Origin of the sequence: Streptomyces sp. 2A115 (genome assembly GCF_052245575.1) — a bacterium.
GTDB lineage: Bacteria > Actinomycetota > Actinomycetes > Streptomycetales > Streptomycetaceae > Streptomyces.
In genome coordinates, this window is record NZ_JBQQCG010000056.1 from 1 (window position 1) to 57,671 (window position 57,671).

A 57,671-nucleotide genomic window follows, 5' to 3' on the forward strand; every position below is an offset into this window, starting at 1 on the left:
GGGATGGCGGCCGGCGGGAGCAGACGGAACGAGGAAGGAATCAGAAGAAGCAATGAGCTGAGGACCAAGGGTTGAGGATGCCGGACGCGTCCCCAGACACCCCCTGGGGCCGTACGGCCCCCCAGAACCGACAGCGGGGGCCACCCCAGGTGGCCCCCGCTGTCCCTACGCGCTCTTCGCTACGTACTTCTTCGCTCGCGCGTTCTCTCAGTCGTCCTGCCCCTGGCTCTCCTCCACGAGTGCCGTCTGCATCAGCCTCGCCCGGCGGCGGGCGATGTGCAGCGCTCGGCCGGGAGGGAGGTTGCGGGGTTTCGCGTTGCCGAAGAGACGGCCTTCCGTGGGCGGGCAGGAGAGGAGGACAGCGGGATTGTTGGCCTCGTCGAGGCGGCGGATGAGGGCGTCGCTGAGGCCGCGCCCGGCGCCCATGGCGCTGCGGGCGACGACCAGGTGCAGACCCATCTCGAAGCCGAGGGTCAGGTACTCGAAGAGCGGCTCCAGGGGACTCTGGAAGGAGCTGCCGGAGACCATGTCGTAGTCGTCGATCAGGATGAACAGACGCGGGCCGGTCCACCAGTCGCACTTGCGCATGCGGCCGGGGGCGATGTCGGCGCCGGGGACGCGGGTCTTCATCGCCCGGGCCGCGCCCTCGATGGTCTCCTTGAGGTTGTCCAGGGAGATCACGTGCCCGATGCGGTACTCCTCGGGGACGGTGTCCACCAGAGTGCGACGGTAGTCGACCACGATGATCTTCGCCTCGGTGGGGGAGTAGCGGGCGGTGATGCCCTCGGTGACGTGGCGCAGCAGGTTGGTCTTGCCGCTCTCGGTGTCGCCGACCACGACCAGGTGCGGGGTGCGGCTGAAGTCGTGCCAGACCGGTTCCAGGGCGTCCTGGTCGATGCCGAGAGGCAGACGCATGCCGCCGCCCTCGGTGGACTCGGGCGCGGGGAGTTCGGCGACCGGGAGCCGGTGCGGCAGCATCCGGACCTGCGGTGCGGGTGCGCCCGACCAGTGCCGGGCGACCTCGGTGACCAGGTGGGCGACGCCGTCGCCGAGGTCGTCGAGGGAGCCGCTGCCGTCCAGGCGGGGCAGGCCGGCGAGGAAGTGCATCTTGCTGTCGGCGGTGATGCCGCGGCCGCCGCTGCGCGGCACCGAGCGGGCCTTGCGGGTGTCGATCTCGGAGTCCATCGGGTCGCCCATCCGCAGTTCGAGGCGGGTGGCGGCCTGGTCGCGGACCTGGGCGGACAGCTCCACCCAGCGGGTGGTGGTGACGAGCAGGTGGATGCCGTAGTTGAGGCCGCGGGCGGCGAGTTCGTTGAACTTCGCGATCAGGTCGTCGTAGTCCTGGCGGACCGTGGACCAGCCGTCGACCACCATGAACACGTCGCCGAAGGGCTCGTCGGGGAACTCCCCGGCGGCCCGTCGGCGGCGGTAGGACTGCATCGAGTCGATGGTGTGGTCCACGAAGAACTGCTCACGCCGGGCGAGCAGCGTCATCACCTCGGCGACCGCCCTGTGCACCCGCTCCGGGTTGAGCCGCGCCGCGACGCCGCCGACGTGCGGAAGCCCGTCGAGCTGCGAGAGGCCGCCGCCGCCGAAGTCGAGGCAGTAGAACTGGATCTCGGAGGGGGTGTGGGTGAGGGCGAGGGCGCCGATCAGGGTGCGGGTGAGGGTGGACTTGCCGCTCTGTGAACCGCCCGCGATGGCGACGTGGCCGCCGGCCCCGGAGAGGTCCACGATCAGCGGGTCGCGGCGCTGCTCGAAGGGCTTGTCCACCAGGCCGACCGGGACCCGCAGTCTGCCGGTGCCGGACCAGCCGGCGGCGGTGAGGCCGCGCTCGGGGTCGGCGGCGATGCCGGGCAGCAGGGCGTCCAGCGGGGAGGGCTGGGCCAGCGGCGGCAGCCACACCTGGTGGGCGGCGGGGCCGGAGTCACGCAGCCGGTCGAGGGCCACGGCGAGCAGAGTCTCCTCGTCCTCGGCGGCCTCGGTCTCCGGCTCCGGTTCGGGCGCGGGCTCCAGGGTGCGCGGCACCACCCAGCCGCTGGTCCACGGCACCACCTGGCTGGCCACCCGGGCCTGGACCACCGCGCCGGTGCGGCGCCGGTAGGTGCCGGAGGAGTAGGCGGCACGGAACCGGGTCAGGGATTCCACACCGGACTTCACGTAGCCGTTGCCGGGCTGGGCCGGGAGCTCGTAGGCGTCCGGTACGCCGAGCACACCGCGGCTCTCCATGGCGGAGAAGGTGCGCAGGCCGATGCGGTACGAGAGGTGGCTCTCCAGCTGGTGCATGCGGCCCTCGTCCAGGCGCTGCGAGGCGAGCAGCAGGTGCACCCCGAGGGAGCGGCCGAGGCGGCCGATCATCACGAACAGGTCCATGAACTCCCTGTGTGTGGAGAGGAGTTCGCTGAACTCGTCGACCACCACGAACAGGCTGGGCAGCGGGGTGAGTTCGGCCCCAGCGGCGCGGGCCCGCTCGTACTCCAGGGCGGAGGTGTAGTTACCGGCGGAGCGCAACAGCTCCTGGCGGCGCATGAGTTCGCCGTGCAGGGCGTCCTGCATACGTTCCACCAGGGCGACTTCGTCGGCGAGGTTGGTGATGACGGCGGAGGTGTGCGGGAGTTCCTCCAAGCCGAGGAAGGTGGCGCCGCCCTTGAAGTCGACCAGGACGAAGTTGAGGGTCTCGGAGGAGTTGGTCAGGGCGAGGCCGAGGACGAGGGTGCGCAGGAGTTCGCTCTTGCCGGAGCCGGTGGCGCCGATGAGCATGCCGTGGGGGCCCATGCCTCCTTGCGCGGACTCCTTGATGTCGAGTTCCACCGGGCGGCCGTCCACGCCGACCGCGACCGGCACCCGCAGCCGGGCGGAGCCGGTGTGCCGGCTGAAGAGGGTCCCCGGGTCGTGCCGGTGCAGGTCGGGGATGCCGAGCAGGGTGGTCAGTTCGACATCGGTCTCCAGCGGCTGCGCGATGTCGGTGCCCAGGCTGATCCGGCGGGAGGCGAGCAGCCGGGCCAGCGACTCCGAGCCGAGCGGGCCGAGCCGGTCCGGGCGGCCGAGCGGCACGGAGCGCTCCTTGCGGCTGCGGTCGGTGCGCACCAGGCTCACCTGGTCAGGACCGACGGTCAGCCGCAGCGTGTTGCGGCCGGGCCGCCAGCGCAGCGCCCCGGACACGTCGAGGACCACGGCGTTGCGGTAGCCGTGACCCTCCCAGCGGTGGCCCTCGGGGACGGTGACGCCGTCCAGGACGACGACGGTGTAGGGCTCGTCGCGGCCCGGGCGGGCCTCCGGATCGAAGCCGGGGCGCTCGGCGAACTCGGCGCCGAGCAGGTCGTCCAGCTCGGTGAGGTCGGCGGTGATCCGGCGGACCTGGCCGGCGCCGTCCTCCTCGTGCGGATGCAGCGCGTGCGGCAGCCACTTGACCCACTCCCAGTCGGGCCGCCGCTCGTCACTGACACAGATCGCGAGCCACAGCTCCTCGGGCGCGTGGAACACCGCGAGCTGGCCGAGCGCGGCGCGCACGAGGGCGCGTACGGCGTCGGCGCCGGGGTCCGCGGCCGGGGCGCCGCCCTCGGCCCGGGCCTCGCCGTTCTCCTCGTACGGCCAGGCGCCCGGCTCGGCGGACTCCTCGCCGGAAGTCCCCTCGGGGCGCACCAGGACCCGTGCCGAGGAACGCAGATAGAGGCCGAGGGGCTGTTCGGGGATGGTGGAGTAGGCGCGAATGAAGCGGCGCAGGGCGTGCGCGGTGAGCGGTTCCAGGTCCTCCACCGGGCGGGTGGAGACCGGTTGCAGGGTGAGCGCGAGCTGCTGTTCACCGACCGCGAGCCGGATCTCGCCGAAGTCCTCGTCGGCCGGGCGGCGTTCCCACAGCCGCGAGGTGCGGGCCAGTGAGCGCAGTGAGGCGGGCTCCGGGTGGCGCCAGGCGAGCGCCCGCTGCTGCTCCGTGATGGTGGCCCTGACCCGCTTGCGGGTCTGCGCCAGGTAGCGGAGGTAGTCGCGGCGTTCGCCCTTCAGGCGCTGCTTGCGCTCGCTGGAGCGGCGCATCAGCTGGCCCAGCAGCATGGCACCGGCGGAGAGCGCCATGACGCCCATCGCCAAATACATGAAGACGCCGTTCCCACCGCCGGGGCGCAGGAACATCAGCATCATTGACACCGACATCAGCGCCATCGGCAAATAGGTCCATATCGCCGAGGTGTCGGGCACCGTCTCGGCGAGGACCGGTGGCTCCTGAAGGGTCAATTGACCCTCGGGCATCTCCGGTCCGCGTCTGCGGGCCGGCCGGCGAAACAGCACCACACTCAAGGAACAGAACCTCCGGTTTCACTGGCTTTCCGGCCCGCACCGAATACCGGCGCACCCAGTAGCGGGAAAGACCGTACCGAGTTGATTCTCCGGGTCCCGCGTGACGCGGTGAACGCCGGGTGCATGTTTCGAGCGGATAGCGGGGAACGGTCAACTCCCGTGATGGACAACTCCATACCGGACACTGAGTCCGGTCCGCAGCACGATCCGGCGGGCGTAGGCAGTAGTCTGCATTCACGGAACGCGACCTGTCCACGCGGGAGAGGCCGTCGCCGGCCGCGCGGACACAATTCCCCTACCGGCACCCGCCGTTCCTGGCCGCGCGGGCCTTCCGTAATCTTCGCACGTCCCCTCTCCCGGGGAAGTCCTCCTGTCAAAGCCCCCACGGAAGACGAGAGTTCAGCTGATGACCGACAGCGCGGTGGCCGAACTGTGCCGCCTGACCGTACGTGCGCCGAGCGTCTCCGTCGATCTGGCGGTGCCCGCCGACGTGCCGGTCGCCGATCTTCTGCCCACGCTGCTGCGTTATGTCGGCGAGGAGGCCGAGGAGGCCGGTCTCGACCATGCCGGCTGGGTGCTCCAACGGCTCGGTGACGCCCCACTCGACGAGGAGACCACCCTCGCCCGCGCCGGTCTCGCCGACGGTGCCGTGCTCTACCTGCGCCCGCACACCGAGGCGCTGCCCGAGGCCCGGCTCGACGATCTGGTGGACGGGATAGCCGACACCGCGGGCCGACGGCTGCACACCTGGCACCCCGGAGCGGCCCGTGGGCTTCTGGTGGGCACCGTGGTGGCGACCGTGGTGGCCGCCCTCGCGCTGGTGATCTGGCCCGGGACGACCGGCTCCGGCTCCTCACGGGTCGCCTACGCGGCCGTGACCGGGCTGCTGCTGCTCGCGGGCGCGGGCTCGGCCAGCCGCGCGGTCGGCGACCGCCTCTCCGCGACCGCGCTCGGCCTGCTGGTCGCGCCCTGCCTGGCACTGGCCGGCTGGTTGCTGCCCGGCGGCGACCTGACCGGACCGGACGCGGCGCAGGTCGCGGGCGCGCGGCTGCTCGCGGCAGGCGCGGCGGGCGCGGGCGGCGCGGTCCTCGCGCTCGCCGCCACCGCGGTCGGCGCCCCGGCCCTCTTCGCCACCGCGGTGGTCTCGGTGGCGACCGCCATCGCCGGGGCCCTGATCGGGTACACCGGCCTGGACGTGCCGGCCGCAGTGGCGCTGGTGGCGACGGTCGTGGCGCTCGCCGCCGGGGCGGTGGCGCCGTTCGCCTTCAAACTGGCCGGGATGCGACTGCCCGCGCTGCCGTCCTCCGCCAGCCAGCTCCAGGAGGGCATCGAGCCCTACGCGGGCGACGAGGTCGCCGAGCGCACCGAGCTGGCCGGGCGCTGGGTCACCGCGCTCTTCGCCGCCACCGGCACCATCGTCGCGGCTGCCCTGGTCGTCCTCACCGAGCACCCGAACCTGCCCGAGGTGCTGACGTCCCTCGGGCTGAGCCTGCTGCTGCTCCTGCACTGCCGCGGCCTGGTGCACATCGGGCAGCGGCTGACCCTGGCAGTGCCCGGCGTCTGGGGGCTGCTGCTGCTCGCCCGCGCCTGGGCGATGGACTACCCCAGCGACGAACGCGTGGTGGTCTTCGCTGTGTTGCTCGCCGCCGCGGCCGCACTCGTGATCGCCGCCTGGACGGTGCCCGGCCGCCGGGTGCTGCCGTACTGGGGCCGTGCGGCGGAAGTGGCGCACACCGGCTTCGCGGTGGCGCTGCTGCCGCTCAGCCTCTGGGCGGCGGGGCTCTTCGGCTGGCTGCGCGGCCTGTTCGGCTGACACCCGCACGACGGGGCGTACCCGCACGCCGGGGCATGAAGAAGGAGTTGAGGAGAGGCCGTGCAGTCCAAACGAGACCAGGTACACGCCCACAGTTTCATGATGGGCAGGCTCAGCTCGGGCCTGCTGACGGCCGACCCGGACGCCCCGGAGAGCCCGCTCGGGCGCACCACCCGCGGCGTGGTCTTCGGCGTACTGGTAACCGTCCTGATCGGCGCGGGCGCCACCGTCTACGGTCTGCTGCGCCCTGGCGGGAACGACAGCTGGCGCGACGGTGAGCACCTGGTGGTCAACCGAGACACCGGCGCCCGATACCTGTGGACCGGCACCGACGGCGTACTGCACCCGGTGCGCAACTACGCCTCGGCGCGGCTGATCGGCGGCTCCGACCTGGCGACCGCGGACGTCCGCACCGCCTCTCTGCAAGACGTCCCGGTGGGCGCCCCGGTCGGCATCCCAGGCGCCCCGGACGTCGTGCCCGGGCCCGGCCAACTCGACGACGGCGCCTGGCACATGTGCGTCACCGGGCCGGACGGGGCGCTGCCCAACACCTCCGGTGTCGTCGCGAGCACCGGAGTGGACAAGCCGGGGGCCACCACCGTGGCGGCCGGGATGCCTCTGGACTCCCGCGGCATCGGCCGCGACCGCGGTGTGCTGGTACGCGGCACGGACGGCACCGAGTACCTGGTGTGGCGGGGCAGCAGGCTGCCGCTGGACCGCGCCTCCGACGCCCGCAACGCCCTCGGCTACGGCTCCCAGCAGCCGATGCCGGTCTCGGCGGCCTTCCTCGACGCGCTGGCACCCGGCCCTGCCCTGAAGCCGCCCGCGGTGCCGGGGCGCGGCGAAAAAGGCCCCGTGCTCGGCGGTGAAGCCAGCCGGATCGGCCAGCTGTTCAAGGTCAGCGTGCCCGGCGGTGGCAGCACCTATCACCTGCTGCGCAAGGACGGCCTGGTGCCGCTGACCCGGCTCGGCGCCGCCCTGGTGCTGGGCGACCCGGCCACCCAGAAGGACGCCTACCAGGGGCGGTCGCCCGAGGTGCGCACGGTCGGTGCGGACGCGCTGCGCGAGCACCCGGCGAAGGACGCCGGCTCCGCCGGATCCGCGGAGCTGCCGGACGCGCCGCCTGTCCCGCAGTCCGCGCCGCGCGGCACCGCGCTCTGCGCGCAGGTGGACGGCGACGACGGCGGCGCCCGGATCAGGTCAGTGCTGGTCCCTCTGACCCTGCTCACCCCGGTCGCGGTGTCGGAGGGCACCGCTCAGCCGCTGAAGCCGGCCTGTGTCCCGACGGACGCCACGGTGGTACGGCCCGGGCACGGCGCCCTGGTGCGGGCCCTGAACGCGAGCGGCGCCGCGCACGCCGGGACCACCTATCTGGTGGCGGAGAACGGCGTGAAGTACCGCGTCTCCGCCAAGGACTCACTGGCAGCACTCGGGTACGAGGCCGCGGACATCGACTCGGTCCCGGCGCCGCTGCTCGCGGCTTTCCCGACCGGCGCGGACCTTGCCCCGGCCGCCGCCACTGGCGCCGCGGAGCCCAAGGTCACGGCTCCGGAGTGCGGTGCCGTGGGTCAGGCGGGGCAGCGCGAAAGGAACGCCGAGGCCGGCACAGCGGACAAGGCGGACACGGCGGCCACCGCCTCACACAGCTGACACCACATGCTGATTCCGGCAAGGAACACATACAGCGCCGAAGAAAAGGAAAAGGGCGGACGCAGGAAAACATCAAGCCGAACTCGGCGCCGATGGCGCGAAATCGCCTGAACCGTCACGGTGTCGGATAGGAAGGTGAATCCTCAAAAGAAGCTCAAATATTTCGGCCGAGCGCACTCGTGGAATCCTGCGGGTGCGGGCATGGGTGCGCGTGCGTTTCCGGGAAGGACTCCTCCCGATGACCGCTCGACCTCTTCGCGTGCCCGTTTTCCGCCCGCTTCGTTTGTCGCCCGGCGGACGGTTCACGTCATGCTTCCCCGGTCGTTCAGGCGCACGGGTTCACCTCGCTGCAACGTTCGCACAACTCCGTTGCCATACAGGCGAATTCTGTTGAGTCGGCCGATGTTCACATCTTCCCGGTACGCGTTGCGCGGAACGCTGTTTTCTATTTAGCCTCAGCGGGCAACGGTGCGACGAGACGCGCCTGAACGAAGGGAGCGCGACATGGCGGACAGCGCCGCGAGGAAAGCGGACTATGCCAAGGGCTTGGGGGGCGTCTCCTCCCTGGAGTCGGCCCGGGACCAGGTCGAGAAGATCCAGAACAACGTCGCCGAGATCGCCGCGCGTTCGGGCGTCGGCGGCGACGAGGGCCAGGCCCTGCTGAAGCTCTTCCGCAGCTGGAACACCGAGGCGCAGAAGGTCGTCGTCCAGATCAGCACGATGATCGACGCACTCCAGGAGAACGTGACCTCCGCCAACCGTCTGGCGAAGGAGAACCAGGACCTGACCGAGGTTCTCAACAGCAAGACCAGCCAGGGCGTCTTCGAAGCACTGAGCTGACCCCCGCGGCACCGGCCCCCTTTGGCGAGGCCGTACTTCGTGAACTTCCCGGGCCCCGGCGCCCGGCCCCCCTTCGAGAGGAGACGTCATGGCCGACGGCATCATCGACGTTCAGTACCCCAAGGTCCAGCAGGCCATCGAGGAGTTGCTGGGCCAGACCCAGCAGATCATCACGACCCTCAACAACCTGGAGGACGAGCTGAGGCCGCTCGTCACCTCCTGGGAGGGTGCGGACCAGGAGAAGTACCGTGAGGTCCAGGCGGAGTGGGACCAGGCCACCAAGAACATGGCCCAGCTCCTCGGCGACAACGGCGAGTTGATCCGGACCATCCACGACAACCACTCCCGCGACGAGCGCAAGAGCGCCGACAACTGGGGGAGTGTGCGGGCCCGCTGAGCGCTCCGCGGGAAGTGCCGCCACAGCAGCGTCTTCGTCTGCGAGTGCGTCGTGGCTGGTCGCGCCCGCGATGGGGTCCCCCCCCCGGTTCCTGAGGGAGAAGCCGAGAGTGGGGGAGGAGCCGCAAAGTGTCACAGCCCCGCGCCCCTTCGGGGCGCACCCGAACCGCACCGCACTTCCCCGGACCCGCTCAGTACCGGCCGGGCGTGCATCCGATCGCCTGGCCGGCCCGGTCCGGCCCGCCCTCGTATCCCCGCCCGGCACCAAGCAGCAGGAGAACGTCTCATGGCCGGTGAGAAGGCCGACGTCAAGCATTTCGACCTCAAGCAGATGGAGAGCTTCCGGGACAACGAGGTACAGCCGGTCTACACCGTCGCGAAGAAGCACCGCGAGGAGGGCGACGGGGCCCACATCCGCCCGCTCGGCCACCTCATCGACGGGCACACCACCCCGGAGAACCTCGCCCAGGACAAACAGCTCCTGCGCATCGGCAAGATGGTCACCGAACCCCTGGTCTCGGGACCGAAGTTGATCGAGGGCGTCCGCACCGCGGCCGAGGCCATCGACAAGCTGCTCGGTGACCAGATGGACCTCTTCAAGGAGTTGAAGGAGGCGCTCACGGAGACCATCGACGAGGCCAACAAGACCAAGGACAAGAACCTCGACGCGATCGACGCGCAGACGCTGCTGCAGACCTTCGACGAGGTCGACACACTCACCGCCGGCACCACCGGCGATCCGGACGACGAAAGCTGAGCCCGTGCCGCGCGTGCCGGCAGAGGCCACGGCCGCCCGGCGCGCCCGCGTGAGAAACACACGGCTGCACACCCGTACGAGGACCCGGTGCGCCGACACGGACGACAACCGACCAGAAAGGGCGCCCGGTGGCCGATCGGTACGATCCCAACTCCGTCGCCAACCTCGACAAGTTCGACAACGCCGGCGACCCGTCGAGTGACACCTGGGCCGCCCTGGTCACCCACATCACCGGCTATCCCGTGCCGGACCGCAACACCGTCTTCGACAAGCTCCGATCCGACCACGGCGGCAAGCTCTTCCGGATGGACATCGAGGAGCGCAGCCTCGGCCTGCTCGTCAAGGACTCCGGCTTCCTGACGAACAGGGGCGAGGACTACGACATCTGGTTCTTCGACAGCGGCAAGAAGCGGTCGATCATGCAGGCCCGGATCGTCTTCGAGGGTCGCGTCAAGGCCGGCGACGAGATCATCTTCGCCGGCCCCGGCTCCGACAACGTCCGCGACGCCCAGGTCCGTGAGGGCAACGAGTTCACGGACTACAACGACGACAAGATGAGCACCGTCCCGCTCGCCCAGTACATGAACGGGCCGCGGGCGGCGCTCCTCGCCCTGCTGGGCGGCAGCAGCCAGGACGCCCGGTTCAGCAACCTGGGTGTGCCCGGGGCCGACGTGGTGGACCTGAACTCCTTCAACACCACCGGAGACTCCTTCGACTTCGCCGCCAAGTTCTTCAAGGACCACGCGGTGGTGCTGAAGGACTGGGAGGACCGTTTCGGCCGGGACGACGCGAGCTGGAAGGGCGAGGCGGCGGAAGTCTTCCGCAGCCTGCTGAAGAAGATCCGCGAGAACTACGACAATTACGTCGAGACCTTCAACTCCACGGCCGGGACCGGCAATGAGACCGGCACCGGCAACACGGTGTACTCGCGCGCACTGTCGCTGGGCCGCAAGTACCTGGAGGACTCCGCCAACAAGCTGCTGGATGCGTGGCTGGACTGGGCCAAGTCCTCGTACTACGACCCGCATCAGGTGCTGCGCTACGTCCTGGACGACCTTGCCCAGTGGGTGGACGCGAACAACGTCGCCAAGACGGACATCAAGTCGTACACCACCCGCTACAACACGAGCGTCAGCCACAGCCCGCAGGCCGGCTTCTCCCAGGTGCACCCGGAGTACGGCGACCTAACCGACGTCGCGAACTGGGCGAAGGTCGGCGACAAGGCGGTCAAGATCTGGAGCCAGGGCGTCGACGAGTACCTGGGCAAGCCCGCCGCCAAGGTGCAGTCCGACCTGAACAACCACTTCCTCGACCTCGGCAAGGACTTCTCGGAGAACGTACCCAAGCCGAAGTCGACCAGCACGGCCTCGGAGGAGTACGAGAAGAAGAAGCTGGAGGATGAGCAGAACGAGATCAACAAGCAGAACGAGGAGAACCGCAAGTACCAGGAGGAGCTGCGGAAGGAGCAGGAGAAGCAGCGGGAGGAGGACAAGAAGTATCAGGATGAGCTGCGGAAGGAGCAGAACAAGCAGCGGGAGGAGGACAAGAAGTATCAGGATGAGCTGCGCGAGGAGCAGAACAAGCAGCGGGAGGAGGACAAGAAGTACCAGGACGAGCTGCGCGAGGAGCAGCGGCGCGAGCAGGAGGAGGCCGAGCGGGCGGCCGAGGAGCAGGCCAAGGCCATGGAGGAGAGCCTCGGCGGCATCAACGATCCCAACGCGGTCAACGAGCAGAGCCTCGGCAACATTGACGAGTTGCTGAACCAGAACATCCCGGTCACCGAGAGCCTGGGCAACCTCGGCGATGTGAACAGCCAGGGCGGTGGCGACCAGCAGCGTTACCCACTCAGCCCGGCGACGGTCACCCAGACCCTGGGCGACCTCGACGGAATCAACAACGGTCCGGGCGGGTCGAACAACGACGCGGCCAACGAGGCGATCACCCAGAACCTCGGCAACCTTGGCGGCCTCGGCGGCCTGAACAACGGTGCCGGCAACTCCCTCAAGACCCCGACCGGCGGCAACACCCAGCTCAACGACGGCAAGTTCACCACCGACTTCCCGGACGGCAGCAGTACCGCCTTCGACCCGGAGAGCGGGATGCTCACGACTACCGCCCCTGACGGCACGGTTACCACGCAGGACCTGGGCGACGGCACCAAGGTGACGAACCCGGACGGTTCGGTGACTTCCCTCGGTGACGGCGGCAAGCTGACCACCACCTTCCCCGACGGCACCACCCAGACCGTCGACCCCACGACGGGCCAGGCGACGACCACCAACCCGGACGGCACCACCACCACCGAGAACCTCGGCAACCTGGGCAACCTCAACAGCCAGAACGGCCTCGGTGACCTGGGCGATCTCGGCGACATCAATTCCGACCTGACCACCGAGTCGATCGGCGACCTGGGCGACCTCGGGAACCTCAACAGCGACCAGTCCGGCCTGGAGACCCCGACCGGCGGTCACACCGCGCTCGACGACGGCGGCGACTTCACCACCACGTACCCGGACGGCAGTAAGGCCACGTTCGACCCGGACAACGGGATGCTGACCACCGCCAATCCGGATGGCACCACCACGACCACCGACCTCACCCACGGGGCGGAGGTGACCAACCCGGACGGCTCGACCACTGTCCTGGACAACGGCCAGCTGACCACCACCTTCCCGGACGGCAGCACTCAGGTCATCGACCCGGACACCGGCGTCGCCACCGTCACCGACCCGCAGGGCAACACCGAGACAGTGGACCTGCGCGACCTCAACTCGCCCGGAGACATTGACAGTTCGGACGTACTCGACGGCCTCGGCAACGTCAACGGGACCGGCGGCGACGGCACCACCACCCGGGACGTGCCGTCCTCCGAGCTGGGCCTCGGCGGCGGGGTGAGCGCCTCCGGCTCCGGCGGCGGCCTGACCGGGGCGGACTCCTTCTCCCCGGACGGCTTCAGCACCGCCGGAGCCGCCCCGCTCTCGGACAGTGCCGCCGACAGCACGGCCACCCCGCTCAGTCCCGCTGCCACGGCCGGCGCCCCCGGCGCCCCCGGCATGCCCGGCAGCCCCGGCATGCCGATGGGCGGCGGCATGGGTGGCATGGGCGCGGGCGGCGAGAAGGGCAACGGCGAGCGGGTGCGCGCCGTGCTGGTCGACGCGGCCGAGGAGAGCGAGCGCCGCAACCGCCGACGGCGCAGCCCGTGGAACCGCCAGGAGGACAGCGACACCTTCCTGACCCCGGCCTCCCGGGTGGCGACCACCGGCGGCGACTCCCCCGAGGAGGAGGCGGAGCCGGGCCGCGGGTCCACCAGTTCCGCCGACTACCTGGAGGAGGACGCGGATGTGTGGGGCACCGAGGAAGGCGGCACCCCGGCCGTCATCGGGCGTTGATCACCGTGAAGGTCCGGCGTGACCACCGCGGAGAGACGAATCCCACCCGGCCCCGGCTTCCGCGGCCGAGCCCCAACCAGGCAAGATCAGCAGGGCAGTTGACGGACTTCGGACCAGGGTCACAGGCATGGACCGGACGTCCGGATGTACGGAAAGACCGACGGAAAGACCGATGGAGAAGGGCGGCGCGGGCGTGACAGAACCGCTGGAGAAGCGCCTGGAGAAGGCGATGGCCGAACTCCAGGCGGCCCAGGAGGCGGTCGCGCGCACCGAGCGCGAGCTGCGGCAGGCGTCGTTCGCGGTGCTCTCCTCCGACCGCGCGGTCCGCGCCACCGTGGGCCCGCAGGGTGAGCTGACCGGGATCGATTTCCTGGAGAACAAGTACCGCGACATGTCCCCCCAGGAGCTGGCCGCCAGCGTCCTGGAGGCGGCGAACGCGGCGCGCCTGAAGATGAACCGGCACGTGATGAAGGCGATGGCACCCTTCACCGAGCCCAGCAGCAACGTGCCGGAGCTGAAGGGCTTCGAGGTGGACTGGGAGCGGATCTTCGGCCCCGAGGTACTGCACGAGGAAGACGAGGACAAGGCGCGCGGCGACCAGGCCACCCCCGCCTGGCGGGACGCGCTCGGCGAGGACGGGGAGGACTGACGATGGGACAGCGGTACTACGTCGACCCGCAGCGCATCGAGGCGCTGGCGGGGCAGCTTGAGGAGATCGGCTCCCTGGCCAGGAGCATGACCGAGGAGTTCCTCGACGAGCTGGCCCCCACGGTCAGTTGGCCCGGTACCGAGGGCGAGTTCGCCGAGAAGGCCAGGCCGCAGGAGCAGAAGGAGCGGCAGACCACCAAGGACACCATGATGTCCTTCCGTGACGCGGTGGTGGGCATCACCGACGCCACGGTCAGCCAGGTCCGGCTGATGAAGGACACCCGCGACCGCAACATCGAGAACGTCGAGCAGAGCAACAGCCGCCTCAACACCCATGGGCTGAACGGCGACGGCGGCCCGGGCGGGCATGGCCGCCGCTGACCTCCGCACCGCCGGCCGCTCCCGCACCATGCCGGGAGCGGCCGCTCCGTCCTGCCCGCGCGACCTCCAGGACGGCCCACGATGAGCATGATGGCATCGCCCGAGGTCAACGCGATGATCTTCATCCTCACCGGGGAGAAGCTCATCGACGCCGACGAGGACCTCGCCTACGACAGCCGCACGCCCTACTCCGGCCTGGGCCGGAAGCTCGACAGGATGTCCTCGCTGATCGACAAGTCGATCCACGACATCGCCGAGTCCATGCCGGACGACCTGGCCAAGTCGTACGCCAAGGCGATGGGCATGCTCATCGACGACGGCGGCAAGAACTATCTGCGCGAGTTCGCCGAGCAGCTCGACAAGATCGCCGAGGGCCGGCGCAAGACCTCCATGGACATCATGGAGTCCAAGTGGCAGGTCATCGCCGAGGTCATCCGGCTGCTCATCGAGATCGCCCTCTACCTGGCGATGTCCTTCTTCACCGGCGGCGCCTCGGCCAGCCAGATCATGATGGCCAAGCTGCGCAGCCGGTTCCTGATCCTCACCACGCTCAGCCACCTGCTCCAGCGGCTGCATCTGGCGCCCTCGCTGACTGAGGCGTTCGCCGAGGCGTTCACCACGTTCGCGGTGCGGCTGGCGATGATGAACTTCGCCCCGGACGGCCGCCGCCCCGACGGCTTCGACTGGAACGACATCCTCAAGTCCGCAGCGTTCGGTGCCGCCGCCGGCTTCCTCACCAGCGTCTTCGACGACTTGGCGAGGAACATCGTCAAGAGCTACGACAACAACTTCCTCAAGAACGGCCCGGACCTCGACTTCAAGAACAACCCCAACCTGAACAACACCCCGAACCCCGACTTCAAGAACAACAACCCCAATCCCAATCCCAAGCCGAACCCCGACCCCGGCCCCGACTCCAGCCCCGGCCCCAACCGAGACAACACCCCGAACAACAGCCCCGGCCCCAACCCGAACGTGAACAGCCCCTCCCTCACGAACAACAACCCGTTCACGTTCCGGTTCAACCCGCAGTCCTTCAAGAACAACACCAATCTGTGGCGGAACAACCAGCTTCTGCGCAACAACGCCGACCGGCCGGGCGCGCTTGCCGGGCACTACGGGCTCAAGGGGACGGCCGACTTCCTCGCCGCAGGCTCCGGCGAGGCGCTCGCGGAGATCCTGATCAAGGGCGCCTTCGACGGCGACTGGTCCACCAGCTGGTCCACCTTCGTCGGCGCGGGCATCAGCAGTCAGGTCGAGGCCACGCTCACCGACGCCGCCCTGAACAGCGGCGCCGAACTGCGCAACGCCATCGAGAAGTTGCGCAACCAGCCGCCCACCGTCTCCGGCGGCAACACCGACTCCGACACGCGGGACTCCGACGGCTCCACGCGCTCTCGCGACGGCGACGGCCCCGGCCTTACCGACGGTCCCTCGCGTCCGGACACCTCGGGCGGCAACGGCTCCGCGCTCGCCTCGCCTCCGCCCGTCACCCAACAGAACGTCGGCCAGGGGGACTTCACCGGCAGCCAGCCACCCCCGCCCTACTTCGCCGAGAACCCACCGCCGTACACCACCCAGGACCCGCCGCCGTACTCCCCGGGCTCCTTGCCCGTGACCGCCGCCGAGAACGAGCTGTGGCAACAGGTCCACAACGGCACCGCCGAGGCCCGCGAGCAGGCACTGCGCGACCTCGCCTCCCTGCGCGGCTCCCAGCCGCCCGGCAGCACCGAGATCGGCGTCCGCGACAGCCTGCACAGCAACCTGTCGCAGCTGCCCGAGGTCCGGGTGGTGCCCGCCGGGAACGGCCCCGCCGCCGAGGTCGACACCGACGAGGTCCGCCGCGCCCTCGACGGCTTCGGCACCCCGATCATGGTGGACACCCCGATCATGGTGGACACCCCGCTCACCACCACGCCGGGCACCTTCGGTAACGGCTCCACGGCCAACTCCGTTCCAGGTCCCGCCGGGGACACCGCCGACTCGGTGGTGGACCAGGATCCGGACGCCGGGATCGACAACACCGGTGACCGGGACGGTGCCGCGCCCGAGACGTCTCCGGAGAACTCGGTCGTGGATTCCCCGGAGAGCAACGTCCGCAACTCTCCGGACGAGGTGGCCGAGCAGAACGACCGTACGGCCGCGGTGCCGGGGCAAGGGGGCGGCGGTCCCGTCGCCTCCAACGGCCCCACCACCTCCGCCGCGCCCGGCACGGGCACCGGCGCACGGCCGAGTGGCGTCCCCAACGGCGGAGGCACCCAGACTCCCTCCGACACGCAGCCCCAGGGCACCCGTAACCCGGACGGCACGGCCCCGGCGGACGGCTCGCAGACCACGTCCGACGACGCCCCGCAGACCTCGCAGTCGCCGGAGACGGCACCGTCGTCGGAGACCGCCACCTCTCCGGAGACCACTTCCTCCCCGGAGGCCATCACGCCTCCGGAGACCATCAACTCGTCCGAGAACCCCGTCACTTCGGACTCCACCGAGAGCGCCCCCACCCCGGACGTCGACATCACCACGGCTCCGCCGAAGGTGAGCACCACTGGCTCGTACGCCGATGCCGACACTGGCGACGTACGCGATGAACGCGCCAGCAGCGGCCTGAGCGACGCGAAGGCCGGTCCCACCCCCGCCGGTAACCCCGCGCCCACCCAGGCACCGCCGCTGACGATCGTGGTCTCGGCGGTGCCGCCACCGGGTGAGGGGACGCCGGAGGCGGCCGAGCTGCTGGACGGGGCCGGGGCCGACCGGGCTGTCGTACTCGGTCCGGCGGTCGCGCCGGACGGGGCGGGGCGCCCGGTACGCGCCGCCGTCGAGCTGACCCGCGAGGGGCCGGGCGCCCCGGTCCGGGTCCGCCCGCTCACCGGCCCGCCGCCCGCCGCGACGCCGGACGGCACCGCGGACGCCACGGACACCGCGTTCCCCGGCGCGGACGTGCTGCTGCCGCTCGCCGACGCCCTCGGCCCGGCACCCCGCCCCGCCACCCAGAGCACCGCGACCACCGACAGCGAGCCGGTCACTACCCGGGCCGCGCTCCCGAAGGTGCTCTCGGGGGTGACAACTCCCGTACCCGGCAACGGAGTCGGCCCGGACTCCACGGTCACCACCACTCCCGCCGCGGCCAAGCTCGCCACCCTGGCCCGCCCCTGGACCGAGACGGCCACCGACCTGCACCTGGAGTCGGGCAACGGCGGCAACGGCAACGCCAACCGCGACGGAACCGGCGGGCACGTCCCCGGCCTCGGCGGCGGGCGCGGGTCCGGGAACGGCGGCACCCCGCCTCCGCCCCCGTTTACCGCGCCGGACAACTCCCCGGACACACCCCCCGTGGCACTCCCGCCGTCGGGGCGGATCATCGTGCGACCCCCGGACAGCGGCAGCACCGCCGACGACGGAAACGGCCCCGCGCGGCCCGCGGGCGCGCCGGTCGTCACCACCCTGGACGGCCACACGGTGCCCGTCGCGCAGCTACGGCGCTGGGTGCCGGACGTGACCGTGAAGCCCCAACCGGGTCGTGCCGTACAGACGTTGACCATCTCGCAGAGCCCGGCCGAGGACGGTACGGCGCACAGCGCGGGGCGTCGCGCGCTGCTGGGCCAGGACACCTTCCGCGGCGTGCGCACCACTTCCGCTCACCCGGCTACGGAGACAGCCGCGGACCCGCCCGCCCGCCGTACCGTGTTCACCGGCCCGCCGACCGCGCTCCCTGGCTCGGGCACCGAGCGGGGCGCCGACTACTTCGCGGGGCACGGCACCTCCCGTACCGTCACTCTCGGTACCGAGGGTGACGCGCGCCCCACCGTGAAGGTCAGCGGTGTGCAGCTCGGTGAGGTGCTCAACTCCTGGGCGGGGGACGGCGATCAGGACCGGCCACTCGTGCTGTTCTCCTGCGAGACCGGGCGGCAGCCGGAGGTGGCGGGACTTCCGGTGGCACAGCATGTGGCGAACAGGACCGGGCGGCCGGTGTACGCGCCGACCACCGAGGTGGGCACGGCCCGGGACCGGGACGGCAACGTCCGCGCGGTGCTCACCGAGGGCCCGGACGGGCCGGGACGGTGGCGGCTCTTCACCCCGGAGCCCAGCGGTGCCGACCTGGACGGGCTGGCGCGCGACGCAGGCCTGCACGCGGGCCCGGAACCGGCCGATGCCTTCGCCCGGGCCCGTACCCTCCAGCAGATCCGCACGCTGCGCGACACCCTCGGCCCGGACGCCGAACAGCGGCCGGAGAACCGGGAACTGCTCGCCGGGCTCGCCTTCGTGGACGGCCTGCGCTGGCTCAGCCCGGACACCGCGGCCCGCTACAGCGACGGCCGGATGACCCCGGACCTGCTGCGCCGGATGGTCATCGACCGGCGCGGTGCGATGGGCGACACGACCACCGATCCGGCGGCCGACCCCACTGCCCCCACTGCCGAGCAGTACACCGAATTCCTGCGCGCCGCTGCCGAGTTGCGTTCCACCGCCGGGCCCGAAACCACGCTCGACGCCCTGCTGCCCCCGCCGCCGCCCGCGCTCCCGCCGACCACCCTTGTTTCGCCGGAGGACGTACGTGGTCTCGCCTACGCGCCCTCCGCGCAGATCACCTGGTCACTTTCCAGCACCCCGCTGCCGCTGTCCGAGCTGGGCCTGAGCTCCGAGGACACCGCCGAACTCGCCCGTCGCAGGCCCGACCTGGCGCCCGCGTCGAGCCGCCCGGAGAGCCTCGCCGAGGACATGACCCTCCTCAGCAAGGCCACGCCCGGCACTGCGGACACCGTGAACGCGGACGGCCTGTCCCTCCGGCGCCTGGACACCCCGGGCGGCGGAAACTGCCTTTTCCGGGCGGCGCTCGACAGTGCGCGCGGCCAGGCCGTACCACCCGCGTGGGCCGCACGGAACGTCGCCGGCCTGCGCCGTCTGTTGAGCGACCGGATCACCGAGTCCGAATTGGGCGACGCCGTGGCCTTGGCGATCCCGGACCCGGTGTTCTCCGTGGTGGACGACCTGCGGATGAGTGCCGTGGCCGGGGCGCAGGACCCGGCCGAGCGGAGCCGGATCACCCAGCTCTGGAACCGGATCGCGCAGGATGTCGTCACCGACGGCGACGCCGGCGAATGGCAGCGGATCCTCCGGGAGAGCGACTACCCGCGCCTCGCAGACGTGGCGCCCACCCCCGCCGACGCGTGGCGGCTCGGCGCCAAGGAACTCGTCGGCGCGGCGGCCGAGCTCCCGGCACTGTGGGCTTCTCCCTTCGCCGACCAGCTCCCGGAAGCACTGGCACACACCCTTGACCTCGATCTGCGGCTCGTCCAGCCCGACCCGCGGTCGCCGGGGAGCACCTTCGTCAACACCCTCAACCCGGGCGGACAGGGCGGCGCCCTGCACCTGGCCTACAACGGCACCGACCACTACGACGCCCTGGTCCCGGCCTCGGCGCCGCTCACCCCCGTACCGGACCCGAACACCACCCCGGACCCGAACACGACCATCACACAGGATCCGACCACCACTCAGGACCCGGCCACTCCGGACCCGGACGGCTCCGACCCCTTCGGGGAGTGGCTGCGCAGCATGGGCGGGGTCACCGACCTCGACGGGCCCGACACCGAGGCCCCCGACCGGGGTGACCCGGTACCGCTGGAGACCCAGCTCGAACGGCATCGCCCGGCCCGGCTGCTGACCGGCGAGGACGCCCGACCGCCGGGCCCGGCACCGCGCACCGTCACCTTCGAGGACGGCAGCCGACTGCCCACGGTCCTGATCAGCCCGGACGCCGATCCGGGCGACGGCACCCCTGGCGGGCGGACGGACGGGACCACGCGGAGTCGCCCGACCGGACTCTTCACCGGCCCCGGCAAGACCACCCTGCGCTCGCCCGAGCAGGTGGCCCAGGAGATCCTGAGCAAGCTGCCGAAGAAGCTGCGCGCCCAGTTCGACGAGGCGGAGCTACTGCGCCTGCTGACCGATCAGCCCGGCGCCTTCACAGCCCCTCGCGGCGCGCGCTTCGTGGGCCGGGAGAAGTCCGGCGTCGGCCACGAGATGACGGTCGAGGCCATCCCGTACCACCGCTGGGAGCGCTTCTCCGACGTGAACGGCGGCACCGTCCGGCTGGACACCATGCGACGCGGCCAGGCCGGTACGGGCGGCGGGCGAAGCGTCGGCTTCGGGCGCCGGATCGCCGGAGGGCTGAGCATGGGCCCGCCGCTCAACTGGATGCTGAAGATCGGTGTTTCGCTGGGCTGGACCCGGAGGACCGACTACGCCCAGGGCACCCAGGCGTACAACCAGTCCGAGTGGCGCGCCTGGGAAGGCTCGCACCTGCACCTGGACGACGTCCACTACCGGGTGCGGGTCGACCGCGTCACCCAGGCACCGAAGACCACCGGCCCCGATATTTCGTCCGGCCGGGGCAGTACCCCGGGCAACCAGCCCAACTCGCCGCTGCCGAAACCCCATTGGCAGCGTACGCAAGTGCACTCCGCGGAGTTCGCGATGCGCGACGGGCTGAGCTGGCGGCTGCCGGACGACCTCACCGTGCCCTACAAGGGACCGCAGCGGGCACCGAAGACGCTCACCTTCCCGGACGGGATCGAGCCGCGGATCACCGACACCACCGGGCTGCACCTGACGGATCCGCCGGAGGACATGGCGCTGGCCATCTCCGGGGCGCGGCCAGGGAGTTCGGCGCACCGCACCCTGGTCTCGTACGTTCGTCCGGGGCGGCTGCTCGCCCTGTTCGGCCGGTTCTCCGGGCCGGTCACCGGGCCCGAGCTGACCCGGGGCAGCGGACAGCACCCGCTGGGGCACCTGATCGTGGAGCGCTCGGTGCCGCACCGGGCCACACTGGTCACCGAATCGGTCAAGGCGGAGTTGCGCGACCTCACCCAGACCACCTACCAGAACGAGCGCGGCCACGTCCGTGACACCCGCCTGGGCATCCAGGTCACCGCCGGGCCGAACTACACCCTCGTCGGCGCGGAGACCGATGTGCGCCTCCAGGGCGGCCCGTTGGTCCGCGCGGACCTCAGCGCCGGGCGAGGCCACTACCTCGGCGTCGACGCGGCCCGGAAGACGACCGGCCGGGTCCGCAACCACCCGATCGCCCTGTACCGGGTGGAGCGCACCCTGATGGTGCGCAAGCCCGGCGAACCGCAGTCGGCCGCCCGCCCCGTCCGGGTGGTCAGCCTGGACTGGATCTCCACCCAGGACGCCCGACGCCTCGCGGGCTGGGACAGCCGCACGCCCGGCCAGGCGGGCCCCAACCCGGACGCCGAGCCGCCGGTGCCGTGGTACCTCACCCGAGAGGACCCGGTCCACCTGAGCGGTCAGGTCCGCGCCGAGGGCTTCCGCCCCGGCCGCCCGCAGAACCAGTTGGGCAATCAGCCCCAGGGGCAGAACCAGACCCAGGTACAGCCGCAGCCCCAGCCTCAGACCCAGGTACAGCCGCAGCCCCAGTCGCAAAACCAGCAGCCTCAGACCCAGCCGCAGGGCCAGAACCAGCAACCCGCCCCCCAGGACCCCATGCGGGCCTTCGCGGATGCCGTCCTGGACACGCTGCACCGCTCCTACCCGTCGCTATTCGTCCCGCCGTTGATGCTGCGGCACCCGCGGCTGGCCAAGTTCTGGTACGGCGACGGGCGGATGCGGACCGCGCTGCACAACGACCGCCAGGTGCGCGAGGCGCTGAACCGGCCCAGCCTGGCGCAGAGCCTGGACGACCTGACCACCACCGGGGTGCCGGTCACCCTCACCGAGGACGGCAAGGTGCGCCGCGGCCACCACACGCTCATCCTCCGGGCACGCCTCACCGACCGGCAGTTCGAGACCACCATGAGTGAGCGCTCGCTGCGCAACGCGGTGATCGGCACCGAGGTCTCGGGCCAGGGACAGCAGGCGTCCAGCACCCTCTCCGCCGGTGTCGAGCTGGGCATCTCGCCGCGCGACCACGACAAGGTGCCCGAGGTCGGGCTGCCGCGCCAGGCCGGCAACGTGTCCCTCGGCGCCCGCTACGCCAAGACCGACCAGAGGGCCACCAGGAACACGGTCGCGGTGGCCCACGACCAGCTGACGTTCCAGACCGGCGCCGACCTCTACAGCTACCAGGTGGAGCTGGGTGCCTCCTTCGAGGGCCACCGCCGCCCGCGCGGCTGGGCCCGGCTCGCCTCGGTCGGCCTGCTCGGCGCGGGCGTCTTCGTCAGCAACGTCGAGGAACGGCCACTGTTCACTCGGGGCAACGAGACCGTGGGCCGGGTGGAGCTGGCCGTGCCCGCCGCGCACGGCTCCGACCGCCACGCCCCCGCCGACCCGCCGCCCACCGGGCCGGCACCGGCGACCGCGGCCGTACCGCAGCAGCTCTCCTCCACCGAGGCGGACCAACTCCTCGACGGCACCCGCCCGCTTCCCAGGACGGACTCGCCCGACCGGCAGCTCACCAAGAAACTGCTGAGCGTTCCGCACGTGGTGCTGAGCGCCGAGGGCGGCCCGCAGCGCCAGCGGCTCATGCAGGACACCGCCGACCGTGCCTCGGGCGCCTCCTGGCACGTCAGCGCACCCGGCGCCCCGGTGCGCACCGCGCTGCGCCGGGCGATGGCCAACCTCAGCGTGGCCGGGCAACTCGGCCAGTATCTGGGCCCGTTCGGTTCCCGCGTCGCCGGACTCAACGGCGCCGGACCGTTCCGTACGCATTACCTCAAGGCGGCGGTCCGCGGGGAACTGGGCAACTTCCGGGTCAAGAGCGACCCGAAGGCGGCCAGCCTCGAGGCCACCATCGGTAACGAGCACCGCGTCGCCGGCAGCACGAGCACCGTCTCCCGTACCACCGTCGGCCTCCAGGGTGCCGACATGCCGCTGCAGCAGGCCCCGGGCCAGCCGGCGGTGGTCGGCTCCTACTCGACCGCCCTGCAGTACGCCTGGGGCAAGGGACGCAGCGTCTCGGGGACCCTCACCCGGGGACGCAACACCACGCTCACCTTCGCCGGGCGCATGTACCTGGTGGTCGCCGACGCCGCCGAGACCGTCGCGGTACGGGACCGCTGGACGGCCGCGATGGGCACGGTGGGCACCCGCGCCGGCGCCCGTATCAGCTCCGCGGCCGGTCGGCTCTCCGAGCGCCTCGGCGACAGTCTCGCCCCACGCCGGGCCGCCGCCGCGCTCCAGCGCATCCGGGACGCGGTGATGTTCCACCTCCCGATGCAGGACGTCATCGAGGCCGGGCTCGCCCCGGACGGCCTGGGCACCACCACCCCGCACAACCTCGGCGGTGGCTACCGGGTGCCCCCCTACCTGCGCAACCGCCGCTTCCCCACCCACCCCAGCGGCCAACTCGACGCCGGCCCTGCGGCACAGCAGCTGATGGGGCAGCTGGAGAAGATCGGGGTGCCCTCGCACGACCGGGAGCAGGTCCTCCAGCGGCTCTCCCCGGACTTTCTCCGCGCCCACCTGCACGAGCTGACGACCGACGGAATGACCCTGCCTGTCCGCTACCGTGCCTGGTCCAGCCCGCACCACCTGCCGGTCGGCGGCAGCCCCGGACAGGTCCAATTCAAGCTGACCCCGGTCACCACCACCGTGGACAGGTTGCGTACCGGCTACGAGCTGGAGGACTACCGCACCATCGCCCGCGACGACGCCGACGGCACCTCCCAGGACCGCGGCGCCGACGTGACGCTCAGCGCCGGCGAGCGCGCCGCGAGCAGCGGCATCCTCATCGCCAACCCCTCGCTCCAGGGCACCGCGGCCAAGCAGCGGTCGAGCGTCCGGACCCAGACCGCCGGCAGCACCGCGATGCCGAACATCGCCACCACCCAGGCGCACGCCGAGATCGTCACCAGCTACACGCTGACTGTCACCATGACGGACGCGACCGGTGATCCGCTCACCCCGGGTGTCAACACCCCGGTCGGAAGCCTCAATGAGATCCTCCCGGCGAACCTGCTGACCCCGGACGGCGACGGCGCCGACGGCGCGCTCACCGAGCAGGACGTGCCGGAACCCGAACGCGCGGTGAAGATGCTGACCGCCGCCCAGGCCCGCCCGGAGGGCATCGCCGCCTGGCGCACCGCCGCCGGGGACGACACCGGGAACGGCACCGGCAGCGCCGACCAGGACGTCCTGCCCTTCGACGACCGGATCGGCTCCGGCATCCTCGCCGTGGACATCCGAGGCGCGGCCAACGTGCAGGACGCCCTGACCCTCGCCACCGCGCGCGCCGACGGCCTCGGCGACAGCGACCTCGGCAAACGGCACACAGGCAAGGTCCTCGACTCACGCGTGCGCATGGCCCGCCAGACCCCGCTCACCGGCCTCGGCACTGCCCCCGCCCAGGCCCAGCAGGAGGCCACCGCGCAGGGCGGTCTGACCGCCGGTTTCCGCGAGGCGCTCGGCGCGAATGGCTCACCGCTGCCCGCCCAGGCCTCCGCGCGCCTCTTCGGGCAGTACCACACCGCGGACTCCCGCCTCTACGCGAAGATGCACCGTCGCGGCGCCCGCCTGCTCGCTGTGGAGAACAGGCCGCGCATGGAGGCCATGCAACGGGCGAAGGCCTCCGACGCGCTGGAGGCCGGCATCACCGACAACGTCGAGGGCGCCCTGGGCACCTCGCCGCTGGCGGGCAACAGCAACGCGGGTGTGACCAACCCGGGCGCCACGGTCCCGATCGGTGGCTCGAACGACGGCACCGTGCTCAAGGGCACCGCGGACACCACCCTCGGCACCCACCTCAAGGTCGTCACCGACCGGAGCATGCTCTTTGCGCTGCCGGTGAGCTGGCTGTCCGTGGCCGAGGCGGACCACCGCATCACCGACAGCCGCCCGCTGCACGCGCTCGGCAAGGCCAAGCGCGGGCCGCGCGCCGCCGAGGCCGAGACCGCCGCCCTGGTCTGGCTGCGCGAGGACATCGCCCGCGACTACGGCCTCCTGGACGACACCACGTTTCCCGACGAGGTCCTCGCAGCCTGGGACGACCTGTCCAAGGCGGCGGGCGACCTCGCCGCGGCCGAGAAGGGCTACTACGACGCACGGGCGCGGGCCCGGGCGACGTGGCTCGACCTGAGCCCGGCGGAACAGGCCGCGCTCGGCGACGACAACTCCGGTCCGCCGACCGATCTGCCGCAGGACATGGTCTGGTCCCCGGCCGTCGTCGCCTGGCAGGCCGCCCGCCAGGAGGCCCACCGGTGGGAGCAGCACACCGACGCCGCCGCCCGGGACCACCACCGGCTGCACCTGGCCGCCTCCCGCCTCACCGCGCACCACCAGGGTTCGGCCTCCGTCCCGGTGCCGGACCGGCCGCAGGAGTACGCCGAGCCGGGCTGGCGCTCCGAGGCACCCGAGCCGTACGTCATCACCGACGGGACGGACTCCGCCCCACGCACCCTCACCTCGCCGGACGGCGCCACGGTGCGCGAGGTGCACGACATGCCGCACGACGGCGCCTCGTTCTTCCACGCGCTGCTCGCTGCCGCCGAGGCCCGAGGCCGCCTGCCCCACCTGCTCGGCACCGACCTCGCCGACCGGTTCACGGGCGCCTCCGGCGACCCGGCGGTCACCGCGGAGGCCATCGGCACCGCCCGCGACCGCCTCGCCTGGGAGCTGGGCGAGGACGGCAACGAGGACCTGCTCGACGCCCTCGCCCTGGACGCCGAGGACACCTTCACGCAGGACGAACTCGACGCCGCGGGGGTGCAGTTGACCCCGGCGCAGCAGACCGAGTTCGATGCCTTCGGCCGACTCCCGGGGACCTACTGGCCGACCCCCGCGCAGCGGGTGGCGCTGGCCACCGCGGCTCTGTCCCGCCCGTTCGCGAGCGAGCCGCTGCAGGACGGCGGCACGGAGCGCCCGGACGGCGAACCGGCCCGGCCCGAGCGCCGCGCCGGGGATCACGGCGGAGCCGACCTGCTGCCCGCCCTCGCCGCCCGCGTCCTGGGCACCCCGCTCACCGTGGTGACCGGTGAGGGCCGCGACCAGCTCTTCCTCCCGCACGGCACCGATCCGGCCGCCGTCGACCCGGCCACCGATCCGGTCCTCTTCACCACCGACGGCTTCTTCCACGCCACGCTTCCGCCCGGGACCTCGCCGCCGGTCGCCACCCCGTTGCCGGCCCCGGCGACGGTGACGACCGGTACGACCGCGGCAACTGCGACGACCGCGGCCGGTACCGGTGCGAACACCGGGACATCGGCCGTGGGGACCTCGGGTACCGACACCACGACGAGCACCGGGTCGGAGCAGCGGTCCGCGCAGCCGCCCGCGCACCGCAGCCACGCCACCCCGCCCTGGCTGCCGCCCGCCGACAGCAGCGGCCCGCGCTACCGCCTCGACCGCGACGGTGTCCTCACCGCCCCCGACGGCGCCACCTACACCCAGGTCGCCCCCGCCGGCCGCGGCAACGGCTTTTTCGGCGCGCTCTCCACGGCCTTGCGACAGGCAGCGGAGCAGCCCGGACTGAACCGCCAGGAGGCGGCACGGCTGCGCATGCGCGCCGGGGCGTCGCCCGCCCAGCTGATGCGTCTGAACGGTCTGCCCGCCGACTCGGCGGAACGCGACTCGCTCTTCACACCCCCACCCATGCGGACCCACCCCGGCGAGCCCGCGCCGAGCCAGGACGCCCGCGAGGGGCATCTGCGCCGCCACCTCGCCGAGGCCCCGTGGGGTCCCGGGGCCGACCGTGCGGTGGCCCGGTGGGCCGCCGCCGCGACCGGCACCACCGTCACCCTGATCGAGGAGAACGGAACCGCCCACACCTACCCCGGCCCGTCCGGCGACAGCGGTCCGCACCTTCGGCTACGCCGCCGGGGCGGGGACTTCGTCCCCTTGAGCCTGTACACGCCTGCACCCACGCCGAAGGCTCCCGTGCCCAAGGACACGGAGTCGAAGGCACCGGAACCGAAAGGCTTGAAGGCGCCGGAGCCGAAGGGCCCGGAGCAGAAGGCCCCGGTGCTGGAGGGTTCCGAGCTGAAGGGGCCCGAGCTGGAGGGTTCCGAGCTGAAGGGGCCCGAGGCACAGGTCACGACGTCGGTCGACACTGCTACGCCGGTCCCGCCCGTGCCGGATCCGGCCTCGCAGGACCCGGCCCTGCAGGACCCGGTCTCGCAGGACTCGACCCTGCAAGACCCGACCCCGCAGGACGCGCTCCTCCAGGACGCGGCCACCCTTCCGCTGGCCCCGTCACCGACGCGCAGCGACCTCCCGGGTCTCCTGGAGGAGGAGGCGTACGAGCTGAGCATGCTGTCCGGCACCGACACGGGCGACGCCCCCACGGACTCGGACACGGCGCCCGCCGCACCGGAGCCGGTCCTCCGTCCCTTCAAGTTGGGGAACTTCGAGTTCACCAACTTGAACCAGACGGAGAGGTACGTCGACAAGGCGGTCCGGATCATCGAGCTGCTGGACGAGCACAGCACCATCAAGAACTACGTCGGCGGCCGCCCTGTCCGGATCACCCTGCACCTGCGGACGACGGAGACTCCGGCGGACGTGAGGGACCGCGGTGATGCCGGTGTGGACATCAACCTCGCCAGTTACTACTTCGAGAAGTACGACATCGGCTACGTCATGGGGATGCTGGCCCACGAGATCGGCCTGCACCCCCTCGCCTCGCGCAACACGGAGATTCCGGAGCAGGAGGAGGCGTACCGGGGTATGCCCCTGCCCGTGCCGGGACTGACCGACCTGAGGACGCCGCGCACCATGAACACCGAGGGGGCGGGCCAGGCCGACCACATCATGGCCGCCTACCCCCCTACCATCCGGCACGGCATCTACCGCGACATCGTCATAGAGATGGCCAAGGTGCTCGCGCAGCACGCGCGGGTCGGCGTGACGGGCGCCAAGTCGCAGGACGTCACCGACCTCTTCGACACCTACCTGATGGACCTCGCCTCCATCGCGGTCACCAGCGACTACCGGATGAACGCGGTCAAGGAGCCCAACTACACGGCAAGGGTCTACAACGCCTACAAGGAGATGCTCCGCGCCCAGTTGGCGGAGAACACCGCTCTTCGGGACCTCCTGCCGTCGAACAAGAGCCTGTTCGGCGTCGCACGGTCCTTCACCCAGCTCGGCACCAGCATCGCGACCAACAACCGCGGCGACAGCATCCAACAGCCCGTTGCTCCGGACCAGGCCGGAGGCAACACCGGCGAGGCACGCCCCAGACTTCCCGAGGCGGGCACCGGCCCCGCGCCGCAGACCGCGCCGTCCGCCACCTCGCCGACGCGTGGCCCGCGCGACAGCCGACCCCGGTTCGTGGTGCGTTCAGGCTTCGACGCCCGGCGGTTCTCGTACCAGGGCGAGCCGGTCACCGACCTCACGGTACGGCTCGCGATGCGGGGCCCGGAGGGCCAGGTCGCACATGTACGCGACCAACTCGGCGCAGGCGTACGTGAGTTCCTGAACGACCCCAGCTACCGCCTGCCCAACGGCGACCGGCTGCACGTGACCGTCGAGCACGTCGATCCCACCGATGCGCCGCACCTGACCGTGAACCTGGCGGGCCGGGACCAGGCGATGAACCAGACCACCTGGTGGTCCGATGCCGCCCCGGTGCAGATGGTGCACGAGCTCACCCACCAGCTCGGCCTGCGCGACGAGTACCGGGACGCCGACTCCCCGCACCGCCCGCACATCCTCGGCAGCCTGCTGGGCGACTTCGACGGAGCTACCGAAGACGCCTCCCTCGCCCCCGCCGGCCTGCGCGACCGGCACATGGCCCTGCTCGGAGCGCTCATCGGCGACGTGACCCCAGCGCCTCAGCAGAACGGCGACCAGGCGGACCAGAGCTGGCCGGCGGCCCGGAGCGCCGCCACTGCGGAAACCCGTGAGTCCATCTGGGTCGACCCGGTCTCCCTGCCCCGACCCGCCGACGGCCCGCCAGTCACCGAGGTTCCGGCTCACATGCAGCAGGACTCGGACACGGCGCCCGCCGCACCGGAGCCGGTCCTGCCTCCCTTCAAGTTGGGGAACTTCGAGTTCACCAACTTGAACCAGACGGAGAAGTACGTCGACAAGGCGGTCCGGATCATCGAGCTGCTGGACGAGCACAGCACCATCAAGAACTACGTCGACGGCCGCCCTGTCCGGATCACCCTGCATGTGCGCACGACGGAGACTCCGGCCGATGTGCGTGACCTGGGCGACGACGGCGTCCAGATCAACCTCGCCAGCTATTACTTCGAGAAGTACGACATCGGCTACGTCATGGGCATGCTGGCCCACGAGATCGGCCTGCACCCCCTCGCCTCCCGCAACACGAAGATCCCCGAGGAGGAGGAGCTGTACCGGGGCATGCCCCTGCTGGTACCGGGACTGGAGACCCTGAAGACGCCGCGCTTCATGAACACCGAAGGCGCTGGCCAGGAAGACCACGTCATGGCCGCCTTCCCCCACACCATCCGGCACGGCATCTACCGCGACATCGTCCTGGAAATGGCCAAGGTGCTCGCGCAGCACGCGCGGGTCGGCGTGACGGGCGCCAAGTCCCGGGACGTCACCGACCTGATTGACACCTACCTGATGGACCTCGCCTCCATCGCGGTCACCAACGACCACCGGGCGAGGGCGATCAGAGACCCCAACTACACGGCAAAGGTCTACAACACCTACAAAGCCCAGCTGGCCGAGCACATCGCCCAGGACAGTCCCGTCCGCCCCTTGCTGCCCTCCGACAAGGGAAGGTTCGGTGTCCTCGGAGACTTCGCCCAGCTCGCCACCAGCGTCGGAACCAACAACCGCGGCGACAGCATCCAGCAACCCGTTGCTCCGGACCGGACCGGCGGCAACACCGGCGAGGCACGCCCCAGACTGCCCCAGACCGACACCGGCACCGACCGCACGGCGACCACCGGCGTCCCGGCCCGTATGCCGCAGGACCCGAACACGACGCCCGCAGCACCGGAGCCGGTCCTCATCCCCTTCAAGTCGGGGAACTTCGAGTTCACCAACCTGAGGCACACGAACGAGGGGTACCGCGACAAGGCGGTCCGCATCATCGAGCTGCTCCGGAAGCACGACACGATCCGTGACTACGTCGGCGGCCGCCCTGTCCGGATCACCCTGCACCTGCGGACGACGGAGACTCCGGCCGATGTGACGGACCGTGGTGATGCCGGTGTGGACATCAACCTCGCCAGTTACTACTTCGAGAAGTACGACATCGGTTACATCATGGGGATGCTGGCCCATGAGATCGGTCTGCACCCCTTGGCCTCGCGGGACACGAACATCCCCGACGAGGAGGGGATGTTCGCGGGGGTTCCGCTGACGGTTCCGGGGCTGACGGACCTGAAGACACCGCGGATGATGAACACCGAGGGTGCCGGTCAGGCCGACCACATCATGGCCGCCTTCCCCAGCAGCACCAGGCACCGGATCTACCGCGACATCGTGCTGAAAATGGCCGGTGTTTTGGCGGAGGACGCGCGAACGGGTGAGGAGGGCGCCAAGGCCAAGGACGTCACGGACCTGGTCGACACCTACCTCATGGACCTGGCCACGATCGCGCTCACCAACGACAGGCGGAAGGACGCGGCGTGGGAACCGCGGTACACGGCCAAGGTCTACAACGCCTACAAGGCGCAGTTCGCAGCGCAGTTGGCGCAGGACAGCCCCGTACGGAGCCTGCTGCCGGCCGACAAGAGCTGGTACAACGTCACGAGCAACTTCCTGGGCCTGGGCAGCAGCGTCGCGTTCAACAACCAGGGCGACAGCATTCAGACCAGCACGCCGACGCCGAGCGGCAGCGACACAGGCGAGGCCCGCCCGCGGCTTCCGCAGGGCAGCACCGACACGGCACCGCAGACCCCACCGCCCGGCACACCGCAGTCGCGGGGGCCGCGCGACAGCCGCCCCCGGTTCGTGGTGCGGTCGGGCTTCGACGCCCGGCGGTTCTCGTACCAGGGCGAGCCGGTCACCGACCTCACGGTTCGGCTGGCGATACGGGGCCCGGAGGGCCAGGTCGCACATGTAGGCGACCAACTCGGCGCAGGTGTAGGGGAGTTCCTGAACGACCCCGGCTACCGTCTGCCCAACGGTGACCGGCTGCACGTGACCGTCGAGCACGTCGATCCCTCGGACTCTCCTCACCTGACGGTGGACCTGGCGGGCCGGGACCGGGCGATGGACCAGAACACGTGGTGGGCGGATGCCGATCCGGTCCAGCTGGTGCATGAGCTGACCCATCAGCTCGGTCTGCGCGACGAGTACCGGGATACGGACTCTCCGCATCGCCCCCACATCCCGGGCAGCCTCCTTGGAGACCTGAGCGAAAGCCCCGAGGACTCCTCCCTCTCCGCCGCCGGCCTTCGTGGCCGGCACCTGGCCCTGCTCGGTGCCCTGATCGGCGAGCTCGATCCGCACGAGAGCGAGCAGGACGGAGAACAGAGGGAACAGAGGGAACAGAGCTGGGAGGCGGCTCGTGACGCCGCTGAGCCGATCACTCGAAAGTCCCAGTGGGTGGACCCGGTCTCCCTTCCTCGTGCGACCGGGGGGCAGGACAGCACCGGCGCCGCGGCAGTCACCGAAGTACCCGCCCGGATGCCTTCGAACACGGAAACCGGGCCGAGCGGTCCCGCCGCGCCGGTACCAGCACAGACCTTCATACCGTTCAAGTCCGGGAACTTCGAATTCACCAACTTGAGGCACACGGACGAGAGGTACCGGGACAAGGCGGTCCGCATCATCGAGTCACTGCAGAAGAACGACACCATCCGGAGCTACATCGACAATCGTCCGTGCCATATCACCCTGCTGGTGCGGACCACGGAGACTCCGGCCAACGTGCGGGACCGTGGCGGCGAGGGCGTCGACATCGAACTCGCGAGCTACTATTTCGAGAAGTACGACATCGGTCACGTGATGGGGATGCTCGCCCATGAGATCGGTCTGCATCCGCTGGCTTCTCAGAATGCCGGAATCCCCGATGAGGAGTTGATGTTCCGGGATGTTCCGCTGCCGGTGCCGGGCTTGGCGGACCTGAATACTCCACGCACCATGAGCACGGAGGGCGCGGGTCAGGCCGACCACATCATGGCCGCCTTCCCCAGCAGCACAAGGCACCGGATCTACCGCGAGATCGTCCTGGAGATGGCCAAAACACTCGCACGGGATACGCAGACCGGGGAAGAGAACGCAAAGTCCAAGGACGTCACAGACCTGTTCGACTGCTACCTCATGGACCTCGCCTCCATCGCCGTCACCAACGACAACCGGATGAACGCGGCGAAGGAGCCCAACTACACGGCGAAGGTCTACAACGCCTACAAGGAAATGCTCCACGAGCAGTTGGCGGAGGACACTTCTCTCCGGGCCCTCCTGCCGTCGAACAAGAGCATGTTCGGCGTGATCAATGATTTCCGACGCATCGGCACCTACATCACGATCAACAACCGCGGCGACAGCATCCAGCAGGCCAACGCGACCTGAGCCGTCAACGCGGTTGGCCGACCTCGCGGAAGTCGGACTTGCGGATCTTTGCGTGCACGCCGCCCTTAACGTCGTCGACGACCTGGGAGACCGCGAAGTCGCCTGCCGCGCTGAGGTACGCCATCGACAGATGGCGGTCGATGCTGTAGTCGGTCGCGAGCAGGTGCGGGGCGAGAGCCGGGCGATGTCCTCGGCGGCCGCGATTCCGTTCCTGCTCGGCATCTGGATGTCGAGCAGGGCGACGTCGATGTCCTGGGCGCGGCACGCCGCAGCGGCTTCCCGACCGTTGCCCGCCTCGGCGACCACCTCGATGTCTTCGGCGTTCTCCAGGATCAGCCGGATTCCCGCACGCATCAGTGCCTCGTCGACGGCGATCAGGACTCTGATCACCAGCTCATCTTGGGACCAGCTCATCTCAGGACTGCCGTTGTCAGCAGTACGACGAGGAAGCCCGCCGAGGGGCCTTCGCTGAAACCTCTCCGGGCGCGGCGGCCCGTCTTCCCTCCGGCGTCGGGCAGGAAGGGGCCCGTGCCCCGCTGAGCGGGAGCCCTGGCGAACGGCGGTTTCCGCATGGCGGCTTGGCTGCCCACCACGGGAACGGCCCCACGGCAATTCGCTTCTGACCGCTCGCCGCAGTGTCTCCACGAGGAGGTCAACAACGTCCGACTCGAACTCCGTGGTCCCTCCGGCCACGGCATCGGCGTCGGCGTGCACTCCGGTCGTCCCTCGTTGCTCCATCGAACATTCCCCTCGATCATGGTGGCCGGTCCGAACGACGCTAGACGCGCCCTCCTGACACCGCGTCTGCCGACCGGCCACACTCCCGGTCCGATCGGCCGACCGGCTACGGAACCTCTGCGACACGGCGCACCCGGCGGGAAAGTAATCGACAACCTGAACGACGCGGTGAACCGGCGCGAGCGCGGCCGGATCGCGGTGTGGAGCGCGCGGCGCAGTAGCCGGGGGGTAGCCGTCAGGACAGGGCGTTGATTCCGAGGGCGTTGTAGGCGGCGGTGACGTAGGCGGCGGCTCGTGGGGAGCCCAGGATGTCGGGTCCCATGTTGTTCATGACGTAGCTGATCGGCATGCGTCGGTCGAGGTCCATGATGGCCATGGAGCCTCCCCAGCCGCCCCAGAAGGCGACGCGTCCGTCGGGGATCCAGGGCAGGGTGCGCCGGTCGGGCAGTGCGTATCCGAGGCCCCATCTGAGGTGCAGGCCGTTGACGGAGATCCGTACCGCGGGACTGTTCGTCGAAGATGAGCTTGACGGTGTCGGGTCGCAGGAGTCTGCCGTGGGCGGTGGCGCCTTCCTGGGACACCGGCGTGAGGATGTCGGCGAGGGACAGGGCGTTGCCGCGCCCAGGTCCGCGGCGCGCCAGGCCGCGGAGTTGGCCGCCGGCGCACGGAAGGAAGGGCCCGTGAAGGTCTTGTACGCGACGGAGTCGTGGTCGAGTACCGACGGGTCGAAGTCGAGTGCCGGGGTACTGACGTCGGCGACCCGCCCGAAGTCGGCCTCCTCCAGCCCGATCCGGAAATCGGCACCGAGCGGCTCGGCGATGTGACGGCGAACGAAGTCGCGCAACGGCAGACCGGTCAGACGGTGCACCAACTCGCCTACGAGGTGACCGTAGGTGAGGACGTGCTAGCCGGAGGCCCAGCCGGGTCGCGCAAGCAACCCACTAATTCATCGACGGCCCCCAAACAGCCAGTGGCTCGTCTGATGTCCTTGGCCGGGGCATCGATGTGCCCGTCCAGTGGTGCGCAGAGTGTCCCCGGGACTGATCTTGGAGAAGGTGACGAGGCGTCAACCGAGGCTGTCCTTCCGGCGCGTCAGCGTGAGTGAAGGCCACAGGTGGGACTCTGGCGGTGGCCCGAATAGCCTCTCTGGCCATGGTTGCCGTCGCGCCTCAACGTACGCTCCTTCACCCGCCGGTGCTCGTTCGATATGCCCTCAACACCGCTGTGCCGCAGCCGGGGGTGGGCCGCTCATGAGTACCGTCCTCCGCGAGCCAGACCACTCATATGAGGACCTGGTGAGGCTGGTCACCGAGCTGTACAAGGATGCCGAGGAGTTGCCCGCGCTCAGCGCGGCGGTCGCACGGCCAGTGGGAGCGGCTGTGGCTGGCCGAGCCGTACGCCCTGGTCTACCGCTTGTGGCGCAAACGCCGGGGCAAGCGCTCCTACTGGGCCGTGGACGAGGAGTTTGCCCTGGACGCCGCGGACCGGATCAGCAAGGACGTCGCCGAGACGGTACTGGCCCGGCTGCACCGTGCTGGACAGTCGCGGGAGTACGCTCTCGTGCCGGCGTACTGGGCTGCCAGCGTTCGCCAGCTTCACAACCCAACCCGCGCTGGCCAGTGAAGCAAGGTTTACGCAAGGTTCCTGCCCACATTCACCCCCCACCGTGGGGCAACGGCCCCGTGGAACCGAGGGGGCACCGGCTCTCTTGACCCCCGCCAAGGGCCGGGCGACGCCGTTGAGTTGCGAGCTGATGGCTTGCGCATGTCGCAGATCACCGCGTCTGCCGGCTCACCCTTCTCGGCAGCTCGGCAGCTCGGCAGCTCGGCAGCTTGGCAGCTTGGCAGCTCGGCAGGTACGCCGTTCGACGTCTGAGGCACAGCTTCAGGACCCATCACACGCAGGAGGAACCATGGCATTACGCAAGGCCATCACAGTGGCTTTCGCGTCACTAGCACTAGCCGGCGCCGGTCTGACGACCTCGGCATCCGCCGCGCCAGCGGGAGACAACTCCCAGGGGAAAGTCACAGGCTCAGCCAAGGCCTGTTCCACCGTCGCCGCGTCGTCGAGTGCCGACTCGGGCTCGGTGTCGGGCGTTCGCACCGCGCTGGCCAAGGACGTCAGCCCGAAGGGCGACGACCCCGAGTGCCCGCCCGCCGGGCGCGGCTGGAAGTACATCGGCGAATACTTCTGGGCCAGCACGTGCATCTCGGCCGGCAACGGCGGAATCAACGCTGGTTCTTGGAACCAGTACCAGTGCACATGCGGCGGTGCATTCAGCGACTACGAGCTCTGGGTGCGTAAGTGACGCACCGGTGAACCACCCGTGGGTGCTCCGGCGCCGTCTACCAGCGGCGGCGGAGCACCCGGTAGCGCGCCGAACGCGATGTCGTACGCGCGAACCCCAGCGCAGTCCGCGCAGCGTAGGGAACCGCTCGGTGCCGACGCGGGCGCTGAGCCGATGACCAAAGGGCGTGGGCGGGCGGAGTCTTCACAGGTCGGTCCACGGGCGGGGCTTGCCGCCGACGAGAGGGTCCAGACCGTCTGGGCGGAACCGTGTTGCTCGATGTCTTTGAGTACGGCGGCTCCGAGCGGGACTTCGTGGGCGAGGGCCGCAGCAAGCGGGTGTTGAGCAACCATCCCCTGCAGATCGCTCATCCGATTGCCCAGCCTGGTTTGGGAGGCACCGGTGAGCATGAAGAGCACGCGGGGAAAGATCGGATATTAGCTGCCGGGGCCGATCTCCGGCGCTTCGACGGTTTCTGAGATGAGCACCTCCGCACGGATGTTGCAGCCGCCCGTGGGGTTGTTTCCGGCGTTCCAGTGCTTGAAGGAGGTGCGCTGGTAGCCCTGCCTCGATGCGGTGACCAGGGGTAGGCGGTCGACGGCGATGGCGAGTGGCACGGTCTCCGCGGCATGAGCCGGCGGGGCGGCGGCGAGCGGCAGGACGACCTGGGCGGCGGCCTCAAGGCCCCGCAGAGCAGTCTTGATCATCTGCTGTTGATAGCGGCTGCCCGGTTGTGCCATGCAGTGGCCCTGGGACCGCATCCACCCCACGCCTCACCCACCGCTCTGCCTGGATCAACCACGACGGCGAATTCCCGGTCGTCGAGGGTACGTTGATCCGTCTCCAGGTCGAGCGGATGCCGGGCGGCGGTGACCCACTGCCCGTGTGGCCGTGCTCCTTCCAGGACCTGCATGACCGCCACCGATGCCTGATGGCCGAGTCGACCAGCTCGATCACCTTGACCATCGTGGTCACCCGTACGTGTAGCACCACCTGTTGTTGCCTGGTGTCACGGCGGCGTCGTAGGGCTCGCTTCCCGGTCGGCGGCGGGATCCGGCCGCGCGTCGGGCGGGAGTTCGTGCAGGCGGCGGAGTCTTTCCCGTATCTCCTCGGCGTCCGGGTGGCGGACCTTCTCGAGGATCGCCAGTGCCTGCTGCCAGCTCTTGCGGGCCGCGTCCGGCTTGCCGGCGGCCAGGTGGACGTCGCCGAGGTTGCCGAGGGTGTGGGCCTGTCCCCACTGATTGCCGATGTCGGCTTGGGTGTCGAGCGCCTGGTGGTAGTACTCGACCGCGTCGTCGTAGCGCTGGAGCCGGTGGTGGGCGGTGCCGAGGATGTCGAGCGCGATGCCTTCGCTCCAGCGATCATCGATGGTGCGCAGGACGGTCAGCGCCCGCTCCAGGCAGCCGATGGCCTCTTCGCACCGCCCGAGCTGCTCGTAGGCGTCGCCCAGATTGACCAGGATGGTTCCCTCGCGCACGGCGTAGTCGAGACTCCGGTTGACGACGAGCGCTCGGCGGCCGTACTCGACGGCCTTGTCCGGCCGGCCGATTCGACGGTAGACGTAGCCCAGGTTGGACAGGGTCTGGCACCTGCCGACTGTGTCCCCTAGTTCCCGGCAGAGGACCATCACCTGCCGGAAGTGGTCGATGGCCTCGTCGTACCGGTGCACCTGCGTCAGGGCGCACGCCCTGTCCATGAGACCCCATGCCTCGCCGACGCGGTCGTGGGCAGCGCGGGCGGCGTCGAGGCCGATCCGGGTGGTGTCGAGCCAGTCCTGCAGATGGCTGCGGAGGTAGAAGAACCCCCACAGGGTGGCGGGCAGTTGCCACGCGATGCTCGGTCGGCCGACGGCGACGGCCTGGCGCACCGCGGCGACGAAGTTGGAGCGTTCGCTCTCGCACCACTCCAGGGCTTGGTCGTAGGCGCTGAACGCAAGAGGGTGGCAGGAGGCGGGCAACGGGTCGAGGGGAACCCGCCGGCGGTCCGGGGTGAAGAACGGATAGGCGGCGTCTGTGGTGTGCAGGTACCAGGTGAGGAGCCGCTCGACGGCGCGGCCCCGTTCTTGCGGTGTCTCCTCGGCGAGGACGCGCTCGGCGGCGTAGACACGCAGCAGGTCGTGCAGGGTGTACCGCCCGGTTAGATGCTCGGTCAGCAAGTGGGCACCGGTGAGTTCGACCAGCAGGCCTCGGGTCTGACGGAGCGGGAGCCCAGCGAGGGCGGCTGCGGCGGGTGCAGAGATGTCGGCCCCGGCGTGGAGGCCCAGCAGGTGGAACAAGCGCGCGGCCGGGGCGGACAGGGCGTGGCATGACCAGGAGAAGACGGCCCGTACGTCGGTGGTGAGATCGCCCCCGGCGAAGGCGTCGAGACTGCCGTGGCTGTCGCGTAACTCCTCGGCGACGGCTCTGAGGGGGAGGACGGAGTGGGTGGCGGCGCGGGCGGCGGTGATGGCCAGGGCCAGCGGGAGCCGGGCGCACCGGGTGATGATCTCCTGCACGGCGTCCGGTTCGGCCGCCACCCGGTGTTCGCCGAGGCGGTGGGCCACCAGGTTGCGGGCCTCGGCCGGTGAGAGCAGGTCCAGGGTCAGGGGGTGGGCGCCCTCGGCGGCGACCAGGCCCGTCAGACGGTTGCGGCTGGTCACCACGGCCAGGCAGCCGGGAGCGCCGGGCAGCAGCGGACGAACCTGGTCGGCGTCACGGGCATTGTCCAAAACCACCAGCAGCCGCCGCCCGGCCAGCAGGCTGCGATACAGGCCGACCCGCGCCTGAAGATCCACCGGGACGCGATGGGGTGGTACGCCCAGCGCGTCGAGGAAGCCCCGCACTGCCTGATCGGGCGTCACCACCGTCCCGGACGGGTCGAAGCCGCGCAGGTTCACATACAGCTGACCGTCCGGGAACCGGTCGGCCACCCGGTGCGCCCAGTGCACCGCCAGCGCCGTCTTGCCCATCCCGGCCGTGCCCGACACCGCCGAGACCATCACCGCGGCCGGCCGTTCCGCCACGGCCAGGATTCCGTCCAGCCGGGCCAGCTCCTCCTGCCGGCCGGTGAACCCCCGCGCCTCCAACGGCAACTGCGCCGGCACCGCCCGACCGGCCTCCGGCTCGGCGGACGGCCGCGGGCTGTGGGCCTCGGGCGGGGCGGGTTCGCCGCGCAGGATCGCCTGATGCGCTCGCTGCGCCTCCCCGCCCGGGTCCGTGCCCAGCTCCTGGGCCAGCCGCTTCTGCAGGGCGGCGTAGCAGGCCAGGGCCTCCGGACCGCGCCCGGCCGCCTGCAGCGCCCGCATCAGTGCCACGGCGAGCGGCTCGACCAGCGGATGCGCAGCCACGATGTCGGTCAGCGCACCGATCACCCCCTCGTGCTGGCCCACGCGGAACTCGGCCTCCGCCCAGGCCAGCACCGCCTCGATCCGCTGCTGCTCCCAGCTCTGCCGGGTGCGCTCCGCCCACGCACCGGCAAGGCCCGCCAGCGGCTCACCACGCCACAGCCCGAGTGCCTCCCGCAGCATCCCCACCCGCTCGGGATCCGTGCCGCTTGCGGCGCGGGCCTGCTCGACCAGCCGCCGGAACCGGTGCACATCGATGTGGCCGGCCGGCACGTCCAGCAGGTAGCCGCCCGGACCGCGCCGCAGCTGCGGCCCTGCGCCGGCGCCGTCCGTACCCGCATCGAGGGGTGTGGCCACAGTTGCCAGCATCCGGCGGATCCGGGCGATGTGCGCGTAGAGCGAGGGGCGCACCTGGGCAGGCAGGTCCTGCCCCCAGACCCGGTCGATCAGCGTCTCCACCGCCACCCAGCGGCCCGCGTCCACCAGCAACGCCGCCAACACCGTGCGCTGCTTGGCCGGCCCCGTATCCACGGCCGCGCCATCCGCGCCCCGTAACTCGACCGTGCCCAGCAGCAGAAACTCCGTCATGCCCTTCCCCCGCCGTCGCTCTGCACAATCCGCGCACAGGGCTGCCGCCCCGCGAGCTTCACGCCCCGACCCGCGCTGACCAGTCAAGCAAGGTTTACGCAAGGTTCCTGCCCACATTCACGCCACACCGTAGGGACATCGGCCCGTGACACCGAGGGGGCACCAGCCTTCTCGACCCTGCCAAGGGCCGGGCGAAGCCGATCGGTTGGGCTCTGCCGGCATTCAGATCGCGCCGGCCAGCTAAGCGCTCCGCTGGAAGCGCGGTGATGAAGCCGCGGGCCGGTGGGGGCTCAGTTCCCGGCGCCCCTTACGGGGCGCGGTACCGCACCGGACGTCACCAAGGCCGCTTAGGGCCTGTATCGGGTTGTGATCAGTTTGCGGGTTTCGCCCTCGTAGTTGTACCTGATCTGACAGATCTTGTTGTATGACGCGAGTGCAACTGACAGACGCTGAGCGGGAGTTCATTGAGGCGTATCTGCCGATCGGCGAGTACGGCCCGTACCCCGAACGGCTGCGTCGAAGATCGCACTCAGCGATCGCACTCAGCGGCGGGACGTTCCACGGGCGCCTGTCCGGGGAGGAGCGCATAGATCTGACGGCCGGGCAACTGGCCGCCGGTGACCGCTCGCTGGTCTACACGTACTACGCCGAGGTGGACGGCAAGGGCCACCGTTTCGGCGTCGACTCGGACCCCTGGCGCGGCCAGCTCATGTATGTCGAGCCGGAGTCGCCCTCCTCGGCGGCGAGGGCCGCGCCCGCCATGGTGGTGGTTCAGCTGAGGAACTTGTCGATGACGGCGTCGAAGGCCGGCGGGTTCTCCAGGAAGACGAAGTGCGAGTTCGCCTCGGTGGCCGGGAAGATGTGCAGCTCCGCGTGGGGAACGCGCTCGGCGATGTAGCGCTGGGATTCCGGGCTGACGTGGCTTCCGACGCAACCGATGACGAGCGTTAGGCCACCCGCGCCGGCGTCGAAGGAACCATCGCCCAAGGGCTACGCCGCTGCGGCCTGCGCAGAAGCCGCTATTTGGGCCTGGACAAGACCCGCCTTACCACTGACCTGCCGAGGCGGTCAGGAAAACGCCACGGCACGGAACTCGTTGCGTACGTGGGTAAGCGGTTCGCGATCGCGCGTGAAGTAGAGCTTGTTGGTCAACAGGACTGCCCATCGGCTCTGCCTGGGAGAGATCCACATCCCCGTACCGGTGAATCCGTAGTGCACCCAGACGTCGTCGATCTCGGCCGCAGTGCCCGGGGACGGATGCCAGAACAGGCCGCGGGCGGGGAGGAGCCCGCCGGTCTGGATCTGGAGGGACTCCTTGACCCAGCTGCGGCCGAACCCCGGCTCTTGGGTGGACCGAGCGGGTTCGAGCATGTGGCGGAGAAAGACAGCGAGGTCATCGAGCACGGAGAACACGCCCGCGATGCCGCACACGGCACCCAGTAGGCGCGCCGAGAAGTCATGGGCGGTTCCCATGAGATGGGCGCCACTGGTCTCGTCGAGTTCGGTCGGCGCGCAGCGAGCTGCAGCCTCGGCGGGAAGTGAGCCGAAGCGAGTGTCAGTCATGCCGAGTGGCTGCCAGACGCGATGGGCGGCGAACCGATCGAGTGTGTGGCCGGAGAGGTGCTCGACGAGGTAGCCGAGGATGAGGGCAGCGCGGTCCGTGTATTCCACGGCTTCGCCAGGTGGGCGGTGCAGGGCTTCGTGAAGGACGCCGTCGCGGACGTCTTGAGGATCGGTGCCGTAGAGGTTCTTGAGGTTGGCGCGCAGCGGGACGCCGGCGGTGTGCGTGAGCAACTGGTGGGCGGTGGCCCGGGCGAGCGGGTGACCTGTGACCGCGGGCCAGAAGTCGCCCAGAGCACTGTCCAGTTCGAGTTTTCCGTCCTCGACGAGAGTTCCGATGGTGGACCATACGGCGAGGATCTTGGTGAGGCTTGCGACGTCGAAGATCGTGTCGAGTCGCATCGGCTCGGCAGGGTGGTCGGGATCCAGGACGCCGACGGTGCCACTGGCCTGCGTGCCGCCGCTGTCGCCCACAGCCCAGACGGCGCCGGGGTAGACCTTGTCGCGGACGCCGTCGTGGAGGAGCTGGTGAATGTGGTCGGTGTCGAGCGTCATGGTCTCCCGATCGATGCGTGCCGTGGGTTCCCGTCGGTCAGCGTAGTGAGGAGACGCAGGCAGGTTCGGTTGCGCCACGGGCAGGTCGACTCAGTCGCTTGCCGAGGTCGGTCAGTGCTGCGGCGGTTGTGCTGAGGGGGTAGCGGGCCGCGTTGTGCGGCCCGCTGTTTGAAGGGCCGGTAGCAGGCCGGGCGAGGTGCGGAGCCGGTTGAGGTCTCGGGTCAGAGACGCGGGATTGGTGAAGTCGGTGGCCAGGGCGGTGGCGGCGAGGGTTTCGTTCAGGCCGGGCACGGGCTGGTAGAGGACGGGCAGGCCGCAGGCTTGGGCTTCGAGGGCGACCAGACCCATGGCTTCGAGGGTGGTGGAGGGCATCACCAGGGCGTCGTGGTCGGCGAAGATTTTCCACAGCTGTGGTCGGCGGAGCCAGCCGAGATAGCGGACGCGGCCTCCGAGGGGTCGCAGCAGTGGGGCCAGTGCATTGTGGTTCCCTTCCCGCTTCGGTTTCACGGTCTTCCGTCGACGGTGTCGACGCCGGTCAGTGGGGTGACCTGGCGGGGTGGGGGAGGCAGGACGGGGCTGGGATACGACCGGCGTGCCCCAGGCACGGCCTGCGGGTCGGACGGGCCGGCCGCGCCAGGCCTAATAGGAGGACCACGGCCGCGCGGCACAGGCGCGGGCGTGGCATGGTGCGGGTGACGTCACACGATGCTCCGGGAGGCGATCGGGGCTCGCCGCACGAATGCCGGGTGCACCCTTCCAAGTCCGGCACTTGGCGTTGGGGAGAGCCTTACTGGTACGGATGATGCGGGTGCTGTCATGCGCGGCATGTGCACCATGCGCAAGCCGCTTCGGCCGGGGTCGCGTTCGACACTGCGAACATGAACCGATACTTCGGACGGCACGGATCCTAGGAGTTGAGAGCGGACAGCACAAGATCCTTGATCGACCCATTCATGCCCAAGATTGAGGAGTGGGTCGACCGGTCGCAGCTCACGGTGCGAGACGGCAAGCTCCACGAACGCCTCCAGCTACTGGGGTTCACCGGGGACGAGCGGACGACGCGGCGGGCGGTCGCGCGGGCGAAGGGAACAGTGGCGGGCCGGCCACCGTCGTACTTCCGGCCATGGATCGCCGAGCCCTGTCTCTGGTTGCAGTTCGACTGGGGATGGGGCCCGAAAGTGCCTGGTCCGGGCGGTGGAAGCGAGCGCGAGACGCTATTGTTCTGCGCGTGGCTGGCGTGGTCCCGCTTCCGGGTGGTGATCCCGGTCTGGGACCGGACCCCGCCCACGGTGATCTCGTGCATCGACTCCACTTTGCGGGCGATCGGCGAGGCACCGACCTATCTACTCACCGACAACGAGAAGGCGATGACCATCGACCGGGTCACCGGGTCACCGGGTCACCGGGTCACCGGGATCGCGGTCCGTCATCCTCAAGTCGTGGCCGCAGGACGCCACTACGGCCTGCAAATACACACCTGCGTCCCGTTCGATCCCGAGTCCAAAGGGCAGCGAGGCCACCGTCCGTATCGCGAAGACGGACCTGATCCCGACCTCCGTGAACCTGCGGGAGAAGTACGGTAGCTTCGCCGAACTCCGCGGGGCCTGCGCGATCTTCTGCCAGCAGGTCAACACCCGCGTCCACCGCGAGACAGGCAGGGCGCCGGCCTCCGCGCTAGACGGTCGAACGCACCCGCCTGCACCCGCTGCCCGTGGCCCCTCACACCCTCGACTTGGACCGGGCGGCAACCTTTTCGGGAGCGGCGGCAACCAGTACTGCAACGGTGCCTGTCCAAGCCCGCGCCCGCACCGCTACCTGACTCACAGTCAAAGACCTGTATGCGCATGGGACTTGAGGCCGCCTGGTTTCAGTCTGTGAATGTTCCGGCTTGTGAATTTCGCGAGAGGTGTTGACGCTGATCACCGGAACCCTATTATCCAGTTGCTCGACACTTCGACCTTTGTTCGCTATGCCGAACACTTCAGGGCCGCACCACGCCGCCTCCGGACAGCCCCTGACGGGCCGAACCGGAGTCGCTTGCTCAAGGATGACGAGGTCCTTATGCACAGACGTAGTTTCAGTCGCGGACGTCCGCCCGCGGTGCTCGCCGCTGTGGTTGCGGCCCTGGCCGCGTTGGCGGCGCTGCTCGTCGCCGGCCCGGCGCGGGCGGCCACCACCAGCGACGTGCGCGGTGTTGATTCCGGCCGGTGCCTCGATGTGGCGGGCTTCAGTCAGACCGACGGCGCGAACGTGCACATCTGGGACTGCCACGGCGGCAGCAACCAGCAGTGGACGTTGACGGACAGCAGCCAGCTGACCGTGTACGGCAACAAGTGCCTGGATGTCCGGGACGGCGCCACCACATCCGGGACCCCGGTGCAGATCTGGACGTGCAACGGCAGTGACAACCAGCAGTGGCGGGTGAACCCCGACGGCACGATCGTCGGCGTGCGGTCCGGGCTGTGCCTGGAGGTCTCGGGCTGGGGCAAGGCCAACGGCACGGCGGTGCAGCTCTGGTCGTGCCACGGCGGCACCAACCAGAAGTGGACCGGCCTGTCCGGGGCGGGCAACGCGTGTGCTCTTCCGTCGACCTACCGCTGGACATCGACCGGCCCGCTGGCGGAGCCGAAGGCGGGGTGGGTCGCGCTCAAGGACTTCACCACCGTGAAGCACAACGGCAAGCACATCGTCTATGCCACGACGCACAACACCCTCGCCGGTGAGGACGGGAGGTGGGGACTGACGACCTTCAGCCCCTTCACGAACTGGTCCGACATGGCCACCGCCACCCAGAACACGATCCCCTTCGATGGCATCGCGCCGACGCTGTTCTACTTCGCCCCGAAGAACCTCTGGGTGCTCGCCTACAACGGGGCTTGGCCATACAGCTTCGGATACCGCACATCGAGTGACCCCACCGACCCCAACGGCTGGTCCGCGCAGCAGGAGCTGTTCACGGGCACCCTCCCGAAGGGCGGCCCCCTCGACGTGACCCTCATCGGCGACGACACGAACATGTACATGTTCTTCGCCGACGATGAGGGCGGCATCTACCGCGCCGGCATGCCCATCGGCAACTTCCCGGGCACCTTCGGCTCGTTCACGAAGATCATGAGCGACACGCCGCAAAACCTGTTCGAGGCCGTCGAGGTCTACAAGGTCCAGGGTCAGAACCAGTACCTCATGATCGTCGAGGCCCAGAATTACACAGGGTACGGTCGCTACTTCCGCTCGTTCACGGCCACCAGCCTCGGCGGCACGTGGACACCGCAGGCTGGGGCCGACACCGTGACCAGCCCCTTCGCCGGCAGTGCCAACAGCGGCGCGACGGCCTGGACAAGGGACATCAGCCACGGCGATCTGGTTCGCACCAACCCCGACCAGACCAAGACCATTGACCCTTGCAATCTGCAGTTCCTCTACCAGGGGCGCGACCCCAGCACCGACGGCATGGACTACGGCCTCCTGCCGTACCGGCCGGGCGTGCTGACACTGCAGCGCTAGTCGGTGGCGTGACGCAGGTTCTGGTGTTCCTGACGTTCCCGGGCAACGACGTACGCCGAACCGGGTGAGCGTCACAGCGAGCGATCAGGAACGGGTGGAGTTGGAGCGGCGGGCTCGGTGCAAGGCCGAGCCCGCCCGTGCACGTGGAGAACCCGGATGGTGGCGGCCTCGTCCTGGTCGACGACGAGACGCGGAACGTGTCAAGCCTGGTGAGTCGGTCGGTTTCAGGGTTCGTCGAGTGAGCCGGGGTCGCCGGCGTCCGAGGTGATCACCGGGCGACGGCGTGGTCGTTGATCGGCGGGGTGGGTGGCTTGTTGACGAACCGTTCGGGATTGCGCTGGTAGACGGCGGTCAGGACGTCGGCGCGGACGGCGGCCATCCGGACGACGGTGCAGCGGCTGTAGATGTCGATGAGCGAGTGCAGGTGGTACAAGACCCGTTTGCCCGGTCCGCGCAGCCGCGTTACGTCCCGGGACCGGATCTCATTCGGGCGGGTGGTCGGCAGTTCCGGTTTGGCGTGCGCTGGGTGGACGCCCGAAGAATCCGCGGCCGTGATGGACGATCCCGTCCGGACGCCGCAGGTGCGCGAGGAAATGGCCGACGTCTTCGCGTACTTGCTCAGGCTGCCCGACCTTTTTGATCTTGACTTGGAACAGGCTCTGGTTGAGAAGAGCGAGACCAATGATCGGAAGTACCCGGCGCACCTCGCTCGAGGCCGGGCGGACAAGTTCACACAGCTGGGGGGATGAATCAGCTGTCCCTCCCCTCGTAGCGTGAAGACCGTGACTGCAGGGAAAGTTGGGAGTCATGGCGGATAAGCGACGGAAGTTCGATCCGGAGTTCCGTGAAGGTGCGGTACGGATCGTGGCGGAGACCGGGAAGCCGATCGCCGAGGTCGCCAAGGACCTGGGCATCAACGAGACCACGCTGGCCAGCTGGGTCTCGCGCGTTCGCCGGGCGGTGACCGCGTCGGACGGTGAGATGCTCCGCGACGTGATGGACATGGCCGGCCGTGACCAGTGCTCCTTCCCGCCTTTCGACCGCCGCGACATCGAGGGCGAGGACGTCCGCGCGGCCGCGGGCGGACAGCTCACCGCCGTCTACCGGATCAACCGCCCCGCTGGGCGTCTGTACGTCGTAGGCATCGTCTGGCTGGGATGACGGCCGATGCGAGACCTGGGGGGTCGCCCTGCGAGTAGGACTGCTGCTCGCACCCGAGTAGGAGCAGTCGTCAGTTCGCTCTCCTCCGTGGCCGGTTCACCAAGCTGATCATCTTCGACAACGGAATCCGCGCCAGCCCCAACCGCATGGTGCGCTTCCCTATGGGTGCAGACGGCGTCGTCAACGTAGACGGTTGAGCAGAGCGAATGCATCCTCGGTCTTGGGGTGGGTCTTGCCCAGTCGGGTGTGCAGGATCTGTGCGCCCCGGCGCGCGAGGTCCGCTGCGGTCGGGTCGTTCAGCGTGTGCAGGACTCGGGCCTTGAACAGCAGGACGTACCCGATGTACAGGTGGTCCGGCGCGTAACTGGCCTCGCGGATCCGCAGTGACCGCGAGATCAGCGGCACAGCCGTGGCGTAGTCGCCGAGGTCAACGTGGACGTTCGCCAGTGCTATCAGGTCGAAGCTCACATACGGATCGTCCGGCCCGTACGCCGCCTCGTCGATTTGTAGCGCCCGTTCGGCCAGAGGCCGCGCCGCCCCGTGTTCGCCGAGAAGGCACAGTATCCGCGCAAGCGTGGCCAGGTCCGTCGCGATGGCGGGACTGCCCGCCGGCAGGCTGGACTCGTGCAGGCGCAGCGCGCGCTCCGCCAGCGGGCGTGCCCTCTCCGGCGCGCCGAGGTCCCGGTGGATCTGTGCCAGGATGATCAGGTCGAAGCCGATCTCCGCATCCCGGCCCTCGAGCGACTCGTCAATCGTGAGGGCACGTTCACACAGGGGCAGTGCCACCGAGCAATCCCCGAGCTGGATGAGGAACGTCGACGCCAGCCTCAGCAGCACCGCAGTCTCCGCAGCGCACTCGACCGGTGGATCGTCCTTGGCCACCGCAATGACGTGCGGGAGCAGCTTCTGCCACCGCGGCCGCGCGTCCGGGGCGCCGTGGATGTCGTGCGGCACGGCCGCGAGCAGCGCACGACACAGCTGGACCCGAGCATCAGTGTGCACCTGGTCCGGCATCGTGGCCCGGATGGCGGCCTGCACTAGCCGGTGCAGCACCAGGGAGGCGTTCCCGCGCCTCGCGAGACCCATACCAGCCAGGGCGCCGACCGTCGTGTCCCACGCCAGCGGGTCGGCTGCGGCTCCGTTCAGTGTTTCGGGGCTGCCGGTGAACAGGTCCAGCGGGATCGGCTCCGGCGCCAGCAGGGCACACAGCTCCAGCAGACGCACCGCCTGGGGCTGGTCCGTCTCCAGCCTTCGCACACTGAGCTGCCACAGGGTCGCGACCACCACCGCCGGCCGGTCGGTCAGCTCGCCCCGCCCGATCATGTCCTCCAGCCGCGACGTCAGCAGAGCCAGGTACTCCTCGGGCGCCGTGTGGTTGTAGTCCATGTACCCGGCCGCCTGCTCCAACGCCAGCGGCAGGTCCCCCAGTTGCTCGGCGATCCGGTCCGCCACCGCCGCGGTCATGCCGGGCACCCGCCGGACCAGCAGCTCCACCGACTCTCGCCTGGTGAACACGTCCAGGTCGATGACGCCGGCTCTGCCTGACCAGCCACTCACCCTGGTCGTGACGATGACATGGCCGTTGCTCGCCGGGCCGCCCGAGGGCATCGCGTGCGTAAGCGTGCCCGGGTTCTCCCCGTTGTCGAAGATGATCAGCCAGGGCCTGCGGTCCACCAACTTGCCGTACACCCGTGGGATGACCTGGTCGGAGCTCGCCTCCGTCAGCCCCAGCTCCCCGGCCAGCGATACGAACTGGGACGCCACCAGATCGGGGGGCTCGGCGTCCACGAACGCGACGAACCGGTACTTCGACAAGTAGCGGTAGGCGTACTCGACCGCGAGCTGGGTTTTGCCGACGCCACCCAGCCCCTGCACGGCCAGCATCGCGACGTCGTTCACCGAGGTGAGGCGCTGCCGCACCTCCCGCAGTGGGGCGTCGCGGCCGGTGAAGTTGGTGTTGCGCGGCGGCAATCGGTACGCCATGGGCGGGAGCGGGTCCTGCGCACGGTTGCGGCGCGGCGCCTGCCACAGCCCGATGAGCGCCAGTGGTATCAGGATGAGGAGCACCACCCACGGGTGGATGCGCACGAAGTCGAGCGGCCCCGGCCAGCGGCTCTGGCCAGACGCCGCGTTGAAGGCAAGACTGCCGACGAACAGCACGAGCAAACCGGCCACCGCGCTGGCCAGCGTTCGCCACATGGCTCCCTCTTCGGTATGACGGCGACCACGACGATCAACAGCCAGCGTGATCTTATCCCAGGCGCCGCACCGCCCGAGGGGAATCGACCAACGTCAGCGGACCGGCAGCACCGGATACGACGCTGACCAAAGGCCGATTGCCGGGGCCGTGCAGCTGTTTGCCGAGCTGTCGTTGCCGCGTAGGCCGTTTGCGTTCACTCACCCATCCCTCCCGGATCCGCCGCATGCCAGGACGGCGGGGCGGATCCCCTACCATCTGGAGGCTCTGCTCACGTGCTGCTGCGCAGCGGCTCCGGATGATGCACTGTGCACCACCGGGGCGCCAACGTGGGGCGCGAGTACGTATCGGTTCGGCGTGAGGCGTATCACGCTGTCGGGCATCCACCCGCATCGAGGAGCCGCCGTGATGACCCACACCTTCCGATTCAGCCAGTCCCGACTGATGGCCGTCCCGTTGACCGCTGTCTGGGAGGTAAGCGGCGATCCCCGTCGTAACGTCGAGTGGTCCGCGAGCGTGCGTTCGGTGACCCGCGCCGCCGACCACTACGCCGTCGGGGAGTCGATAGAGGAGCAGAGCGTTGTTGCCGGCCCCTGGACCTGCCGCACAACCTGGACGCCAGTCGCAATCGACCCGATGCGCTCGCGGTCGTTCCGTGGCGGCGGCTATCCCGGCATCGGCGAACTGCGGCCCAGGCAGACCTTCGAGACCCTCACCAACGCCGACGGCGAGCAATTCACCCACGTCACGTACGCCATCGAAGCGGACCTCAGTTACGGGCGGCTCTCGTCGCTGGTCGCCAGCGCGCTGCGCTCGACCTTCGTGAACGAGATCAGGGAGTCCCTGGAGAGCCTCGAGCGCCTGTGCGCCGGCCATCGTACGGTCCCGGTCGACGTTCCCGATCCGACGCGCGTTGAGCGCTGATTCCCGAGGAGGAGATCCTATGGCTCAGCACCTGACCACCGACGTCGTCATCGTCGGTGCCGGCTTCGCCGGCCTGTCTGCGGCCGACCAACTGACCGCTCAGGGCTACGGCGTCGTCGTCCTGGAAGGGCGTTCTCGCGTTGGCGGGCGATCCTTCGGTGGCGAGATCGCCGGCGTGCCCATCGACCTCGGAGCCGCCTGGGTCGGCGCGCGCCACCCCGAGCTGCTCGAACTCGCCCAGCGCTTCGACTGCGCGACGCTTCCGCAGTACCACGAGGGCAAGAATGTCCTGAACCTCGGGGGCCGCCGCTCCACTTACCGCTCCGACATCCCGCCGGTGTCGCCGATCACGCTGCTGGACATGGGTCGAGTCAAGTACGCACTCGACAGGCTCACTTCGACTGTCGACCTCGAAACACCGTGGAAGACGCCCAACGCTCACGCCCTCGATGCCATGACGTTCGGCGATTGGCTGCGGCGCAAGCGCGCCACAGCCAAGACCCGCGCTCTCATGGAGACCATCAGCAAGGTCCAGTGGGGCTGCCCGAGCGACGAGGTCTCGATGCTGCACGTCCTCACCGGCATGCGAGCGCTCGGCGGGCTGGACCACATGCTGGCCGTCGAAGGCGGGGTCGAGCAGGACCGTTTCGCTGTTTCGCTGCACCAGATCGCGGTCCGGCTGGCCGCGAGCCTCGGTGATCGCGTCTTGACGGACACTGCCGTCCGCCGCATCGAGCAGGACGCTGATGGCATCACCATCCACACCGACGGCCCGTCGGTCCAGGGCCGACGCGTCCTGGTAGCGACCGCCGCCTCGCAATCGGCCCGAGTCTTGCGGGCCTTCACGAGCCGGCCATCAGTGCTGACCCTGCGCTCGTCGAGGGCGACCGCCGGGCGCTGCACGCCGAAATCATCCAGTGGCTGACCGCCAACATCCAGAATCCCGGTCGCCGGGTTACGCCTCACATGGGCCCCGATGCGCTGCAGTTCTACGCCGATCTGCGTCGTAGAGGCCTGGAACCGGACTTCGTGGGCAGCTGGCGCAGCGCTCTCCTCGTCGCCTGGCGGCGTTGGACCCAGCAGTGTGTGGCACAGATCACCGACCCCGACGTCCTGGCCGACACCCTGGTGGTGTCGGCGGAGTCGCTCGTCCAATTCGCGATGGATTCCATCACGGTCCTGCGCACGGCTACCTTCGACGATGCCGTCCATTACCACGACCAGCAGCTGCTGCGTGCGGTCCACCGCCTGATGCGGGAGGATCAGCCCGCCGCCGAGACCTCCGAGCTGCACGGCTACCGCTTCGGAGTCACCCATACAGCCGCCGTCGTCTGGAGCGAGTCGCCGGAACGCGGCCAGGTACTCGACGAGGCCGTCGCCCGGCTGCTGGAGGCCCTGCCCTGTAGGCGCTCACTCGTGGTGAACGCGAGCAGCACGACGCGATGGATCTGGCTTGCGACCGGAGCGGACCTCGCGGTCGGCACCCTGCGCCGGCAGGTGACCGAACCGACCGGAGCCCGGTTGGCCTTTGGCCGGCAGGGCTCCGGCATCGACGGCTTCCGGCGCAGCCATCGGGAGGCGGCCGCCACCCAGGGCGTCCTCATCCGGCTGGCCTCGCCCCATACCGTCGCGCGCTATTCGGACGTCGGCATCGTCGACGCCCTCACGCGCGATCGCGAGCACGCCGACGAGTTCGTGCGCTCAACCCTCGGCGATCTGGCGTTCGCCGATCGCGATCTGCGCCTGACACTGCTCACCTACATCCAGAGCGGCTTCAGCGCGACGCGCACCGCCGAACGCCTCTTCGCACATCGCAACACCGTGGAGCGGCGCGTCGTTCGTGCGGACGCGCTCTCGGCGACCAAACTCGCCGACGGCCCGGCCCAGATCGCGGCGGCACTCCTGATCCGTCACCTCCAGGACAGCCCTGAGGCCGGGCCCTGAACCTCAGCCTCGACCTCCGTCGGTGCGGGCGCCGACGTGGTCGATCACGAGGTCGGCCACGTTGTCGGCGAGCGCGGCGAGCGCGGCGGGCAGGTGGTGACCCATTCCGGGGATGACGACGTGCCGTACCCCGCGGATCGCGCGAGCCGTGGCCACTCCGCCGGACGGGGCGACGAGGACGTCCCGGTCGCCGTGGACGACAAGGGTCGGCACCGCGATAGTGGCTACCTCCGCCGTCCGGTCGCCGGAAGCATGGATCGCCTGCACCTGGCGAGCGACGCCATCGGCCGCCGTGGCGTCGGCACGCTCCCAGGCAAGGAGCGGGTGCTCGGTCTCCTCCCGCTCGTCGATCGGGTATGCCGTGCCGGCGATGTGCGCGGTGATCGACAGGTGCGCCCGCACCGCCGTGTCACGGGTCTTGGGTGGGGGTGCCATGAGCCGGAGGATCGTGGACGGTGCTGGTTGCCCGACGCGCCGGGCTCCCGTGGTTGAGTACATCGACGTCAGGCTTGCTGTCAGCGCCGGACGACGGGTGGCGATGATCTGCGCGATCATGCCGCCCATCGATCGGCCCACGAGGTGTGCCGAGGTGATGGCCAGGTGGTTCAGGAGACCGACGGTGTCCCCGGCCATGTCGACCAAGGTGTAGGCGTCAGCTCGCGGCCGGGCGAGCGCTTGGCGCCACAGGGCCGGTGAGGGCGTCTCCGCGAAGGTGGATCGGCCCACGTCGCGGTTGTCGTGCCGGATCACGTGGTGGCCGGCGTCGACGAGCCGGGAGACGAGCTGTGGCGACCATGAGGTGAGGTCCTCGCCCAGCCCGCCGATCAGTACGACCGGTGTTCCGCCAGGGTCCCCGTCGGTCCGGTAGCAGAGCCGGATCCCCGAGCCGATCACGGCATATCGCTCGGCGTCCGCCCTCGGTTTCGCTGACATCCCGGCTCCTCAGCTCGCCACGGCGGAGTCGGCCGCATCGACCGATCGATCCGACTGCCTTCGGGTGCTCAGGTTGAGGTACTCGTCAACCAGGGGACCGCGGAACGACTTCGCGTCCTGCGGGTAGGACATCTCCATTCGCCAGGGGGCTTCGACGCCTTGGCGCGGCGTGGTGTCCGCGGCGCGCTGTGCGTATCCCGACGCCAGGTTCATGACTGGACGCGTCTCCATGCCGTTGGGCGCGACGGCCACGGCGATGTCGTAGCCGTTGTCGTCCATGTGCTTCAGCAGCGACACGACATAGCGGCACACCAGGCTGACCTTGAGCGTCCAGGAGGAGGTCGTGTACCCGATCGCCAGGTTGAGGTTCGGGATACCCGACAGGAGCGCGCCCCGGTAGCAGACGGTCTTCGAAGTGTCCATCACCTCGCCGTCGACAACCAGGTCAATCCCACCCAGCACGCGGACGTTCAAGCCGGTGGCGGTGACGATGACATCGGCTTCGAGCTCGCGTCCGGACTCCAGGAGGATGCCGCGCTCGGTGAAGCGGCGGATGTGGCCGGTGACCACCTCGGCGTCGCCATCACTGATGACCTTGAAGAAGTCACCGTCTGCGGCGAGACACAGCCGTTGGTCCCACGGGTCGTACGGCGGCTTGAAATGGACATCGACCGGGTAGCCCTTCGGCAGAGCTCGCCTGTCGGCGGCCCGGATCAACGCGCGGGCGGCGCGCGGGAAGGCCTGGAACGACTTCACGATGCCTCGGTCGAGCCAGATGTTCTTCCAACGACTCGCCGCATACCCACGCTCGGGTCCAAGCAGCCTGTTGAGAGCGAGCGCCACCTTGTCGACGCGGCCGAGCGGCAAGATGTAGGTCGGCGTACGCTGGACCATGGTCACGTGGGCACCCCGGTTCTCCCCTTGGAGCAGCGCCGGTACCAGGGTCACCGCCGTGGCGCCGCTGCCGATGACGACGATCCGCTTGCCGGCGTAGTCGTATCCCTCGGGCCAGTGCTGCGGGTGGATGATCGCGCCGGAGAAATCCGCAACGCCTTCGAAGACCGGCGCGTAGCCCTCGTCGTAGCGGTAGTAGCCAGTGCCTGCGAAAATCCAGGAGGCCGTGATCGTGGTCGTGCCGATTTCGCCCGTGGCGGGGTCGGGGCGCTCGACGCTGAGGGTCCACCGGGCCTCTTCCGTGGACCACGACGCCCCGACGACTCGGTGCTGGAACCGCATCCGCCGCGCCAGGTCGTTCTCCTGGACCGTCTCCTGGAGGTAGTCCAGGATCAGATGGCCGTCGGCGATCGCGTGATCGTGGCGCCACGGCTTGAACTCGTAGCCAAAGGTGTGCAGGTCGGAGTCTGACCGGATGCCCGGGTAGTGGAAGAGGTCCCATGTACCGCCAAGGTTGGCTCGCGCCTCGAGGACCACGAAGGACTTGGCGGGCAGCTCGGTGGCGAGGTAGCGGGCAGCCCCGATGCCGGAGATCCCGGCACCCACGACGACGACGTCGATGTGCTCGGGCGAGTTGCTGGTCCGGCTGTGGGACCTGGACTTGGTCATGGCGGCTCCTCCTCCGTGCGCTGGCGGCCGGCGCGGCAATCCCGCGGCTCAAGCCATGCGCCACCACACACCCTGCGCATCGTGATGTGCCAACCCCAGGTGCAGTAGGTGCCGAAGTCGGCAATCGCGGTGCATCGTGCACCACGGCGGTCGGGCGTGGCCGTCTTGTCCGGGCAGTCCTCCCGTACCTCGGCGACCATACGCACCTCGCGACGGCGGAGCTCAAGCGGGTAACGGGAAGGCCGTGCCATGACTCGATCGGTTCATCGGGTTACTCCCTCGTGGATACCCCTGGCTTCAGCCGGGGGAGGAAACGAAGCTCCTGCGGACCGTCCCGGGCCTCGGGCTCACGGAGCACGAGCCTCTCGGTCCTGATCGGGGCAGGTGGCCAGGCGACAGGTCCGAGGTCAGTCATGCCGGCCGGCTAATCAGCAAGATCGATAGCGATCAAGACTCACGGAACGATCAACCTACCTGCCCGAACCTGTCCTTCTTCTCTCAGACGCCATCCGTTTTCCGAACGTGATCGTTTGGTTCGGGCTGGGTGGTCTTTCGCCTTGGGTTCGGGGGTGGTTCGGGTGCGGGAGACGCACTGGAGTTGCTGTCGGGCGTGCGGGTGCCATTGGTGTGATGCTCGGGTGTCGGATCTCCGCGTCGCTTGCTGCTCTGGCGGGCGGAGGACGCCCGGCTGCGGGTGGCGGTGCAAGGCTGTTCAGCTCGCTGAGTCCTTCCGGCTCGTTTCCGGTGGACGCCTGGGGGTGGTCTGTTTTCAGGTGAGCAGGATGTGCAAGTTGATACTGAAGATCATCAGGGCGAGAAGGATGGTCTGAGCGATGCGGCCGTGGGCGAGCCGGTTCTTGGGCTCGGCCGATGGATGCCTCGTCTCCCGATGTTTGAGGCATCTGAAGGTGCAGGTCCGTTGAGCGGACTGGCGGCGTTGCACACCCGTTGCTCGAAACGGAGCATGTGGATTTCCCGCTCGCTCCTGCCTCTCGGGAGGTTCAGTGCGCTCCATTGTTCGACGGGAACTTGCGGCTCTTGTGAGTCTGCTCGCCCTGCTGACCGTTGTATCGGCCGTACCTTCGTCCGCGGCCCCTCGCCCCTTGACGATCTCCACCGACAATGGCTCGGTCGCGGGAGCCACGGCGGACGGGGTCGATCGGTTCCTCGGCATCCCGTACGCCGCGCCACCGGTCGGTACCAGACGCTGGCAGCCTCCCGCACCCGCTTCCGCCTGGTCGAGCCCGCGGTCGGCTACCGCGTACGGCTCGCGCTGCCCGCAGTCGCCCACCAGCACCGGCCCGGGCATGAGCGAGGACTGCCTTTATCTCAACGTCTACACCCCCGAACGGCGAACGAACCGCCCGCTACCGGTGCTGTTCTGGATCCACGGCGGGGGCTTCTCCAGCGGTGCCGGTGACCTCTACGACGGCTCGCAGATCGCGAAGGCCAACAACGTAGTGGTCGTCACGATCAACTACCGGCTGGGCGTCCTCGGTTTCCTCGACGTGCCCGGGCTGAGCAGGCAGGGTGCGGGCAACTACGGCCTGCTCGACCAGGAGGCGGCTCTTCGCTGGACGCAGCGCAACATAGGTGCCTTCGGAGGGGATGCGGGCCGCGTGACCATCGCGGGCGAGTCGGCCGGCGGCCACTCCGTCTGCGCTCTGCTGTCCTCGCCTCCGGCGCGCAATCTGTTCGCCGGTGCAATCATTCAGAGCGGCGGGTGCCCGAGCCTCACGGTCGCGCAGGCCACCGCCAAGGGCGATGCCTACGCCGCGGCCGTCGGCTGTTCCGTTCCGGCGACCAGCGTGTCCTGCCTACGGGCCAAGTCGGCGAACGAACTGCGGGCCGCCGACAGCGGCTTCGTCGGCGGCATCCTGACCGGTCCCCTTCCCGTGTCCGGGGTTCCCGAACTGCCTCTCGCGCCGAGCGTTGCCGTACGATCCGGCCGGATCCACAATGTCCCCCTCCTCATCGGCAGCACCCGCGACGAGGTGCGCCAATGGGCACTGCCGTTCGCGAACGCGACGAAGGGTCAGTACGAGCGGGCGGTCAGGCTGGAGTTCGGCGCACAGGCCGACGCCGTACTCGCGCACTACCCCTACAGCGCCTACGACAGCCCGTACACAGCGACGTACGCCATCGGCACGTTGTGGGGCGACAGCAGCGTCTTCTACGGACTGGGCGGCTGCCAGTACCAGAACCTCACGGCTCAGTTCGCCACTCGGCAACCGAAGACATACTTCTACGAGTTCGACGACCCACACCCACCCACCCTCGCGACGACTCCGGCCGGCTTCGACTCCGGCGCCCCACATGCCAGCGAGCTCGGCTACCTGTGGCCCATGGAGACCTCGAAGTTGCTGACTCCGGAGCAACAGCAGCTGTCCAGGGCGATGGTGCGCTACTGGGGCGCGTTCGTGAAGCACGCGAACCCCACGACCGGAGGACTGGCAGCCTGGCCGTCATACCGCAGCGGCAAGTACATGTCTCTGCTGCCCGGTGAGGACAGCCAGGCCCTGAAGTCCGAGGTGTACGCGGATCGACACCAGTGCTCGTTCTGGAACAGCATCAGCTACGACTGGCTCACCACCAACCCGGACCGCCTCGCCGCACAGGCAGGCGTTCCCACATCCTGATGCCCGGCACAGGAGGACGCCCCCTGGCCGCTGCCGAGCACTTCACAACTGGGACTTCTGGTGGGACTGAGGCATCTCCTGCCGGGAAACGATCAACCGTGCGGCGGGAAGCGATCTTCAGGGGCCTCACGCCTACCTGATCAGAGGCATTCGTGAACACCCCCGGCGCGAGCACCTCCACGCCGACGCCCTCCGCCCGCGGCGGCACGACCGTCACCCGCGCATCGGCCAACCGCTCAAGATCGCTCCGCCGCTTGGAGCGCGGCCTGCACCCGCTCTCGTCCCCGCCATCACTCTTGCCGCAGGCTTGTGACTAGATCGCGAGGCAGACCGTGGGTGTCGTGGAGGTACTGGAAGTCCTCATCCTTCAGCGGGCCTTGGAACCGGGATCGGGCAAGCACCTGCCGACCTCGTTCAAGGAGCCGACTGAACCGGCACTCCTCCTCGAGCAGCAGTCGGCGCACGTCGCTGGGATCTACTTCCTGGCGGAAGTGGTCCAGGGTGTGTGAGACCAACTCGTCCGGCAGGTCTCCGAGACCGCGCGACGGATCGTCCCGCCACAGAACGGTGAGCACTCGTCGCAGCAGGCGGCGGGGGATGACTGCCTGCGTGGTTTGTGACAGTGGAGGACGACCGCAGACGGCGACGATCACTCTGCTCGACGGGGTCTGTAGTGTGCGGGATTGACTTCCTCCCCCTCGTGAACGAGAGGATATTCCTACGGCTCGCGCCGTGGGGTTTTCTGCTTCGTCACCGACTGCCCGCCCGGAGAACTCCGTTGAGGTCTTGCACCGGCTCCACAGACAGACACCGCCAGCCCGGCGGCCAGAAGGTTGTTCGCCGCGTTCACGTCCCGGTCATGGACCGCACCACAGCCGCACGCCCACCTGCGGACGCTGAGCGGCATCTTGTCCTGCAGGCTGCTGGGCCCTGGCCAGCCGGGTGCGGTCGCGGCGCTCGTGCCGGGGGTTGGCGATCTTCTCACCGGTGGACAGGGTCAGCAGGTGGCTGAGGCCGACATCGATTCCGACCGCATTGTCGGTGGCGGGAAACGGTGTGACATGGGGGTCCTCGCACAGCAGCGAGACGAACCAGCGTCCGGCCGCGTCCTGCGACACCGTCACCGTGGACGGCTTCGCGCCATCGGGCAGCGGCCGGGACCACACGATGTCCAGCGGGTCCGCCATCTTCGC

At 69.8% G+C, this 57,671-nt stretch carries 26 protein-coding genes and 9 pseudogenes (1 of these 35 running past the window's edge); 20 read left to right on the top strand and 15 right to left on the bottom strand.

Annotated elements, in window-relative coordinates:
• Nucleotides 1-207 precede the first annotated feature (207 nt).
• Nucleotides 208-4,245, bottom strand: coding sequence for a type VII secretion protein EccCa (gene eccCa / locus ACTWQR_RS36460; protein WP_443231522.1), 4,038 nt, complete (start codon nucleotides 4,243-4,245; stop codon nucleotides 208-210).
• A 454-nt stretch (nucleotides 4,246-4,699) separates the two neighbouring features.
• Here eccCa and eccD point away from each other — a divergent pair, with 454 nt between their 5' ends.
• The 9 genes from eccD (at nucleotide 4,700) to ACTWQR_RS36505 (ending at nucleotide 32,563) form a co-directional block, all read left to right on the top strand.
• Entirely contained in the window at nucleotides 4,700-6,106 is a 1,407-nt protein-coding gene (gene eccD, locus ACTWQR_RS36465; protein WP_443231523.1) for a type VII secretion integral membrane protein EccD, read from the top strand.
• Nucleotides 6,107-6,166: 60 nt separating this feature from the next.
• Complete coding sequence (eccB, locus tag ACTWQR_RS36470) at nucleotides 6,167-7,756, top strand: type VII secretion protein EccB (protein ID WP_443231524.1); 1,590 nt, start codon at nucleotides 6,167-6,169, stop codon at nucleotides 7,754-7,756.
• 504 nt (nucleotides 7,757-8,260) lie between these two features.
• Nucleotides 8,261-8,596 carry a hypothetical protein gene (locus tag ACTWQR_RS36475; RefSeq protein WP_443231525.1) on the top strand — a complete coding sequence of 112 codons (336 nt, stop codon included), beginning with the start codon at nucleotides 8,261-8,263 and terminating at the stop codon, nucleotides 8,594-8,596.
• Between the two features lie 88 nt (nucleotides 8,597-8,684).
• Nucleotides 8,685-8,993: a WXG100 family type VII secretion target gene (locus ACTWQR_RS36480; protein ID WP_443231526.1), complete on the top strand. Its 309-nt coding sequence runs from the start codon at nucleotides 8,685-8,687 to the stop codon at nucleotides 8,991-8,993.
• Between the two features lie 285 nt (nucleotides 8,994-9,278).
• The gene (locus tag ACTWQR_RS36485) at nucleotides 9,279-9,749 is read left to right on the top strand and encodes a type VII secretion system-associated protein (RefSeq protein ID WP_443231527.1); all 471 of its coding nucleotides are present in this window, start codon (nucleotides 9,279-9,281) and stop codon (nucleotides 9,747-9,749) included.
• A 128-nt stretch (nucleotides 9,750-9,877) separates the two neighbouring features.
• Nucleotides 9,878-13,138, top strand: a complete 3,261-nt coding sequence (locus ACTWQR_RS36490) for an AAWKG family protein (RefSeq protein ID WP_443231528.1) — start codon at nucleotides 9,878-9,880, stop codon at nucleotides 13,136-13,138.
• Between the two features lie 193 nt (nucleotides 13,139-13,331).
• On the top strand, nucleotides 13,332-13,787 hold the full coding sequence (locus ACTWQR_RS36495) for a YbaB/EbfC family nucleoid-associated protein (protein WP_443231565.1): 456 nt from the start codon (nucleotides 13,332-13,334) through the stop codon (nucleotides 13,785-13,787).
• A gap of 2 nt (nucleotides 13,788-13,789) precedes the next feature.
• Nucleotides 13,790-14,167 carry a hypothetical protein gene (locus ACTWQR_RS36500; protein ID WP_443231529.1) on the top strand — a complete coding sequence of 126 codons (378 nt, stop codon included), beginning with the start codon at nucleotides 13,790-13,792 and terminating at the stop codon, nucleotides 14,165-14,167.
• An 81-nt stretch (nucleotides 14,168-14,248) separates the two neighbouring features.
• Nucleotides 14,249-32,563: a WXG100-like domain-containing protein gene (locus ACTWQR_RS36505; protein WP_443231530.1), complete on the top strand. Its 18,315-nt coding sequence runs from the start codon at nucleotides 14,249-14,251 to the stop codon at nucleotides 32,561-32,563.
• A 177-nt stretch (nucleotides 32,564-32,740) separates the two neighbouring features.
• On the opposite strand, the pseudogene ACTWQR_RS36510 reads toward ACTWQR_RS36505, so the two are convergent.
• Together ACTWQR_RS36510 and ACTWQR_RS36515 are read right to left on the bottom strand one after the other, a co-directional pair.
• A pseudogene (locus tag ACTWQR_RS36510) lies at nucleotides 32,741-33,301 on the bottom strand (response regulator); the annotation flags it as partial.
• Between the two features lie 235 nt (nucleotides 33,302-33,536).
• Nucleotides 33,537-34,190 (bottom strand): annotated as a pseudogene (locus tag ACTWQR_RS36515) (serine hydrolase); the annotation flags it as partial.
• A gap of 434 nt (nucleotides 34,191-34,624) precedes the next feature.
• On the opposite strand from ACTWQR_RS36515, the gene ACTWQR_RS36520 reads away from it, so the two are divergent.
• Both ACTWQR_RS36520 and ACTWQR_RS36525 read left to right on the top strand, forming a co-directional pair.
• Entirely contained in the window at nucleotides 34,625-34,924 is a 300-nt protein-coding gene (locus ACTWQR_RS36520) for a hypothetical protein (RefSeq protein ID WP_443231531.1), read from the top strand.
• Nucleotides 34,925-35,213: 289 nt separating this feature from the next.
• A complete protein-coding gene (locus ACTWQR_RS36525) occupies nucleotides 35,214-35,609 on the top strand; it encodes a hypothetical protein (protein WP_443231532.1) in 396 nt (131 codons plus the stop codon).
• Between the two features lie 183 nt (nucleotides 35,610-35,792).
• Here the strand turns inward: ACTWQR_RS36525 and ACTWQR_RS36530 are convergent.
• The 3 genes and pseudogenes from ACTWQR_RS36530 to ACTWQR_RS36540 all read right to left on the bottom strand — a co-directional run.
• Nucleotides 35,793-36,025: pseudogene (locus tag ACTWQR_RS36530) on the bottom strand (replication-relaxation family protein); the annotation flags it as partial.
• Nucleotides 36,026-36,295 (bottom strand): hypothetical protein, encoded by a 270-nt coding sequence (locus ACTWQR_RS36535; RefSeq protein WP_443231533.1) that lies wholly within the window; start codon nucleotides 36,293-36,295, stop codon nucleotides 36,026-36,028. It lies immediately after the preceding pseudogene.
• 302 nt (nucleotides 36,296-36,597) lie between these two features.
• A complete protein-coding gene (locus ACTWQR_RS36540) occupies nucleotides 36,598-39,498 on the bottom strand; it encodes an AfsR/SARP family transcriptional regulator (protein WP_443231534.1) in 2,901 nt (966 codons plus the stop codon).
• Between the two features lie 535 nt (nucleotides 39,499-40,033).
• Here ACTWQR_RS36540 and ACTWQR_RS36545 point away from each other — a divergent pair.
• Nucleotides 40,034-40,443, top strand: a pseudogene (locus tag ACTWQR_RS36545) (alkaline phosphatase family protein); the annotation flags it as partial.
• A gap of 123 nt (nucleotides 40,444-40,566) precedes the next feature.
• Here the strand turns inward: ACTWQR_RS36545 and ACTWQR_RS36550 are convergent.
• A complete protein-coding gene (locus tag ACTWQR_RS36550) occupies nucleotides 40,567-41,613 on the bottom strand; it encodes a serine hydrolase domain-containing protein (RefSeq protein ID WP_443231535.1) in 1,047 nt (348 codons plus the stop codon).
• 37 nt (nucleotides 41,614-41,650) lie between these two features.
• A pseudogene (locus ACTWQR_RS36555) lies at nucleotides 41,651-42,093 on the bottom strand (glycosyltransferase); the annotation flags it as partial.
• Nucleotides 42,094-42,554: 461 nt separating this feature from the next.
• Between ACTWQR_RS36555 and ACTWQR_RS36560 the strand changes: the two are divergent.
• Both ACTWQR_RS36560 and ACTWQR_RS36565 read left to right on the top strand, forming a co-directional pair.
• Nucleotides 42,555-43,339 (top strand): annotated as a pseudogene (locus tag ACTWQR_RS36560) (IS21 family transposase); the annotation flags it as partial.
• Between the two features lie 335 nt (nucleotides 43,340-43,674).
• On the top strand, nucleotides 43,675-45,117 hold the full coding sequence (locus tag ACTWQR_RS36565) for a non-reducing end alpha-L-arabinofuranosidase family hydrolase (protein ID WP_443231536.1): 1,443 nt from the start codon (nucleotides 43,675-43,677) through the stop codon (nucleotides 45,115-45,117).
• 268 nt (nucleotides 45,118-45,385) lie between these two features.
• Here ACTWQR_RS36565 and ACTWQR_RS36570 read toward each other — a convergent pair whose 3' ends face one another.
• Entirely contained in the window at nucleotides 45,386-45,550 is a 165-nt protein-coding gene (locus tag ACTWQR_RS36570; protein WP_443231537.1) for a hypothetical protein, read from the bottom strand.
• 118 nt (nucleotides 45,551-45,668) lie between these two features.
• Between ACTWQR_RS36570 and ACTWQR_RS36575 the strand changes: the two genes are divergently transcribed.
• Both ACTWQR_RS36575 and ACTWQR_RS36580 read left to right on the top strand, forming a co-directional pair.
• Nucleotides 45,669-45,866, top strand: coding sequence for a hypothetical protein (locus ACTWQR_RS36575; RefSeq protein ID WP_443231538.1), 198 nt, complete (start codon nucleotides 45,669-45,671; stop codon nucleotides 45,864-45,866).
• A gap of 58 nt (nucleotides 45,867-45,924) precedes the next feature.
• Entirely contained in the window at nucleotides 45,925-46,278 is a 354-nt protein-coding gene (locus tag ACTWQR_RS36580) for a transposase (RefSeq protein WP_443231539.1), read from the top strand.
• A gap of 180 nt (nucleotides 46,279-46,458) precedes the next feature.
• Here the strand turns inward: ACTWQR_RS36580 and fxsT are convergent, their stop codons facing one another.
• The gene (gene fxsT, locus ACTWQR_RS36585; protein WP_443231540.1) at nucleotides 46,459-48,477 is read right to left on the bottom strand and encodes an FxSxx-COOH system tetratricopeptide repeat protein; all 2,019 of its coding nucleotides are present in this window, start codon (nucleotides 48,475-48,477) and stop codon (nucleotides 46,459-46,461) included.
• Nucleotides 48,478-48,883: 406 nt separating this feature from the next.
• Here fxsT and ACTWQR_RS36590 point away from each other — a divergent pair, with 406 nt between their 5' ends.
• The 3 genes from ACTWQR_RS36590 to ACTWQR_RS36600 are packed head-to-tail and all read left to right on the top strand — an operon-like array spanning nucleotide 48,884 to nucleotide 51,343.
• Entirely contained in the window at nucleotides 48,884-49,399 is a 516-nt protein-coding gene (locus ACTWQR_RS36590) for an SRPBCC family protein (RefSeq protein ID WP_443231541.1), read from the top strand.
• Nucleotides 49,400-49,418: 19 nt separating this feature from the next.
• Nucleotides 49,419-50,324 carry a flavin monoamine oxidase family protein gene (locus tag ACTWQR_RS36595; protein WP_443231542.1) on the top strand — a complete coding sequence of 302 codons (906 nt, stop codon included), beginning with the start codon at nucleotides 49,419-49,421 and terminating at the stop codon, nucleotides 50,322-50,324.
• Nucleotides 50,325-50,365: 41 nt separating this feature from the next.
• Complete coding sequence (locus ACTWQR_RS36600; protein WP_443231543.1) at nucleotides 50,366-51,343, top strand: PucR family transcriptional regulator; 978 nt, start codon at nucleotides 50,366-50,368, stop codon at nucleotides 51,341-51,343.
• 3 nt (nucleotides 51,344-51,346) lie between these two features.
• Here ACTWQR_RS36600 and ACTWQR_RS36605 read toward each other — a convergent pair whose 3' ends face one another.
• From ACTWQR_RS36605 to ACTWQR_RS36615, 3 genes and pseudogenes are all read right to left on the bottom strand, one after another.
• Nucleotides 51,347-52,276 (bottom strand): alpha/beta fold hydrolase, encoded by a 930-nt coding sequence (locus ACTWQR_RS36605; protein ID WP_443231544.1) that lies wholly within the window; start codon nucleotides 52,274-52,276, stop codon nucleotides 51,347-51,349.
• 9 nt (nucleotides 52,277-52,285) lie between these two features.
• Nucleotides 52,286-53,839 carry a flavin-containing monooxygenase gene (locus ACTWQR_RS36610; RefSeq protein ID WP_443231545.1) on the bottom strand — a complete coding sequence of 518 codons (1,554 nt, stop codon included), beginning with the start codon at nucleotides 53,837-53,839 and terminating at the stop codon, nucleotides 52,286-52,288.
• 331 nt (nucleotides 53,840-54,170) lie between these two features.
• Nucleotides 54,171-54,254: pseudogene (locus ACTWQR_RS36615) on the bottom strand (GNAT family N-acetyltransferase); the annotation flags it as partial.
• 688 nt (nucleotides 54,255-54,942) lie between these two features.
• On the opposite strand from ACTWQR_RS36615, the gene ACTWQR_RS36620 reads away from it, so the two are divergent.
• Nucleotides 54,943-56,478 (top strand): carboxylesterase/lipase family protein, encoded by a 1,536-nt coding sequence (locus tag ACTWQR_RS36620; RefSeq protein ID WP_443231546.1) that lies wholly within the window; start codon nucleotides 54,943-54,945, stop codon nucleotides 56,476-56,478.
• A 290-nt stretch (nucleotides 56,479-56,768) separates the two neighbouring features.
• Here the strand turns inward: ACTWQR_RS36620 and ACTWQR_RS36625 are convergent.
• Together ACTWQR_RS36625 and ACTWQR_RS36630 are read right to left on the bottom strand one after the other, a co-directional pair.
• Nucleotides 56,769-57,074, bottom strand: a pseudogene (locus ACTWQR_RS36625) (alanine--tRNA ligase-related protein); the annotation flags it as partial.
• Nucleotides 57,075-57,196: 122 nt separating this feature from the next.
• Nucleotides 57,197-57,671 (bottom strand): annotated as a pseudogene (locus tag ACTWQR_RS36630) (RNA-guided endonuclease InsQ/TnpB family protein); it runs 399 nt beyond the window's last position.

Excerpts from the sequence above, each read along its gene's own strand:
- fxsT (WP_443231540.1), bottom strand. The coding sequence starts at position 48,477 with ATGTGGCGAACGCTGGCCAGCGCGGTGGCCGGTTTGCTCGTGCTGTTC.
- ACTWQR_RS36605 (WP_443231544.1), bottom strand. The coding sequence starts at position 52,276 with ATGTCAGCGAAACCGAGGGCGGACGCCGAGCGATATGCCGTGATCGGC.
- eccCa (WP_443231522.1), bottom strand. The coding sequence starts at position 4,245 with ATGCCCGAGGGTCAATTGACCCTTCAGGAGCCACCGGTCCTCGCCGAG.
- ACTWQR_RS36550 (WP_443231535.1), bottom strand. The coding sequence starts at position 41,613 with ATGACGCTCGACACCGACCACATTCACCAGCTCCTCCACGACGGCGTC.
- ACTWQR_RS36480 (WP_443231526.1), top strand. The coding sequence starts at position 8,685 with ATGGCCGACGGCATCATCGACGTTCAGTACCCCAAGGTCCAGCAGGCC.
- ACTWQR_RS36520 (WP_443231531.1), top strand. The coding sequence starts at position 34,625 with ATGCCGAGGAGTTGCCCGCGCTCAGCGCGGCGGTCGCACGGCCAGTGG.
- ACTWQR_RS36565 (WP_443231536.1), top strand. The coding sequence starts at position 43,675 with ATGCACAGACGTAGTTTCAGTCGCGGACGTCCGCCCGCGGTGCTCGCC.
- ACTWQR_RS36580 (WP_443231539.1), top strand. The coding sequence starts at position 45,925 with ATGGCGGATAAGCGACGGAAGTTCGATCCGGAGTTCCGTGAAGGTGCG.
- eccD (WP_443231523.1), top strand. The coding sequence starts at position 4,700 with ATGACCGACAGCGCGGTGGCCGAACTGTGCCGCCTGACCGTACGTGCG.
- ACTWQR_RS36500 (WP_443231529.1), top strand. The coding sequence starts at position 13,790 with ATGGGACAGCGGTACTACGTCGACCCGCAGCGCATCGAGGCGCTGGCG.
- ACTWQR_RS36485 (WP_443231527.1), top strand. The coding sequence starts at position 9,279 with ATGGCCGGTGAGAAGGCCGACGTCAAGCATTTCGACCTCAAGCAGATG.
- ACTWQR_RS36595 (WP_443231542.1), top strand. The coding sequence starts at position 49,419 with ATGGCTCAGCACCTGACCACCGACGTCGTCATCGTCGGTGCCGGCTTC.
- ACTWQR_RS36590 (WP_443231541.1), top strand. The coding sequence starts at position 48,884 with ATGACCCACACCTTCCGATTCAGCCAGTCCCGACTGATGGCCGTCCCG.
- ACTWQR_RS36525 (WP_443231532.1), top strand. The coding sequence starts at position 35,214 with ATGGCATTACGCAAGGCCATCACAGTGGCTTTCGCGTCACTAGCACTA.
- ACTWQR_RS36535 (WP_443231533.1), bottom strand. The coding sequence starts at position 36,295 with ATGATCAAGACTGCTCTGCGGGGCCTTGAGGCCGCCGCCCAGGTCGTC.
- ACTWQR_RS36505 (WP_443231530.1), top strand. The coding sequence starts at position 14,249 with ATGAGCATGATGGCATCGCCCGAGGTCAACGCGATGATCTTCATCCTC.
- ACTWQR_RS36600 (WP_443231543.1), top strand. The coding sequence starts at position 50,366 with ATGGGCCCCGATGCGCTGCAGTTCTACGCCGATCTGCGTCGTAGAGGC.
- ACTWQR_RS36540 (WP_443231534.1), bottom strand. The coding sequence starts at position 39,498 with ATGACGGAGTTTCTGCTGCTGGGCACGGTCGAGTTACGGGGCGCGGAT.
- ACTWQR_RS36610 (WP_443231545.1), bottom strand. The coding sequence starts at position 53,839 with ATGACCAAGTCCAGGTCCCACAGCCGGACCAGCAACTCGCCCGAGCAC.
- ACTWQR_RS36475 (WP_443231525.1), top strand. The coding sequence starts at position 8,261 with ATGGCGGACAGCGCCGCGAGGAAAGCGGACTATGCCAAGGGCTTGGGG.